The organism is Variovorax paradoxus, assembly GCF_022009635.1.
Classification (GTDB): Bacteria; Pseudomonadota; Gammaproteobacteria; order Burkholderiales; family Burkholderiaceae_C; genus Variovorax.
The window spans coordinates 4381147-4437033 of the sequence record NZ_CP091716.1; the positions used below are offsets into that span (position 1 = coordinate 4381147).

Here is a 55887-nt window from a genome sequence, read left to right on the forward strand (position 1 = left end):
GCACGCCGAGCACCAGCGCGTCCCAAAGCTGCGCCTCGGCGTCACGCGGCGCGGCAATGGCTCCGGCCTCGGCGACGAAGCCCACACCGCCCTGCGGTGCGCGCTCCAGTTGCGCGAAGACCAGCTTCTCCCGAAAGCTCTCGGCCTGCATGACGGTGGTGCCGTCGGCCTGCAGCGCGAAAGAAGCCCCGTCGAACACCACTTCGTCCTGCCCGCCCACCAGATGGGCGTAGACCAGCGGCAACCCCACGGCACGCGCCCGCTCGGCCATGCGCGCCACGCGCTCGCCTTCCTTGCCCACGTGGTACGGCGAGGCGTTGATCACCGCCAGTACCTCGGCGCCACTTTCGCGGGCCAGTTCGGCCGGCTGGTCGAACCAGGCGTCCTCGCAGATCAACAGGCCGACAGAGACGCCGCCCGCCTCGAACACGCAAGTGCCCTGCCCTGGCGTGAAATACCGGCGCTCGTCGAACACCTGGTAGTTGGGCAGCTCGCGCTTGGCGTAGGTCTCGAGGATTCGGCCTTCCTTGATGACGCTCGCCGCGTTGTGCCGAAGCTGCACCGCCACCGAGCGGCTGCGCAGGCTTCCGCCCGTCGGATGCCCCACCACCACGACCATGTCTTTGAGGTCGGCCAGAGCGGCGGCAATGCCTTTCACGGCATCATCGCAGGCTTCGGTGAAGGCGGGCCGCAGGAACAGGTCTTCCGCCGCATAGCCGGCAATGGAAAGTTCGGGTGTCAGCAGCAGGCGCGCGCCTTGCGAATAGGCCTCGCGCGCGGCATCGACGATCTTTTTCGCGTTGCCGGCGAGGTCGCCCACCACAAAATTGAGTTGCGCGATGGCGAGCTTGAGCGTCATTACAGAAGGAAGAAAAAGGCTTGAACGATTATGTCATTCGGGTTCTGTCGTCACCGTCGGACGTGAGCCCGCAGGCATGGAACGCGTTGCTCGCCACACAGGCCGAGCCTTCGCCTTTCATGCGCCACGAATACCTCTCGGCGCTGCATGAAAGCGGCAGCGCCACGCCCTCCAGCGGATGGACGCCACAGTTCGTCACGCTGTGGCGCGGCAAGCAGTTGCAGGCGGCGTGCCCGCTTTACATCAAAGACCATTCGTACGGCGAATACGTCTTCGACTGGGCCTGGGCCAACGCATACGAGCAGCACGGCCTGGCGTACTACCCCAAGGCGGTGGTCGCCGTGCCCTTCACGCCCGTGCCCGGCACGCGCCTGTTGGCCCGCGATGCCCAAAGCCGCACCTTGCTGGTGCAGGGCTTGGTGGCCCTGTGCAAGCAGGAAGAACTGTCGTCGCTGCATCTGCTGTTCGGCGCCGATGAAGACATCGCGGCCTGCACCGAGGCCGGCCTCATGCTGCGCAATACAGTGCAATTCCATTGGACCAACGCCCAGTACGCCGACTTCGACAGCTTCCTCGCCAGCCTCTCCCACGACAAGCGCAAAAAGATCCGCCAGGAGCGCCGCAAGGTGGCCGACGCGGGCGTGAGCTTTCGCTGGTCGCGCGGCGCCGACATCCCGAAGGCCGACTGGGATTTTTTCTACCGCTGCTACGAGCGCACCTACCGCGAGCACGGCAACCCGCCCTACCTCACGCGCGACTTCTTCCGCCGCATGGCTGACACGATGCCCGAGGCATGGCTGCTGTTCATCGCAGAGCGCAACGGCAAGCCCATGGCCTCGAGCCTGATCGCGCTCTCGACCCAGCCGGACGAGCCCCTGGTGGCCTATGGCCGCTACTGGGGCGCGCTGGAGCGCGTCGATTGCCTGCACTTCGAAGCCTGCTACTACCAGCCGCTGGCTTGGTGCATTGCGCACGGCGCCAAGCGCTTCGAGGGCGGCGCGCAGGGCGAGCACAAGATGGCCCGCGCGCTGATGCCTGTCAAGACCACCAGCGCCCACTGGCTGGCCCATCCGGCCTTTGCCGACGCGGTCGAACGCTTTCTCGAGCGCGAGGGCGCCGGCATCGAGAACTACATGGACCATCTGGGCGAACGCAGCCCCTTCAAGGCCGCCTGACCGCGTCCGGCTCGTGCCATGTCGGGCTGCTATAAAAACGCCCGAATCCACAACAACACAAAGGGAAACGCACCATGCCATTCGTCGGACTGGGGCTGCACGTTCTTGTCGCGCTGTTCTTTGCCGTGCATGCCATGCGCCACGGCAAGCAGATGTACTGGCTGATTATCCTGTTCAGCTTTCCGCTCCTGGGCAGCCTCGTGTATTTCGTGGTCGAGTACCTGCCGGCCTCGCGCATGCAGCGCACCGCCGGCAAGGTGGCCAGCGCGGCCATCGGTTTCATTGATCCCGAGCGCGAGTACCGCGCCGCGGCCGATGCCTATGACCTCGCGCCCACCGCCCAGAACAAGCTGCGCCTGGCCAAGGCCTCGCTCGACCGGGGCCAACCCGCCGACGCCGTCGGCCACTACCGCGATGCGCTGAAAGGCCCGCTGGCGTCCGACCCCGAGCTTCAGTTCGGCCTTGCCAGCGCGCTGCTCGCCGCGGGCGGCCCGGCCTCGGGGCAGGAGGCCCTGCAGGCGATCCAGGCCCTGCGCGCCACGCGCGACGACTATCGGCGCGACGAAGTCGCCCTGCTCAACGCCCGCGCACTGGCCGCCGACGGGCGTCAGCAAGAAGCGCGCGAAGCCTTCGAGAGCGCCCTGAGCCAATACGGCACGGTCGAGACCCGGGCCCGCTATATCGCGTGGCTGGCTCAGCAAGGGGATGCCGGCGGCGCGCAACGCCACTGGGAAGAGCTCCAGCAGGCGGCACGCCACTGGAACTCGCACGCGCGATCGGTCAATCGCGAGTGGATGCGGCTGGCCTCGGACGCGGTCCGGGCCTGAGGCCGCAGGTCCAGGGGCATTGCGCCCCCGGACGCTGCCTTTAGGCAGCAGAACTTACTTCTTGTAGTTGGCGATGCCGTCGAGGATTTCCTTCTTGGCGGAGTCGATGCCTTCCCAGCCCAGCACCTTGACCCACTTGCCGGCTTCCAGGTCCTTGTAGTGCTCGAAGAAGTGGCTGATGGCCTTCAGGCGCATCGGGTTCACGTCGTCGACCGACTTCCAGTGGCTGTAGATCGGCAGCACCTTGTCGGTGGGCACGGCCAGCACCTTGCCGTCGACGCCGGCTTCGTCTTCCATCATCAGGATGCCCAGCGGGCGGCACGGCACGACCACGCCCGGCAGCAGCGGGTAGGGGGCGATCACCAGCACGTCGACCGGGTCGCCGTCGCCCGACAGGGTCTGCGGCACATAGCCGTAGTTGGCCGGGTAGTACATGGCCGTCGTCATGAAACGGTCGACGAAGATCGCGCCCGATTCCTTGTCGACTTCGTACTTGATCGGGTCGGCGTTCATCGGGATTTCGATCACGACGTTGAAGGCATCGGGGACGTTTTTTCCGGGGGAAACTTTGTCGAAGGACATGACGTTTTTCGAGTAGTTGAAAAGTATGAGACGGATGGGGACAAACCCGGAGTTTACTTTCCGTGTCACCGCGACGTCGCACACGCTTTCGTTTTTGCCTGTAAATTGCAACCGTTGGCCAATCGGCTCCGCACCCTCGGTGCAGCGAGCTTCGAGGAAGCAACGCGACGGATAGCATGGCCCCGTACGCGTTGCACGCAAGGGCCCATGCTGCCCGTCTCCACTAGTCGCAACGAACGAATGGAGAAGCAAGGCATGATCGGCAACACCCCCCTGATACTGGCAATCGTCTGCGGCCTCGTGGCCGTGGCCTATGGTTTCTGGGCCCGAAGTTGGATTCTCGCGAGGGACCCCGGCAACGCGCGCATGCAGGAAATCGCGGCCGCCATCCAGACCGGCGCTTCCGCCTACCTCGCCAAACAGTACACGACCATCGCGGTCGTCGGCGTGGTGCTCGCCGTATTGATCGCCCTCTTCCTCGACCTGACCACCGCGGTCGGCTTCATCGTGGGCGCGGTGCTTTCGGGCGCCTGCGGCTTCATCGGCATGAACGTGTCGGTGCGCGCCAATGTGCGCACCGCGCAGGCGGCCACGCACGGCATCGGCCCGGCGCTGGACGTGGCCTTCCGCGGCGGCGCCATCACCGGCATGCTGGTGGTGGGCCTGGGCCTGCTGGGCGTGTCGGGCTTCTACTGGTTCCTGGCCGGCAGCACGCCGGCGGCCGGTCAGAGCCTCTCGGCCATCCTCAATCCGCTGATCGGCTTTGCCTTCGGCTCGTCGCTGATCTCGATCTTCGCGCGGCTGGGCGGCGGCATCTTCACCAAGGGCGCCGACGTCGGCGCCGACCTGGTGGGCAAGGTCGAGGCCGGCATTCCTGAAGACGACCCGCGCAACCCGGCGGTGATCGCCGACAACGTGGGCGACAACGTCGGCGACTGCGCCGGCATGGCGGCCGACCTGTTCGAGACCTATGCCGTGACGCTGATCGCGACCATGGTGCTCGGCGCACTGATGGTCACGGCGGCGCCGACCAACGCGGTGCTCTATCCGCTGGCGCTGGGCGGCGTGTCGATCATCGCGTCGATCATCGGCTGCTTCTTCGTCAAGGCGTCGCCGGGCATGACCAACGTGATGCCGGCGCTTTACAAAGGCCTGGCGGTGGCGGGCATCCTGTCGCTGATCGCGTTCTGGTTCGTCACGAGCTGGCTGATTCCCGACAACGCCATCGCCCCCAGCGGCAGCCAGCTGAAGCTGTTCGGCGCCTGCTTCGTGGGCCTGGCGCTCACGGCCGCCCTGGTGTGGATCACCGAGTACTACACCGGCACGCAGTACAAGCCCGTGCAGCACATCGCGCAGGCTTCGACCACCGGCCACGGCACCAACATCATCGCGGGCCTGGGCGTGTCGATGCGTTCCACTGCCTGGCCGGTGATCTTCGTGTGCATCGCGATCCTGGCCTCCTATTCGCTGGCGGGCCTGTTCGGCATTGCCGTGGCTGCCACCTCGATGCTGAGCATGGCCGGCATCGTGGTCGCGCTCGACGCCTACGGCCCCATCACCGACAACGCCGGCGGCATCGCCGAGATGAGCGAGCTGCCCGAGAGCGTGCGCGCGGTGACCGACCCGCTCGACGCGGTCGGCAACACCACCAAGGCAGTGACCAAGGGCTACGCCATCGGCTCGGCCGGCCTCGCGTCGCTGGTGCTCTTTGCCGACTACACCCACAAGCTGGAGAGCTTCGGCCAGGCCATCAGCTTCAACCTGAGCGACCCGATGGTCATCGTCGGCCTGTTCATCGGCGGGCTGATTCCCTACCTGTTCGGCGCGATGGCCATGGAAGCGGTGGGCCGCGCGGCCGGCGCGGTGGTCGAGGAAGTGCGCCGCCAGTTCCGCGACATTCCCGGCATCATGGAAGGCACCGGCAAGCCCGAGTACGGCAAGGCCGTGGGCATGCTGACCGGCGCGGCCATCAAGGAAATGATGATCCCGTCGCTGCTGCCGGTGGTGGTGCCGATCGTGGTCGGCCTGCTGCTCGGGCCGAAGGCGCTGGGCGGGCTGCTGATGGGCACCATCGTCACGGGCCTGTTCGTCGCCATCTCGATGTGCACGGGCGGCGGCGCCTGGGACAACGCCAAGAAGTACATCGAGGACGGCCACCACGGCGGCAAGGGCTCCGAGGCGCACAAGGCGGCCGTCACCGGCGACACCGTGGGCGACCCCTACAAGGACACCGCCGGTCCGGCCGTGAACCCGCTGATCAAGATCATCAACATCGTGGCGCTGCTCATCGTGCCGCTGGTGGTGAAGTTCCACGCCGGCGACGCGGCAGCCGCCCTGCCGACGAAGATCGAGACGCCGCCCGCCGCGACGCCCCCCGCGGCCATGGCTGCACCGTCGACGCCCGGCGCTGTGGTGGCCGCGGGCGCCGTATCGGCCGCCGAGACCGCCGCGGTGAAGGTCGAGAACGGCGTCGTCAAGTTCTACTTCGCGACCGCCAGCGCCGAAGTGGCGCCCAACGCCAGGGAAGCCCTGGCCGACGTCATCAAGGCGGTGCAGAGCGGCAGCACGGTGCTCGTGAGCGGCTACCACGACGCCAGTGGCGACCCGGCCAAGAATGCCGAACTGGCCAAGCAGCGAGCCATGGCCGTGAGCGACGCGCTCAAGGCGGCCGGCGCGCCGGAAGACAAGATCGAGCTGGCCAAGCCCGAGCAATCGCAAGCCGACGGGCCACCCTCCGAGGCCCGCCGCGTCGAAGTCAAAGTAAAGTCCTGAAATGCCCACACCTGCCCGACTCGAATCGTTCATCGCCGCCGTCGAAGGCGGCGCGCATGCCAAAGCCATCGAGGACTACTACACCGAAGATGCGACCATGCGCGAAAACCAGGCCGAGCCGCGGCGGGGCCGCAGCACGCTGGTGGCGCAGGAAACGGCCGTGCTGGAGCGCACCGAGTCGGTGGTGTCCACCTGCGTGCGGCCGGTGCTGGTGAATGGCGACCACGTGGCCATTCACTGGATCTTCGAGTTCAGCTTCAAGGGCGGCGGCAAGATGCGCATGGAGGAAATTGCCTGGCAGCGCTGGGAAGGCGAGCGCATCGCCGAAGAGCAGTTCTTCTACGACCCGGCGCAGAAAAAGCCGGCCTGAGCCTTTTCGCATGCCGCCCGGTCATGGCGCTGAACACTCCCTAGCCCCATGCGATACCTCCGCGCCCTGATCGCCGGCACCCTGGCCATTGCATGCGCGGAGCTGGCGGTGGTGCGGCGCTTTCCGCGCATCCTGCTGGCGATCGTCGCGGTCGGCGTGGTCCCGGCGATCTATGCGCTGATCTATCTCACGAGCGTGTGGGACCCGGCCGGCCACACGGCCGACCTGCCCGCCGCGATCGTGAACGAAGACCGAGGCGTGACCTACATGTCGCACTCGGTGAATGTCGGCGAGCAGCTCACGGCCACCCTGCTGGCCAAGCGCGCCTTCGGCTTTCGCGTGATGACCAACGAAGAAGAGGCGCGCGCCGAGGTGCGGCGCGGCACGCTCGCCTTCGCCCTGCTGATTCCGCCGGACTTCAGCGCCGACGCCGTGCCCGGCGCGCAACGCGGCGCGGGGCGGCTGGTGGTCTACACCTCCGAGGGCAACAACTACAGCTCCGCCGGCCTCGCCCGCCGCTTCGCGGGCGAACTGGGGCACCAGGTCAACGAGATGCTCAACGAGCAGCGCTGGACGCTGGTGCTCAATGCGGCAGCGGGCTCTCAGCAGCGGCTGGAGCAGCTCAAGCAGGCGCTGCTGGCCCTGCGCGACGGCTCGCAGACGCTGGCCTCCGGCGCCGCCCAGTACAGCACCGCGGCGCGCGAAGTGGGCAACGGATTCAAGCAGGTCAACGGCGGCATCCGCCTGATCCAGTCGAAGCTGCCGGCCGACGCGGACCTTCGCGCGCTCAAGAGCGGCGCTCAGCAGCTCGCGGCGGGCCAGCACGAACTGGGCTCGGGCCTGGTCCAGATCGGCGAGGGCCTCGACCAGCTCCACGGCGGCGCAGGCCAACTGGGCGACGGCGCGCGCCGGCTGCAGCGGGAATCGGCTGACATTCCCTTCGTGGGCGAGCGCATTGCCAGGGGCGCCGGCGAACTCGCGGGCGGCGCGGACAAGCTCCGCGGCGGCCTCGAGCAGGCCCAGGCCGCCATGTCCAAGACACAGGACGGCAACCTGAAGCTCACCGACGGCGCCACGGCTCTGGAAGGCGGCGTCGGCAAGCTCACCGACGGCATGGGCGCGCTGTCCGCCGGCATCCGCACCATGGCCGGCAAGCTGCCCGAGGACCGCAGGCTCGACGAATTCGTGCAGGGCGGCACGCAGCTCGCGCAGGGCGCACAGAGGTTGCTGACCGGCGTGCGCACCATCGAGGCCGCCCTGCCCGCGTCCATTACCCGCATCCAGGGCAGCGCCTCGGGCCTGGCCGATTCGGTCGAGCCCAGGGTCGAGGTGGTGGCGCCGGTGGCCAACAACGGCAGCGCCTTCGTGCCCAACATGGTGTCGGTCGCGCTCTGGATCGGCGCGGTGATGGCCGGCTACCTGTTCAACATCCGCATCGTGCTGTCGGACCACACGCACTACCCCAAGCTCGCCAAGACGCTGGGAAAGATCACCGTGCCCGCGCTGATCGTGCTGCTGCAGGTGGCGCTGGTGCTGGCCACGCTGCTGGGCGTGCTCGAGGTTCAGGCGCCGAACGTGGCGGCGCTGGCGCTCACGATGGCATTGGCATCGCTGGTGTTCCTGGTGGTGCTGTTCGCCATCCTGCATGTGTTCGGCGACTTCGGCCGCATCCTCACGGTGCTGCTGCTGACCTTGCAGCTCTCGGCCGGCGGCGGCGTGCTGCCGGTTGAACTGTCGGCCGGCTTCTTCCGCACGGTGCACAGCTGGCTGCCGTTCAGCTGGGTGGTACAGGCCTTCCGCGCTGTGATGTTCGGCGCCTTCGACAACGGGTGGGTCCATGCCTGCGGCGTGGTGCTGCTCTCGGGCGCCGTGGCGGTGGGCCTGATGGCCATCTTCGGCAAGTGGAAGGACGTACTGCTTGCAGACTACAAGCCCACGATCCAGGTCTGATTGATGCAACACTTTCGATGTAACATACAATCTGTCAGATGAACACGCCCGCCGTGCCCGCTGCCGACGCCACGCCTGCCGCCGACGATCTCTCCATCGAGGCACTGGCCACGCGCACCGGCGTCACGGTGCGCAACATCCGCGCCTACACCACCGCCGGGCTGCTGCCACCGCCCCGGTTGCGCGGCCGCCTCGGGCTCTATGGCGACGACCACGCACAGCGCCTCGCCCTGATCCGGGAACTGCGCGAGCAAGGCTTCGGCATCGAGGCGATCCGACGCATCTTCGGCCGCGCGCCGGCTTCGGTGTGGGGCGACCTCGTCTCGGTCGCCCGCTCGATGTCGGGCAGCCTGTTCGCCTCTGAAACGCCCGTGGTCGTGTCCGCCAAGGCCCTCTCCGCCAAGTGGAAAGGCCAGATGACACCCGCCCTGCTCGCCCGCGCCACCAAGGCCGGCCTGATGCGCGAGCTGCCCGACGGACAGGTGCAGATGCTTAGCCCCGCCCTCGGACAGGTGGCCGAGCAGCTCGCCGCACTCGGCTTGCCGCTCGAGCAGGTGATCGGCATGCAGGAAACCATGGCGCGCACGCTGCGCACCGTGGCGCGGCACTGGCTGCGCACCCTGGCCGACAGCCTGCTGTCGGGCGACGCCATCGACGCCGAACGCATGGCGCAATTGCTGGAGCAGGCCCGTCCGCTCGCCACCGGCGCGGTGCAAGCCGCGTTCCCCGTGATCCTGCAGCAGGAGCTCGACACCCTGCTGCACAAGACCGCCTGACCGATGACAAGCACCCGCCCCCTTCACTCATCCTTGTTGCTGCTGCCGGCGCTGCTCATGCTGTGCGGCTCGGCTTTTGCGCAAGCACAGGCGCGCAGCGACGGCACCCTGGCGCTGAGCTTCGACGCCGCCCGCGCCCGCATGGTCGACCGTTCCGACAAGCTGGCCGCCGCCCGCGCGGCCGTCGATGCCAAGGAGCTGCAGAGCCAGGGCCTCAAGGGGCTGGGCGGGCCGACGGTCGCCGTCTCTGGGCTGGCCTATGCCTACAACGCCAACCTCAACCTCGACCTCGATCCGCTCAACCAGAAGCTCGGGCAGATCGGCTCGGCGCTGCCGTCGTCGATCCAGAGCCTTGTCTCGCGCGTGCCGATTCCTCAATTGCCCAACAGCTACACGCTCAACCGGCACGACAGCGGCGCCAACGCTTCGATCTCCGCCGTGTGGCCCATCTATCTCGGCGGCGCGACCGACGCTGTGCGCGGCTTCGTGTCGGCGCAGACGCGCGAGGCCGAAGCGGATGCCGAACAGGCCGGCCACGAGGTCGACACCCTGCTGGTGCAGCGCTACTTCGGCGCCCAGCTCGCGCAGCGCGCCGCCACCCTGCGCGCACAGGCCGAGCGCACCATCGCGCAGCACGATTCGGCCGCGCAGAAGATGCTGTCGGCCGGCGTGATCTCGCGCGTGGAGCGGCTGCAGGCCAGCGCCGCGTATGAAGAAGCCCGGCGCAACGCCCGCAAGGCGGAAGACGACGCGGCCCTGGCCGGCGTGGCGCTCGCCCGCACGCTGCGCGCCGACGGCACCGTGGCCCCGCAGACGCCCCTGTTCCTCATCAGCACGCCGATCGAGCCGCTCGGCTACTTCATCGACTCTGCGCTCACCCGGCATCCGGGCCTGGGCAAGGTCGCGGCCAAGAAGTCGCAGGCCGAGCAGTTGCACGAAGGCGAGGAAGCGCTGCGCCGCCCGCAGGTCATCGCCTTCGGCACGCGCGAGATCAAAAGCGGCAACGCCGACTGGGTGGCGGGGCTGGGCGTGCGCTGGACGCTGTACGACTCGGTCGACCGCGACGCGCTGTCCGCCTCGTCGCTCAAGCAGGTCGAACAGGCCGAGCGCACCGACGCGCAGGCGCGCAGCGACATCTCGCTGCTGGTCGAGCGCAACTGGCGCGCGCTGGAAAACGCGCGGCGCCAGTACCTGGAAATGAAGGCCTCGGTCGAGCTGGCGCAAGAGGTCGTCAAGCTGCGCACTTCCGGCCTGCGCGAGGGCACGAGCACCACGCTCGACCTGATCGACGCCGAGACCAACCAGGCCAAGGTGCTGACCGAACGCGCGCAAGCCGCCAACGACTACGTGCAGGCGCTCGCGCAACTGCTCGAAAGCGCCGGCCTTTCCGAGAAGTTTTCCGACTACATCGCGCGTGCCGACGTGAAGGTGAATTGATGATGAGTGCCAAGACCCGAAAACTGATCGCGATTTTGGTCGCGCTGCTCGTGCTCGCGCTGCTGGTCTGGGGCTTCTGGCGCGCGTCGCAGCCCGCGCCCGAGGTGTTCCAGGGCCAGATGGAAGCACGCGAGACGGACGTTGCCGGCAAGGTGACGGCGCGCGTCGCCGAAGTCGCGGTGAAGGAAGGCGACCGCATCCAGGCCGGCGCCGTGCTGGTGCGCATGGACAGCCCCGAAGTGCGCGCCAAGCTCGCCCAGGCCACCGCCGCCGAACAGGCCGCGCAGGCCGTGGCCGAGAAGGCGCAGAACGGCGCCCGCCCGCAGGAAGTCGAAATGGCCCGCATGCAGTGGCAGCGCGCCGAAACCGCAGCGCAACTGGCGCAGACCTCGTTCCGCCGCGTCGACGGTCTGGCGCGCGAAGGCCTGGTGGCCGACCAGAAGCGCGACGAGGCCGAAGCCAACTGGAAGGCATCGCGCGACGCCGCCATCGCGGCCAAGGCGCAGTACGACATGGCGCGCACCGGCGCCCGCCCCGAAGACAAGGCCGCTGCCAGCGCACAGGCCCGTCAGGTGGCCGGCGTGGTGGCCGAGGCGAAAGCCGCCAAGGCCGAGACCGAACTGCGCAGCCCCGTCGGCGGCGAAGTGGCGAAGGTGCTGGCCAAGGTGGGCGAGCTGTCGCCGCAGGGCGTGGCCGTGGTCACGGTGGTCGACCTGAACGACCAGTGGGTGGTGCTCAACGTGCGCGAAGACCGGCTGTCCCGTTTTGCGCTCGGCAACGAGTTCGACGCCCGACTGCCCGCGCTGCCCGAAGGCAAGCGCACCGCCCGCTTCAAGGTCTACTACAGCGCCGTGCTGCCCGACTTCGCGACCTGGCGCGCCACCCGCGGCGGCGCGGGCTTCGACGTGCGCACCTTCGAGGTCCGCGCGCGCCCGCTCAAGCCCATCGACGGCGCGCGGCCCGGCATGAGCGTGCTGGTCGACTGAGCTCGCGATGAGCCTGCGCGGCTTTTCCGCTGCCAGCGCACGGCGCGAGTTCGCGCTGCTGCGCACGCGCCCCTGGGACCTGGCCATGATCTCCTGGGTGCCGCTGCTCGCGGTGTTCCTGATCTGGTGGATCTTTTCCGCCGGCCTGCCCGAGCGCCTGCCCATCGGCGTGCTCGACCAGGACCACTCCTCGCTCTCGCGCCAGTTGGTGCGCTTTCTTGATGCCACGCCGGGCCTGCGCGTGGTGCAGCAGTACAGCGACGAAGGCGAGATGGCGCGCGCGCTGACCAGCGGCGCCGTCGACGCGGCGGTGCAGCTGCCGCGCGACCTGAGCCGCGACGTCAAGCAGGGGCGCGTCGGCCAGGTCGTGCTGCTGCACAACGCGCAGTTGGGCACGCATTCGAGCCTGATCCAGCGCGACGTGCGCACCGCCGTGGCCACGGTGTCGGGCGGGGTCGAGCTCGCCGTGCGCAACAAGCGCGGCGAATCGATGACGGCCGCGCGCGTAAGCATGGAGCCGATCAAGGCGAGCATGGTCGCGCTGTTCAACACCTCGACCGACTACGAGCAGTTCCTTGGCGCGGCACTGATTCCCGCGCTGCTGCACATCCTCGCGATGACGGCCGGCGCCTGGGCCGTGGGCCGCGAGCTGCGCGACCGCAGCATCGGCGCCTGGCTCGGCGCGGCGCCGCGCTGGCACGAGGCGCTGGCCGCGCTGGCGGGCAAGCTGGCGCTGCCCTTCCTGAGCCTTTCCGCGGTGGCGATCGCGGCCATGGTGTGGATCACGGCGGGACGCGGGTGGCACCCCGTCGGTTCGCTCGGCTGGACGCTGTTCGCGCTCGTGGTGTTCCTGGCGCTGTCGATCGCGCTCGGCGCGTTCGCGTCCAGCCTCACGCGCTCGCTGCGCACCGCGCTGTCGGCCACCGGCTTCATCACCGCGCCCGCCTTCGCTTTCGGCGGCGTGGGCTTTCCGCTGGTCGCGATGCCGTTCTTCGCGCGCATGTGGGCCAACCTGCTGCCGTACACGCACTACATCCGCGTGCAGATGGAGCAATTGCAGATGGGCGCGCCAGTGCTCTATTCGGTGGCAACGCCGCTGTGGATGGTGCTGGGCACCGCCGTGCTGCTCGCCGCCTCGGCCGCCGCGCTGGTGCGCGCGGCCCGCGCGCCCGACACCTGGGGAGGCCGCTGATGCCGACGGACGACCGCACCCGCTTCGGCGCCGCCTGGCGCGACACCGCCCTGGCCGTTTTGCGCGACAAGGGCGTGCTGCTGATCATGCTGATCGCGCCCATCATCTACGGCTTCTTCTACCCGTGGCCCTACGGCACGCAGGCCGTCACGCGCGTGCCGGTGGCGGTGGTCGACCAGGACCACAGCGCGCTGTCGCGCCAGATCGCGCGCTTCGCGATGGCCAATCCGCGGCTGGACGTGCGCATGGTCACGTCCGACGTGCACGAGGCGCAGCAGGCGCTCTGGCGCGGCGAGATCGAGGGCTACGCGCTGCTGCCCGCGGACCTCAAGCGCAGCGTGCTGCGCGGCACGTCGGCGGTCGTCACCATCGAAGGCAACGGCGCGTATGCGCTGCTGAACAAGGCGGTTCTGTACGGCTTTTCGGAGGCGGTCGGCACCGTATCGGCGGGGGTCGAGATCCGCAAGCTGCAGGCCGGAGGCCAGAGCGCGGTCCAGGCGGCACGCAGCCGCAGCCCGCTCAACACGCAGCTGGTGGCGCTGTTCAACCCGACCGAAGGCTACGGCAGCTACGTGGTGCCGGCGGTGGCGCTGCTGATCCTGCAGCAGACGCTGCTGATGGGCGCGGCCATGCTGGCGGGCACCTGGGCCGAGGCCGGACGGCTGCGGGCGACCATGGGTGCGTGGCTGGGCCGGCTGGGGGCGCTATCGGGCTTCGGCTTCCTGAGCGGGCTGTTCTATTTCGGCTGGGTGTTCTTCCTGCAGGACTATCCGCGCGGTGGCAACCCGCTGGGGGCGATGGTGCTGCTCGCGTTCTACGTGCCGGCCATCTGCACGCTCGGCCTGCTGCTGGGCTGCTGGTTCCGCGACCGCGAGCGGGCCTTGCAGGTGCTGTTGTTCACCGCCCTGCCGATGGCGTTTCTCTCGGGCTTCTCATGGCCGGTGGAGGCCCTGCCGGGGCCCTTGCAGGCACTGCGCTGGGTGTTTCCGAGCACAGCGGGCATCCAGGGCTCGCTGCGCCTCAACCAGATGGGCGCGCCGCTGCACGACGTGCTGCCTTACATCGGCGTGATGCTGGCGTTGACGCTGGCGGGGCTGCTGACGCTGTGGCTGGCCGCCACACCGCGCGGCAATACCGAGCCCAGGCGCGCCTAGCGCAGGCTCTCGGCCGCCACAGCACGCACCAGCCGCGTCGCGGGCACCACCAGTTCGCGCAGATCGCCCGCGCGGTCCTGCTCGATGGCCTGCAGCACCAGTTCGTTGATGCCGCCGACCACCGTCATCGCCATTTCGCTCGTCAGGTGCGCAGCGGGCTCTTCGGCGCAGCCGGCGCTGTTGATCGCGACCTGGATGAAGTTGGCGATCTCGTCGTTCACGCGGCGCCGCACCACCAGCCCCGGCATGCCCAGCCCGAGGATTTCCACGAAGAGCGTGCGCAGCAGAACCGGATCTTGCGCGAGGTAATCGAAATACGCCGTCATGGCCTGCTCGACCTGCGCATGCCAGGGCTGCACCGGGTCGAAGGCTTCACTCACCGCCTGCAGCGCAAGCCGGCTCGCGGTTTCGTAGAGCGCGATCAGGCACTCGGTCTTGGTGCTGAAATGCTCGTAGAAGGTACGGCGCGACACGGCGGCCTCGCGCACGATGTCCGCGATGGTCGTCTCGGCGTAGCCCTTGGCCGCCACCGCCTGCGCCATGCCCTGGAGCAGCCGGTTGTAATGCTCGCTCCCGGGGCCCTCGGGAGACTTCGGCGTGACTGCCTTTTCGATGGTTTCGCTCATGGATGGCACATTTTCCTACGTCTCGGTACTTGACAGTACCAACAAGCGATTGCACCATGGAGGCATGCGGTACGAAGATGTACCAACCCTCCTCCCACGCATTCCGTGTATTTTTCGAGGCTTGATTTCATGACTGAACTCGTTGTCCGACGCCTTCTGATCGACCTGCAACCGCCGTTCGCACGCGACTGGTGCGGCGGCGATGCATTCTCGACCGCTTTCTTCAACGCCCTGTCGATGAGTTTCCCCTTCGGCGAGCAATTCTTCATCGACGCCGTGCGCGACGCCGTGGCCACCCTGCCCCCCGAGGTGCAGGAACAGTACCGCGCCGACGTGCGCGGCTTCATCGGCCAGGAAGCGACGCACCGCCGCATTCACTCGCTGTTCAACAGCCATCTCGAAAAGCAAGGCCTTGTCGACGGCTGGACAGCGCGCGCCAGCAAGCGCCTGACCCTGATGGAAGACGCCGATCCGCGCCATGCGCTGGCGGTCACGGCGGCCACCGAGCACTTCACCGCCATGTTCGCAGAATGGCTGCTGGCCCATCCCGAGATCCTCGACGGCGCCGAGCCCCGCTTGCGCACCATGTGGCTCTGGCACAGCGCGGAAGAGCTGGAGCACAAGAGCGTCGCCTTCGACATCTACAAGGCCGCTGGCGGCTCCGACGAGTGGCGCAAGCGCTGGTTCCGACGCGTGACGATGATGTTCCTGGGCGACCTGATGCGCCAGACCATCGACAACCTGCGCCACGAAAAGCAGCTGTGGAAGTGGTCGACATGGAAAAGCGCGGCGCGCGTGCTGCTGAGCCGCGACGGCCTGCTGCGCGGCAACCTCGCCGGCTGGCGCAGCTACCTGCGCGCGGATTTCCATCCGATGCAGCAGGACAGCACCTTGTCCGAACGCTGGCTGGAGAACAACCGGGCGCAGTACACGCCCGTGGGCGCGGCGCCGGAAGCAGCCGCGGCCCGCTGAAAGCTCAGAAGAAGGTGGCGCGCTGCGTCGTGTTGCCGGCGGGCTGCTGGTGCTCGGGGCGCAGCGTCAACTCGTGCAGGGTGTCGAAGTCCGACGGGGCGTCGGGCACACGCATCACCACTTCGAGTTCGTGCAGCGACGTGACCCAGCGGCCGGCCGGCGACTCGGCCGGTTCGTCGTTGGCGAACACGCCGTCGCGGATGTAGAGCGTTTCGCCTTCGGTGCGCTCGGCATGCAGCTCGATCAGGCGTGCAATAGAAAAGTTGTACGTCACGAGCTTCTCGCGCGTCTTGCGGTCCTTGCCACCGCAGTTGAACGAGCCTTCGGCCGCGATCACGATGCAGGAGCCGTCCACGCCCCCGTCCGCGTCGATCTCGTTGCCCGAGCGCCAGATGGCATTCGGCAGGCGCACGCGCACCTTGTCGATGACAAGATCCCGCTGTTTGTTGAGGCTGCCTAGGGGCGGCACCAGGGAACGCAGCTGGCGCAGCCGCTCCGCGAAGTTGTCGTCCATGAGGAATTCGACGTGGTGCGTGGCGCTGCCCGATGAACGCCTGACCACCTGCATGACAACGTGACGCGGCTTAGCCATGGCTGAACCCCTTTGCGAGCGTTGAAATCCACGCCCTGCGAAGGGCGTCAACGGCTTGGCTGCAATTCATTGAGTCGACTGAAATTAGAACTTTTGAATAAATGCAATTACGTGCATTATTTGTTTCCAACTGTATATCCAAATCGAGTCTCTGGGGAAGTCAATCCGCGACTGGCACGCAAGGAAATGTCGCCAAAACGTCTCGCCGCCGTGCTAGCGGCAACGAGCGGGCGACTTATTCCAGTGCTTCGTCTAGCGCCTTGCACGAAGGCGCGCAAACCGTTTGCGACTTGCCCAGCACCTGGCGGGTGCGCAATTGCGAGCGCACGCGGTGCTTGCCGCACATGAAGCAGGACATGGTCGCCCCGCTGAACGACGCCGAGGCGCGGAAAGGCGAACCCGGCGTCTTCGATTTGTAGCGCAGGCCGTCCGCCACCACTGCCGTCTTTACTTCACCCTTCGCCATGCGTCATGTCCTTGTTGTTCGGTTGGGCACCGCGCATGGCGCGGGCAATGGCTTCACGGGCACTGACTTCGGCCGAAAGAGAAGCATCGAGCGCCGACCGGCAGAGACCGGCGTGCTGATAGTTGATATTTTCGTACACCTCGGCCGCGGCCGGATAAGCGTCGAGCAGGCGGCCGAGTTCGGCGCCCTGTTCGACATCCTCGAACTCGTGGACGAGGTGCTCGACCACCGAGCGGTACTGCTCGGCGCCGACGGGCACGGGGCTGTGCTCGAGCTTTTCCAGCAGTTGAGCCAGCACGTGGGTCACTGCCAGATCGGTCTTTGGAGACGGATTGCGGGTCGTGTTCATGGTTTGCATCTGGGGGCAGCATACGCCTATGCAAGTGGCTGCTCGTACAGGGATGTCTCCTCTTCTCCGGCCTTCTGGGCCGCCTGCATGCGCTGGAGCAGGCTGTGCAGCATTTCGGTCGAAAGCCCGTGGATCACCAGCCGGTGCCCTGCCCGCAGGGTCGACAGGGGCACCAGCGGGTGCTTGTTGTTGACCAGGATCAGGTGCTCGGGCGCCGCGAGGATGGTCGCGGTGTAGATGCCGATGGTTTCGTCCAGTTGCAAGGAGTTGGCCGCGCGCCAGAAGTCGTTGTCCGTCAGCATCAGCTGGTACAGCGGCGTGAAAAGCTCGATGGCGCTCTGCAGGTCGAGGAAGTTGAGCCTGCCCTGGGGCATGTCCTCCAGCCGCAACCCGGGCTCCTTGATCATCGAGAAATCGACCTTTTCGGCCTTGCACAGCGTCAGGCCCTTGTCGCGCAGGGCCGTGTTCAGCCGGATCACGAAGTTGAAGAGGTTCAGGTCGTGCTTGAGGAACATCTCGTCCTTCAGCGCGTCGATGTCGGCCGGCTCCAGCGGGTTGGTGCCCACGGGCGCCGGCGAATTGCGCCCGATGAAGGCCAGCACCTGCGAGCCCAGGTGAAAGTGCCGCAGGATCAGCCAGTTGGCCTCGGGCGACACAAACCGCTTCAGCCCCCAGGCCAGGAAGCGGTGCAGCAGCATCGAGTGCGACCAGTTGCGCGGCACGAACACCTTCACGATCTGGATCAGCACGATTGTCAGCCGCGCCAGCGGCCGCAGGAACGGCAGCAGGTACTGCCGCGAGCCCGAACTCGAATCGGCCAGCCAGGCCTCCTTCACGTTGTCGGGCAGCGGCGTGCTCTGGTCGAGGTAGAGCGCCAGCCAGGGGCTGGGGTCGCGCTCGTCGTGCGCCTGGGTCAGGAAATCAGGCGTTCTGCTGCTGGGCATCGGTCATTCGCTCCGTGATGTGCTGGAACTGCATGAGGTACAGCGCGGCCGTGTGGCGCGCGGTGTCGGTGATCTGGCGGGCGGCACGGGCCTGCCCTTCGACGGCCATGACCATCTCGACGGCCGTGAGCCAGCGGCTCAGGTGGTGCTCGTCGTTGTGGCCGTGGTATTCGAGAAATCGGAAAGCGTCGGGCGGCAGCTTCAGGCTGGCCTTGAGCAGCGGCAGCAGCGCCGGCACGATGCGCTGGCCCGTGCCCTCGATGATGTAGATCGCTCCCAGCAGGCCGATCGGGTCGCGCGTGGCGGCCAGGCCGTGCAGGTAGGCGTTGAGCGCCTCGCCGCCGGGGTTGCGGCGCAGCTCGTCGATCGATTCGACCGTGCCGCCGGCCTTGCGGTAGTCGCTGAACAGGATGTTGAAGTCGTTCTGCTCCTCGCCCGCGTGCACGCCGATCAGCGAGGCCAGCATCTGGTACGGCTCGCTCAGCGAGGCCGCGCCTTCGCGCATCCACAGGCTGCCCTCGCGCACCTGTGGCACCCACTGCTCCATCCAGTTCAGGTAGTCGGGCACGGCGAAGCGACGCTCGCGGATCTGGCGCACCAGCGGTGTGCGCCACACGCGCGAGCGGTAGTCGTGCCAGATGGCGGCCAGCTCGGTCAGCAGCGCGCCGAGGCCTTCGGGCGCGGCCGCCGGGTCGTGCGGCGGAGCGATGACCAGGTCGTCGTCGGGCGCCGCCACCGCCGCGCGCGGCGCGACCACCGCAGGCGCGGCGTCCACCGCTTCCACCTCGAGCAGCATGTACGCCGCCATGAAGCGCCCCGACTCGGGCACGTAGCAGAAGATCTGCTCGCCGGGCTTCAGCGCCTTGGTGTGCAGGAACTCGGCCAGCATCACGAGGATCGAGGCCGCGCCTGTATTGCCGCGCCACGCGAGGTTGCTCCACCAGCGCTCGCGCGGAATCGACAGGTCGGCCTTGGCCATCAGGTCTTCCACCACCGGGATGAATTTCTCCGATGAGTAGTGGCACAGGAAGTGGTCGACCCGCTTCGGATCGACCCAGCCGTCGCGCACCAGCCCCGCGTATTCGTGGATGCCGATGTCGAACAGGTGCGGCAGCAGGCGGATGTCCTGCCGCAGCGAGAGCGCACCCGCGGCTTCTGCCTCGGCCCACGAGCCGAAGTCGAGGTGGCCGCGGGAACGGTCTTCGGTCAGGCCAAGCTGCATGCAGACCGGGTAGTCGCCCGAGAAGGCGCGCTGGTGCACCCACTTCCGCCGCAGCCGCAGCCCCGGCGAACCCGCCAGCGCGGGCGAGCCGTCGGACAGGAGCAGCGCGCCCGCGCCGTCGGACAGCATCCAGCGCAGGAAGTGCGAGTCGAAGTCGGTCTCGTAGCCACGCGCCGCGAAGCGCGAGCGCTTGAAGAGGCGCGACGGCATCTCGCTGGCCACCGCCAGCGCCGAGCGGTGCGCGCCCAGTTCGATGCCCTGCGCCGCCGCCTGGATCGCCGACACGCCCGCCGCGCAGATGCCGTGCACCGAATGCGTTTCCATCGGCTGCGCCGCGAGTTCGCCCTGGATCATGTTGGCGAAGCCCGGCATCAGCGTGTCGCCGCCCGAGGAACCGCTGGCCAGCATCGACACCCGCGACAGCTCCGCCCCGCCTCGCCGCATGCAGTCGCGGATGGCGCCGGCCGCCAGTTGCGCATTCGTGTGCTGCGTCACGCCTTCCGCATCGATCGCGTAGTGCCGCGTGAGGATGCCGTTCTCGGCCAGGATGCGCCGCTTGATGCGCTCCGACATGCGGTTGAGCGGCGCGATGTACGCGTCCATGCGCTCGTTGGGAATGGGCTCGCCAGGCATGAAGTAGCCGGCGCTTTCGAGGTACACGCGTTGGAATGAAACAGGCATGGTTCAGTGGGTTGAGGAATCGGGAGGCATCAGCGAGCGGCTGCGAAAACGCGGCCACACGGCCCCCAGCACGAACACGCGCACCATGTACGGAACCAGCCCGCCCTCGTTGAGCACCGGATCGACCTGCGCGCGGTAACGCGCGCTGTGCAGATGCGTGAGCTCGGACCAATGGGCATGCGGGTTCTCGTGGTGTGCGGTGTGCAGGCCGATGTTGAACAGCAAAGGGTTCACCAGCCCCTCGAAATTGCGGGCGTAGTTCAGCCGGCTACCCGGGGTATCGCCCGGCGCTCCCGTGCGCGCCGGCTTTCGCCCGTCGGCGTGCGCATGCTGCAGGTAGTTGGTCGCCAGCAGCCAGTGCAGGCCATGCAGCTGCGGCACGATCACGAAGAGCAGCGCCTTGCGCCAGTCGATGGCCAGCAGCAGCGCCCAGCTTCCCAGCCACAGCGCGTACTGCGCCATGCAGTAGCGCCACGCTCCGCGCTGGTGTCGCCGCAGCCGCGCGAGCCAGCCGAAGAACACCGGCATCAGCACCCACACCGCCTGGAACGGATGCAACAGGTAGCCCCAAAGGTGATTGGTGTCGCCGCCGAAGCGATAGGTGCGCGCCACGTCCTTCGGCCCGTGCCTGTGGCGATGGTGGTTGGCCACGTGCGCGGGCCAGAACACGAAGGTCGGGTGCCCCTGCAGCAGCGTGATCCAGAAGTCGGTCAGCCGGTTCAGGCGACGTCCGCGCCACATGCGCAGATGCACATGGTTGTGGTGGATCACGCCGATGCCGAGCGTGAGGAACAGCATCAGTGCGTACATCGCGACGTTGAAGCCGTGCACCCACTGCCAGGCCGCCAGCGCGGGCAGCGCCGCGAGGTAGACAAGGCTCTGCCAGTCCCGCCAGTGGCGCAACCTCGGCATGCGGCGTCGCGCGTCAGGCCGCGGCGGTGCCATGCTTCTTGCGAAAGGCCTGGAAAAGCGGCTCGGCCGCATCGGCGGCAATGCGCGTGCGGAACAGCCGGTCCATGAAGGTGAACTGGAAACCGTAGTTGCCGTTGTGCACGGCATGGTGCAAGTGGTGCCGCCGGCTCGCCGCGAACCAGTGGCTGTAGGACACGCCCGTGAAGAAATCGTAGTTCGAGTGCCCCACGCAGTTGAAGAACAGGCTGAACACGGGCACCGCCGCGAGCGACCAGAAGCTGAAGTCGTGCACCACCATCGGCAGCAGGATCACGTTGCCCAGCATCAGCGCCTCGATCGGGTGAAAGCTGTAGGTGGCCCAGGGCGTGGTCACGAAGGAGCGGTGATGCGGCCCGTGAAAGCGCCGCAGCCAGCGCGTGTGCAGGAGGCGATGGTTGACCCAGAAATGCACGTCGTTCCAGATCGCCAGCACGAGGATTTCGAGCGTGATCCGCAGCCACCCCGCGTCGCCGTCGAGCCGCGCCCAGCCCAGCTGCAGCAAGCCCCACGGGAACACCATGCCCAGCCCGAAGATCAGCACCGACACGCCCGACTGCCCCAGCTCGCGCCGCAATTGCCCCGGCTGCAGCGGCCGCGGATCGAGCACCCGCCCGATGCCCAGCGCGGGCAGCAGGCGCTTCGTCAGCAGCCACGTCAGGCCGCCGAAGCCGAGATAGATCCCGCCAAAGAAAAGCAGGCCCCACAGCATGACCTGCGGGGCCGACAACGAAGTAAAAATCTGCGCCATCCCCCGAGGCTACAACAGCATCTCGGGGACCACGGGCGCGATGAGCATGTTGTAGAAGCGCTGGAAGAAGCTCGACTCCGGCTCGGAGGTCAGGATCATTTCCTTCTCGCCGTCGTTCGTCAGCCACTGCAGCGTGCCAGTGCCCTTGGCCAGCCGCAGCCGGTAGGAGTTCTGCAGCTTGCTGATGTTGATGACCCGCAGCATCTCGCGCGCGAGCTGCGGGCTCTCGACCACCAGCCCCATCTCGGTGTTCTGGCTGGCCGAGCGCGGGTCGAGGTTCATCGAGCCGATGAAGATGCGCGTCTTGTCGATGGCCGCGGTCTTGGCATGCAGCCGCCCCAGCGACTTGCCGAACATGCCGAAGCGCTCGCCCGCGCTGGTGCGCTGCGGGCTCAGCTCGTACAGGTCGGCGCCGCTTTGCAGCAGCCTTTCGCGGTAGCGCGCATAGCCCGTGTGCACCAGCGGCTCGTCGTTGGCCGCCAGCGAGTTGGTGACCAGCGTGAGCTTGACCTTGCGCTGCGTGAGCTCCTGGAAGGCCGCCATGCCGCGCTCGCCCGGCACGAGGTAGGGCGAGGTCAGGTCGACCTCGGTCTTGGCGTCGAGCATCAGCGCCCAGACCTGCATGGTCACGCTGGTGGCGATAGCTTCGTCGGCGGTCATGGTCGCGGGCTTGGTGGGCGGATCGGCGATGGCGCGGGCCTCGCCCCACAGCAGGCCCATGCGGCCGCCGTCCAGTTCTTCGGCGATGGGGCCGTAGCCCAGGATGTCCGAGGGCGGCAGCACGATCTTCGGCGGCGGCGCGGCCATGTTCACCCAGTCGTCGAAGTCGGCGGTGCCGGGCTTGCGGCCGCCCTCGCCCGCCACGATGTCGGCAATCGGCCAGACCTGCACGCTGTTCCAGTAGGCGTCGAAGATCGACTCGAGCTGCGGCACCACCTTGCCGACCACCAGCGCGTCCATGTCGATGAAGTTCTGCGCCTCGCTCAGCACGAAATATTCCTCGGCGATGTTGCGCCCGCCCACCACGGCCATCACGCCGTCGGCGATGAAGAGCTTGTTGTGCATGCGGTGGTTGAGCCGCCCGATCTCGAAGGGCGACGCCGCGAAGCGCGACAGGAAGCCGTTGCGCCCGCAGCAGAAGGGGTTGAAGAGCCGCACCTCGACGTTCGGCGTCTCCGACAGCGCGAGCAGCAGCTGCTGGCTCTTCACGGTGTAGAGGTCGTCCACCAGCACCCGCACCTTCACGCCGCGCGCTGCTGCCTCGCGCAGGGTGCGCAGCAGCAGGCGGCCGACGGCGTCGTTCTCCAGCTGGTAGTACTGCACCACCAGCGAGCGCTGGGCGCGCTGCGCGAGCTGGATACGGGCATCGAGCGAGTACACGCCCAGCGGCATCAGCCGGAAGCCCGAATGCTCCCCGGGCGGCGTGGAGGCGGCCACGATCGCGGCGAGCGGGGTGGTGAGGTCGGCGGCCGCGGCGTTCTCGGCGGGCCGCTCGCGCGCCACCGGCAGCGAGCCGCAGGCGCCGAGCGCCGCGATCAGCAGGCTAGCGAGCGCGATGCGCAAAGGTAGAAGCCAGGCATTCATGAAAAGTGCTTCCGTTGGTCCATCTATGTCCGTGCTTTCTGTACGTCGGCCGGTGGGTGCCGGTTTCAGGCGCCGCCCCCGAAGCCTAGAATTCCGGCCACACAGCTGCGGAGTTGCATCATGGCCCGAACGAACCTCTCACGCATCGCCTTGACGGCTGTTTTTGCGGTGCTTTCGCACCCCGCCTGGGCGGCCCTCGACATCGGCGACCCGGTGCCCCGCTTCACGGCCGACGCCGCGCTGGGCGGCAAGACCTTCCGCTACTCGCTGGCCGACGCGCTCGCCAAGGGCCCGGTGGTGGTGTATTTCTTTCCGGCGGCCGACTCGAACGACTGCTCCATCGAGGCTCACGCCTTCGCCGAAGCCATCGACAAGTTCACCGCGCTGGGCGCCACGGTCATCGGCGTCTCGGCGGACGACATCGGCACGCTGTCGAAGTTCTCGGTCAAGTCGTGCCAGAACCGGTTTCCGGTGGCGTCCGACGAATCCAAGGCCGTGATCCAGGGTTTCGACGCCCTCATGCAGACCCGGCCCGACTTCGCCAACCGGCTTTCCTACGTGATCGCGCCGGACGGCAAGGTCGCCTACTACTACCAGAACCTGAACCCGGACAAGCACGTGGAGCGCATGCTGAACGCCGTGCGCGCCCTGCCCCGGACCAGCGCCGCCGCCAAGTAGGGCTTGCCGCCCCGGGGCACCCACGTTTTTGCGCGCTTCGCGCAAAATCCTGCCCCATGCAGCTCAACTACATCGCCAACGCGGACGTTCCGTCCTCCTCCGGCCGCACCCTGCCGGTCATCGACCCCTCCGACGGCCAGGCCTTCGACGAAATCCAGCGCAGCAACGCCGCCGACATCGATTCGGCCGTGCGCGCCGCCCGCGACTGCTTCGAGGGCGTGTGGCACAAGGTCAGCGCCGCCGACCGCGGCCGCCTGCTCTTCAAGCTCTCGCAGAAGATCGCCGAGCACGTCGACGAACTCGCGCTCATCGAGCAGCGCGACTGCGGCAAGCCCGTCAAGCAGGCCCGCGCCGACGCGGTGGCGCTGGTGCGCTACTTCGAGTTCTACGCCGGCGCCTGCGACAAGCTGCACGGCGAAACCATTCCCTACCAGGACGGCTACAGCGTCTTCACCTGGCGCGAGCCGCACGGCGTGACCGGCCACATCATTCCCTGGAACTACCCGATGCAGATCTTCGGGCGCAGCGTGGGCGGCGCCCTGGCGGCGGGCAACGTGTGCGTGGTCAAGCCGGCGGAAGACGCCTGCCTCTCGCTGATCCGCGTGGCGCAACTGGCGGCCGAGGTCGGGTTCCCGGCCGGCGCGCTGAACATCGTGACCGGCTACGGCCACGAGGTGGGCGACGCGCTGGCGCGGCATGAAGGCATCGACCACATCAGCTTCACCGGCAGCCCGAAGATCGGCACGCTGATCCAGCAGGTGGCGGCCGAGCGGCACTGCCCGGTCACGCTGGAGCTGGGCGGCAAGAGCCCGCAGATCGTGTTCGCCGATGCCGACCTGGACGCGGTCATTCCGGTGGTCATCAACGCCATCGTGCAGAACGCCGGCCAGACCTGCTCGGCCGGCTCGCGCGTGCTGATCCAGCGAGACATCTACGAGCCCCTGCTCGAGCGCCTGGGCCACGCCTTCGAGGCGCTGCGGGTCGGCCCCGCGGCCATGGACCTCGACGTCGGCCCGCTGATCCGCCAGACGCAGCAGCAGCGCGTGTGGGACTTCCTGAGTGATGCACAACATGCCGGCATTCCGATGGTGGCGCAGGGCATCGTGGTCGAGGAAGCGCCCGAGACCGGCTTCTACCAGGCGCCCACCCTCCTTCGCGACGTGCCGGTGAACCATCGCCTCGCCCAGGAAGAAGTCTTCGGCCCGGTGCTGGCCGCGATGCAGTTCGCCGATGAAGACGAGGCCGTGGCGCTCGCCAACGCCACGCAATTCGGCCTGGTGGCCGGCGTGTGGACGGCCGACGGCGCACGCCAGTTCCGCATGGCCAAGCGCGTGAAGAGCGGCCAGGTGTTCATCAACAACTACGGCGCCGGCGGCGGCGTCGAGCTGCCCTTCGGCGGCGTGAAGTCTTCCGGCTACGGCCGCGAGAAAGGCTTCGAGGCTCTCTACGGCTTCACCACGCTGAAGACCGTCGCCGTCAAGCACGGCTAGTACCTTGGCGCTCCCCCAGGCTGCGCGCACTTCGTGTCGCTTCGCCACCCCCCTCGCCGGGGGCGACACCTGCGGCCCGGCAAAGCCGGTTCCGCGGTGTCCTGCGAAGGGGGCCCTACCCCAACGCGGTATCTAACAGCATCATCAGCACAAAGCCGATCATCAGCCCGCTGGTGGCAAAGGCCTCGTGCCCCTTGCGGTGGGATTCGGGAATGATCTCGTGGCTGATCACGAACAGCATCGCCCCCGCCGCGAAGCCCAGCCCCCAGGGCAGCAGCATCGCAGAGTGGCCGACCACCGCCGCGCCCAGCACGGCGCCCAGCGGCTCCACCAGCCCCGACGCCATGCCGATCAGCACCGCAAAAATGCGGCTGTAGCCCGCGGCCAGCAGCGCCACGGCCACCACCAGCCCCTCGGGCACGTCCTGGATCGCGATGCCGGTGGCCAGCGCGTCCGCCCGCAAGCCGTTGTTGGCCGCGTAGCCGACGCCGATCGCCAGCCCCTCGGGTACGTTGTGCAGCGCGATCGCGAACACGAAGAGCCATGTGCGCCGCAGCTGCCGCGCCGTCTGGCCCTCGCGGCCCTTGATGAAGTGCTCGTGCGGCAGCACGCGGTCCATCAGCATCAGGGCGGCGCCGCCCAGCAGGATGGCCGAACCGATCACGCCGCCCGCCGCCCAGCTGCCGCCGCCGAACACACCCACGTTCCTGGCCGCTTCCAGCCCGGGAATGATCAGCGAGAAGGCGCTGGCCGCCAGCATGACGCCGGCGCCGAAGCCGAACAGCGTGTCCTGCAGCCGGTCGGGCAGCTTCTGCGAGAACAGCATCGGCAGCGTGCCGAGCGCCGTGGCCAGCGCCGCGACCGAACCGCCGAGCAAGGCGTTCCACACGATCGGGTCGCCGCGCACGAACGTCCAGAACTGCAAGAGCCCCACCAGCGCGCCGGCGGCGACGATGGCAAGGCCGATCCACTCGCGCATCGGGCGGCCGGGCCTGGCCCGCGTGCCCGCCACCGTCACCTGCCGGGGGTCGTTCATGGCCGTGCCTCAGCCGCCGGTCGCGGCGGCGTGGCGCCGGGCCACCTCGGCCCAGTTCACCACGTTGTAGAAGGCCGCGATGTATTCGGGGCGGCGGTTCTGGTACTTGAGGTAATACGCGTGCTCCCACACGTCCAGCCCCAGGATCGGCGTGTTGCCGGAGCCGATGCCGCGCATCAGCGGGCTGTCCTGGTTGCCGCTGCTTTCCACAGCCAGCTTGCCGCTGGGGCCCACCGTCAGCCAGGCCCAGCCGCTGCCGAAGCGTGTGAGCGCGGCCTTGGTGAAGGCCTCCTTGAAAGCGTCGAACCCGCCCAGGTCGGTGTCGATGGCCTTGGCCAGCGCGCCGGTGGGCGCACCGCCGCCGCCCTGTCCCACGGGTGCCATCACGGTCCAGAAGAGGCCGTGGTTGGCGTGGCCGCCGCCGTTGTTGCGCACCGGGGCGCGCAGCGATTCGGGCAGCTGCTCGACGCCGGCAATGAGTTCCTCGACCGGCGTTCCCTCGTGCGGCGTGTCTTTCAACGCCGCATTGAGGTTGTTCACATAGGTCTGGTGGTGCTTGCCGTGGTGGATTTCCATCGTCTGCGCGTCGATGTGGGGTTCGAGCGCATCGAAGGCATAGGGCAAGGCTGGGAGGGTGTAGGGCACGGTCGAAAAGCTCCTTGGTTGGAAGAGCCCTTTGCGTTGTCGACGTGCTGCGTACTCAGGCACCTGGATGATAGGAATTCTCATTGGCTGCGTCAAGACATCCCGGCCGCGATGGCGAAAACCGGCCACTGCCGGAAAACTTTCGGCAACGATCGATACACTGGCCCGCGGCACGTTTCCCGGGAGATTCCAACGATGAAGATCAAACACTTCCTGCCGTTCGCACTGCCTCTTGCCCTGCTCCTCGGCACCGGCATGGCATCTGCCCAGGCCAGCACCCCGCCGGCCGGCGAATACATCTACCAAGGCGGCAGCGGCGCCCTGCGCGTCAAGGCCGACGGCCGCTTCGACATCACGACCATCGGCGCCAACGCCCACACCTGCGCGCTCGACGGCAGCATCGTGCGCGGCAAGGCGAAGATCGCCGACTCCGGCTGCATAGTGAGCTTCGCGGTCAACGCCGACAAGGTGGAGGTCGCCACCAACGGTGCCGAGCAATGCCGCGACAACTGCGGCATGCGCGCCACCTTCGAGGGCACCTACACCCGCCCCGCCCCGGCCTGCACCGACAAGGCCGTGGCCAACTCCCGCAAGAGCTTCAAGCGCCAGTACGACGCCAGGGACTATTCGATCGCCCTGGCCACGCTGTCGCCCTTGCTCTCGGAGTGCGACAAGACGCTCGACTGGATCACCAAGGGCTGGATGCGCAACGACATCGCGCTGACGCAGTTCAAGCTCAATGACCGCGCGGCCTGCCTCAAGACGCTGCAGCCGCTGTCCGAGGATGCCGCCCGCACCGACGACGGCATCAGGGAAAACTACCCGCCCGCCGACGCCGACATCTTCCTGCCCGTGGTGCGCGCCACCCGCACCAACCTGAAGCTCTGCAGGGGATAACCCCCGGGCGCGCCGCGGCGGGCGCAAGTAGCCTGCTGCGAATGGGCCCATGGGCGATGGCGCAAAATCGGGCCCTCCCCATGACCCTCATGAAGCACAGCAGCAGCACTGTCATCCCGATCTCCGCGGTCGGCCGCGCACGACCCGCCGTGGCCGTGCCGGAAGTTGCCGTGCCCGCCACCGGCCAGTTGCTCGACCGCCTGGGCCGGCCCATGACCGACCTGCGCATCAGCGTGACCGACCGCTGCAACTTCCGCTGCAGCTACTGCATGCCGAAGGACGTGTTCGACAAGGACTACCAGTACCTGCCGCACGGCTCGCTCCTGAGCTTCGAGGAAATGACCCGGCTGGCCCGCCTGTTCGCGACCCACGGCGTGCGCAAGATCCGCCTGACCGGCGGCGAGCCCCTGCTGCGCAAGAACATCGAGGGGCTGATCAGCCAGCTCGCCGAAATCCGCACGCCCGCCGGCGAGCTGCTGGCGCTGACGCTCACCACCAACGGCTCGCTGCTGCGGCGCAAGGCCTCCGCGCTCAGGGCTGCCGGCCTGCAGCGCGTGACCGTGAGCCTGGACAGCCTGGACGACGCCGTGTTCCGCCACATGAACGACGTCGACTTCCCGGTGGCCGACGTGCTCGCCGGCATCGACGCCGCGCTGGCCGCCGGCCTGGGGCCCATCAAGGTCAACATGGTGGTCAAGCGCGGCACCAACGAGCAGGAGATATTGCCGATGGCGCGCTACTTCCGCGAGCAGCACGGCGGCAAGGTGGTGCTGCGCTTCATCGAATACATGGACGTGGGCGCCACCAACGGCTGGCGCATGGACGAGGTGCTGCCCTCGGCCGAGGTCATCGCGCGCATCCATGCCGAATTCCCGCTGGTGCCGCTGCAGGCCAGCACGCCCGGCGAAACCGCCCAGCGCTGGGCCTATGCCGACGGAAGCGGCGAGATCGGCGTCATCAGCAGCGTCACCCAGGCCTTCTGCCACGACTGCAGCCGCGCGCGCCTTTCCACCGAGGGCAAGCTCTACCTCTGCCTGTTCGCCAGCGCAGGCCACGACCTGCGCCCCCTGCTGCGCGGCACCGCCAGCGACGAAGACATCGCTTCCGCCATCGGCCACATCTGGCAGGGCCGCGCCGACCGCTATTCCGAACTGCGCGCCCTGCGCACCACCGACGCCGAAGGCGATGCCGCCGGCCAGACGCCCCGCCGCGTCGAGATGAGCTACATCGGCGGATGACGCAGGCGCCCGCCATGCCCGCGCACGCCATCGCGCCAGCCGACATCACCGGGCTGCTGCTGGCCGGCGGCCGCGGCTCGCGCATGGGCGGCGTCGACAAGGGGCTGCAGCCTTTCAACGGCGAGCCGCTGGCGCTGCACGCCATACGCCGGCTGCGCCCGCAGGTCGGCGCGCTGATGCTCAATGCCAATCGCAACCTGAAGGACTACGAGGCCTTCGGCGCGCGGGTGCATGCCGACATCCTGGCCGACTACCCCGGCCCGCTCGCCGGATTCCTCACGGGACTCGTGCACTGCCGCACGCCGTGGCTCCTGACCGTGCCCTGCGACACCCCGCTGTTTCCGCCAGACCTTGCCGCACGGCTGGCCGAAGCGGCCGCGACCGGCGACGCCGAGATCGCGATGGCCGTCGCGCCCGAAGCCTCGGAAACCGAAGGCGCCGCCCCCGTGCTGCGCCCCCAGCCGGTCTTCTGCCTGCTGCGCGCCGACCTGCTGGACAGCCTGCGCCGCTACACCGAAGCCGGCGGCCGCAAGGTCCAGGCATGGGCCGCGCAGCACCGCACGGTGCGCGTACCCTTCGACCGACCGGGCGACGCGCCCGACGCCTTTTTCAACGCCAACACCCTTGCCGAACTGCACGCACTCGAAAACCGATGAGCCCATGAGTCGCATCGCAGACATCGCCTCCACCCTTTCGGGCTACGACGCCGCCGACCTGAGCGTCGGAGCCGTCCACGCCTTTCTCTCGCAGTTGACGGCCCCGGCCGTCGTCACTCAGCGCGAAAGCGTCTCGCTGTTCGACGCCCTCGGCCGCGTGCTGGCCGAAGACATCGTCTCGCCCATCAGCGTGCCGCCGCACGACAACTCCGCCATGGACGGCTACGCCTTCGACGGCGCTTTGCTGCCCGCCGACGCGCCCAGCGACGCCTCCGTCACGCTGCGCGTGGCCGGCACCGTGCTGGCCGGAGCGGCCTGGCGCGGCGCGCTGGCGGCCGGCGACGCGGTGCGCATCATGACCGGCGCGATGATGCCGGCGGGCCTGGACACCGTCATACCGCAGGAGTTCTGCAAGATCGATGGCGACCAGGTGAGCTTCCCCGCGCGCGTGCTGCGCCGAGGCGCCAACCGCCGCCTTGCCGGCGAAGACCTGATGCAGGGCCGGCCCGCGCTGCGCAAGGGCGAGCGCCTGTCGCCCGCCGCGCTGGGCATGGTCGCCAGCCTCGGCCTGTCGGGCGTGCCTGCGCTGCGGCGGCTGCGCGTGGCGTACTTCTCGACCGGCGACGAGATCCTGAGCCTGGGCGACACGCCGCGCGAAGGCGCCGTGTACGACAGCAACCGCTACACCCTGTTCGGCCTGCTCACCAGGCTGGGCTGCGACATCGTCGACCTGGGCCTGGTACGTGACGACCCGGCCACGCTCGCCGCCGCATTGCAGCGCGCCGCGCGCGAGGCCGACGCCATCGTCAGCAGCGGCGGCGTGAGCACGGGCGTGGCCGACCACACGCGCGACGTGATGCAGCAGCTCGGCGACATGGCCTTCTGGCGCGTCGCGATGCGCCCCGGCCGCCCCTTGGCAGTCGGACTGATCGCGCGCGAAAGCTCGCCGCAGCCGGCCGTGCTGTTCGGCCTGCCGGGCAATCCGGTGGCGGTGATGGTCACCTTCCTGGCCTTCGTGCGGCCGGCCCTGCTGCGCATGATGGGTTGCCACGAAGCGGCTTCCGCACCGCCGCCACTGTTGCGCGCGCGCACCACGTCGCCCCTTCGCAAGAAGCCGGGCCGCACCGAATACCAACGGGGTTTCGTCAGCACGGTGCCGGGTGCGTTGCCCGAAGTCAGCGTGGCCGGCAACCAGGGCTCCGGCGTGCTGAGTTCGATGGTCGAGGCCAACGGGCTCGTGGTGCTGCATCACGACCAGGGCAGCGTCGCGGCGGGCGACGAGGTCGACGTGATGATGTTCGACGGCGTGATCTAGCCGCCGGCCGCCCTTCGGCGGCCTACGCCGAGGCAGATCGCTCGCGGGCGCGCTCTTCGAGCCTGGTCACCACCTGCTGCGCCAGAAAGCGCAGTTGTTCCAGCACTTCCGGTGCCAGCGTGCGCGGGCGGGTGTCGATCACGCAGACCGTTCCCAGGGCCTCGCCGTTGCTCATCACGAGGGGAGCGCCGGCATAGAAGCGGATGTTGGGGTCGCCGGTGACCAGCGGATTGGCCTTGAAGCGCTCGTCCTCGAGCGCATCGCCGACCACCATCACCTCGGCCGGCGCGGCAATGGCATGCGCGCAGAACGCATGCTCGCGGGGAGTTTCGACCGCCTTGAGACCGACACGCGACTTGAACCACTGCCGCCGCTCGTCGATCAGCGAAATGAGCGCGATGGGCGTGCCGCACAGCTGGGAGGCCAGCCGGGTGATCTCGTCGTAGGCGGCCTCCTCGCTGGTGTCCAGGATGGCCACGCGGTGCAGTTCCGCCAAACGTGAAGATTCAGTCATGCGCCGATTATCGAGGGCGGCACCGGGGTTCAGAGTCGCCCGAGCGCCTTGTCGACGCCTTTGTTGGCCAGCATGTCGGCGCGCTCGTTGCCGGGGTCGCCCGAGTGGCCCTTCACCCAGCGCCACTCGATCTGGTGGCCGCCCTCGGTCACCAGCTTGTCCAATCGCTGCCAGAGTTCGACGTTCTTCACCGGTTGCTTGCTGGCCGTGACCCAGCCCTTGGCCTTCCAGCCGCGTATCCATTCGGTGATGCCCTTGCGCACGTACTGGCTGTCGAGGTACAGCAGCACCTTGCACGGCCGCTTGAGCGCGGCCAGGCCTTCGATGACGGCGGTCAGCTCCATGCGGTTGTTGGTGGTGTTGAGTTCACCGCCGAACAGGTCTTTTTCGGTGGTGCCCGACTTGAGCCACGCGCCCCAGCCCCCGGGGCCCGGGTTGCCCTTGCAGGCGCCATCGGTATAGATCACGACTTCGGTCAAACTGACTTTTCCTTCTTCATTCGATTCGTCCATTTTCAATTCTTGTCGGGTTCGCTGCGATGCACCTTGCCGGCAATCGGCACGGGCGCCTTGGCCCGCGCGCCGGCGCGGCGCCAGTCGGCGCTCAGCAGGCGCATGCCGCGGACACGCTTCACCGCCACCAGGAAGTAGGCCGCGCCGAAGATGGGCCACCAGCGCTCGCCGGCCACGTCCATCCAGCGCGAGCGCTCCAGCCAGGCCTCGCTGCGCACCGCCGGCCGGTAGATGCCGAAACGGCCCGATTCCACCTCGAAGCCCAGCAGCCGCAGCCAGTCGCGCATGCGCCAGTAGCCGATGAGTTCGCCGCCCTCGGGCAGGTAGAGATCGCCGATGCCAAGGCGCCGGTAGATGTGCGCACGCCGTTGCCGCATGCCCCAGAGGCTGGTCGGATTGAGCCCGCAGATCACCACCCTGCCTTCGGGCACCAGCACCCGCTCGACCTCGCGCAGCGTGGCGTGCGGGTCGGGGCTCAGTTCCAGCGCGTGCGGCAGTACCACCAGATCGAGGCTGTTGGCCGCGAACGGCAGGGCCGCGAAGTCGGTCAGCAGCGTGGCCTTGCCGCCCCGGGCGGGGTCGTCCAGCGCCAGCCAGCGGTGCGGCATGCGGTTGGCGCGCAGGCCGTCGACCTGCGCCGCGCCCAGCTGCAGCGCGTGATATCCGAAGACATCGGCCACCGCCTGATCGAACTGGGCCTGCTCCCAGGCCAGAAGGTAGCGCCCCGGGGGGGTCGCGAACCAATCGTGCAAACCTATAATTTGACCGCTCATGACCCTCGTTCCGCTGCCCGCCTTTGCTGACAACTACATCTGGATGCTGCACGACGGGTCCCACGCCATCGTGGTGGATCCGGGCGATGCCCAACCGGTGTTCGACGCGCTGGCGCGCCACAAGCTGCAGCTGGCCGCGATTCTAGTCACGCACCATCATGCCGATCACACGGGCGGCGTGGGGGCGTTGCACGCCGCCACCGGCGCCCCGGTGTGGGGTCCCGCGCGCGAGCGCATCCCCGAGCCGTACACGCCGCTCGTGCAGGGCGACGTGGCTGAAGCACTGGGCCTGCGCTTCGAGGTCATCGACGTACCGGGCCATACGGCCGGGCACATCGCCTACTTCCTGCCAGCGGCGCCTTCCCAGGCGCCGCTTCTCTTCTGTGGCGACACACTGTTCTCGGGCGGCTGCGGCCGCCTGTTCGAGGGCACGCCCGCGCAGATGCTGGCTTCGCTCGACGCGCTCGCGGCGCTGCCCGGCGACACGCGCGTCTGCTGCGCCCACGAGTACACACTTTCTAACCTGCGTTTCGCCCTGGCCGTGGAACCGGCCAACGCCGATCTGACTCACTACAACGCGCGCTGCGAAAGCCTGCGCGCACAGGGGCAGCCCACGCTGCCATCGCAACTGGCGACCGAACGCCGGATCAACCCCTTTCTTCGCAGCCGCGAAGCCACTGTCCTTCGAGCGGTGCGTGCCTACGCCGAGCTGGCTGCCGATGCAGCCGAGGCCGACGTGTTCGCCGCGCTGCGCCAATGGAAAAACGACTTCCGATGAAACTGATTGCTGCCACCTGCCTTGCAGGTTCACTGGTGCTCGCGGGCTGCGCGGGCACGAACAACAGCTCCGCACCGTCTTCCTCCTCCCCCAACGCCGGCGCCACTGCCGGCGGCAGCGCAAGCCCCGTCTACCCGCGCGACGCCCTCTCCCCCCTTGCCACCAGCCAGGCCCATTCGCAGAGCGTCGTCACGCTCGCCCCGCCGGCCGACATGTGGGACCGCATCCGCCGCGGCTTCAAGATGCCCAACCTGGACAACGACCTCGTGCGCGACCGCGAGCAGTGGTATGCCAGCCGGCCCGACTACATCCAGCGCATGACCGAGCGCTCGAACAAGTACATCTTCCACATCGTCGAGGAACTCGAGCGCCGCAACATGCCGACCGAGCTGGCGCTGCTGCCCTACATCGAGAGCGCGTTCAACCCGCAGGCCATCTCCAGCGCGCGCGCCGCGGGCATGTGGCAATTCATGCCGGCCACCGGCACCGACTTCGACCTCAAGCAGAACATCTTCCGCGACGATCGCCGCGACGTGGTGGCCTCCACCCGCGCCGCGCTCGACTACCTGCAGAAGCTCTACGGCATGTTCGGCGACTGGCAGCTGGCCCTGGCCGCCTACAACTGGGGCGAAGGCAGCGTGAGCCGTGCCATCGCCAAGAACCAGCGCCTGGGCCTGCCCACCACCTACAGCGACCTCACCATGCCCGCCGAGACGCGCATGTACGTGCCCAAGCTGCAGGCCGTGAAGAACATCGTGGCCAATCCGCAGGCGTTCAACACCGAGCTGCCGCTGATCGCCAACCACCCCTACTTCCAGACCGTCACGCTCACGCGCGACCTCGACGTCGAGCTTGCCGCCAAGCTGGCCGACGTTCGCCTCGAAGACTTCCGCGCGTTGAACCCGGCCGCGCACAAGCCCGTGCTCATTGCCGCCGGCACGCCGCAGATCCTGCTGCCGTGGGACAACGCGGCCGTGTTCCAGCGCAACTTCGACGCCTATTCGCAGGGCCAGTACGCCAGCTGGACCGCCTGGGTCGTGCCCAACACCATGACCGTGGCCGACGCGGCGCAACGCTCGGGCATGAGCGAAGCCGACCTGCGCGCCATCAACAACGTGCCGCCGCGCATGCTCATCAAGGCCGGCTCGACGCTGCTCGTGCCGCGCGGCGCCCGCGTGAAGGAAGACGTTGCGGCCGTGGTGGCCGACGACGGCCACCTGAGCTTCCAGCCCGAGATCGTCACCCGCCGCACCACCGTGAAGGCGGGCCGCGCCGACAGCGTGGCCACCATTGCACGCCGCTACAACCTCAAGCCCAACAACGTCGCCGAGTGGAACGACGTGAAGCCCAACCACGCGTTCAAGCGCGGCTACAGCGTGGTGGTGTACCTGCCGATCCGCGCGACCGTCGCGTCGCGCGTGGGCACCGGCATCCCGCCCGCGCGCGGCCATGCGGTGGCATCGTCGAAGCACGCGACGGCAAAGGCGGGAGCACCGCGCGGCGCCAACATCGCCAAGGTGCCCGCGAGCAGCAAGCAGCAGGTGGTGCGCGAGAAGCGCGGCGGCACGCCAGCCAAGAAGAAGCGCTGATAAAAGCGCCGCCGTCTTCAGTGCGTGGGCTCAGCGGCCCACGCCCTGCGGCGCACCACGGCTTCGAGCGCGGCCACGGCGATCATGACGAGCGTCGTGAGCGTGCCCACCACGATCACCGACAGGTGCGGCGCGAAAAACGCGAGCACAGCCAGCAGGCCCAGCCCGTAGAGATGCGACTGCGGCAGGAAGCCGCGCACCACGCGCTTGAACAACGCATTGCCGAACAGGTAAAGCGCCGGCCCGCCAACCAGCGCGCCGAGGTACTTGAGCTCGGCGTGGTGCGAGCCTTCGTTGATCGTCAGTTCATCCGCCACCGCGCACACGATGATGCCCGCCACCAGGATCACGTGCGTGTAGTGGAACTTGGCGCCGATGCCGCCGGGGTCGGTCGAATGCTCGATGGCGTGGGTCGCTTCCTTGGCGCTGGTGTCGAAGTACATCCACCACATCGCCAGGCTGCCAGAAAAGCCCACCATCAGCGCGAACAGGTCAGGGCCGTGCCATTCGGCGTGGTGCCCGAAGGCAATGCCGGTGGCCAGCACCGATTCGCCCAGCGCGACGATCACGAACAGCTGGCAGCGCTCCGCCAGGTGGCCGCCGTCGATGGTCCAGTCGCTCGTCAATGAACGGCCCAGGCCCGGAAAGCGCAGGCCGATCATCGGCGCGATGTACTCGCACAGCACGCCGCCGAGCCACAGCGCAAGGCGCGCCTCCCCTTGCGCGAAGCCGCCCGCGATCCAGAACACGCCGGCCACGCAGTTCCAGGCCAGCAGGCGGCGGAAGTTGGGCGTGAGCGGGTCGTTCGGGCCGATGGCGATCAGCATGCACAGCGTGCGCCCCGCCTGGATGCCCACGAAGCACAGCGCGAACACCAGCCCCCGCTCCGCGAAGGCGCCCGGCAGCGCCGAGGCCATCACCATGGCCAGCAGCATGATGGCGAACAACACGCCGCGGATGCGCAAGGTGCCGGGGTTGAACCAGTTGGTGGTCCAGGCGGTGTACTGCCAGCCCAGCCATACCGCGAACCACATCACCAGCGTCTGCAGCGCCCCCAGCAGCGTGAGGTGGTCGAGCAGGTAGTGGGACAGTTGCGTGACGGAAAACGCGTAGACCAGGTCGAAGAACAGCTCTTCGTTCGAGACCCTGGCCGCCTCGCTGCGCGAGCGCAAGGTCGTGGCCCGCTTGTTGTCGTGGCTCATTCTTTACCCCTGTGAAGTCGTTGTGGCGCTCCTTGATGCTCCAGGGCGCCGCGCGGAATCATCGCACGAGGGTTGCTACAGCTTCTCTGTCTCGCCCGTCTTGGGCTGCCACTTCATGAGGCGCTTCTCGATCAGCCCGACGATGCCGTCGAGCACCAGCGCAAATGCCGTGAGCACCACGATGCCCGCGAACACGGTGTTGACGTCGAAGGTGCCCTCGGCCTGCAGAATGAGGTAGCCCACGCCCCGCGCCGAGCCCAGGTACTCGCCCACCACCGCGCCCACGAAGGCCAGCCCCACCGACGTGTGCAGGCTGGAGAACACCCAGCTGGTGGCGCTGGGCAGGTACACAGTGCGCAGCAGCTGCCGCTGGCTGGCGCCCAGCATCTTCGCGTTGGCCAGCACCACCGGGCTCACCTCGCGCACGCCCTGGTAGACGTTGAAGAACACGATGAAGAACACCAGCGTCACCGCCAGCGCCACCTTGCTCCAGATGCCCAGGCCGAACCACAGCGCGAAGATGGGCGCAAGAATCACGCGCGGCATCGAGTTGGCGGCCTTGATGTAGGGGTCGAGGATCAGGCTCGCCGTGGGCGCCAGCGCCAGCCACAGCCCGCAGGCCAGCCCCAGCACGGTGCCGATGCCGAAGGCCAGCACCGTCTCCAGCAGCGTGGTGCCCAGGTGCAGGTAGATGTCGGCGTTGCCCTTGAGCCCTTCGGGAAAGAGCGCGTTGGCCGGCACCTCGAACGGCAGGAACCAGCTCCAGATGCGGCCCGCGACCTGGATCGGCTCGCCCACGAAGAAAGCGAACTGCTGGTTGCGCGAAGCCAGGTGCCACGCAATCAGAATCAGCACCAGCAGCGCCAGTTGCCAGAAGCGCGCATTGCGCTCGTTGAGGCCGAAGTTCGCGCGCGGCATCAGGCGGCCTTCCTCAACTGCTGGGCATAGCCCTTGAGCACCTCGTCGCGCAGCACCTCCCAGATCTGGGTGTGCAGCTCGACGAAGCGCGGCTGCGTGCGCACCTCGGCCACGTCGCGCGGACGCGCCAGGTCGATGGCGAACTCACCGATGGGATGCGTCGCCGGTCCGGCCGACAGCACCACCACGCGGTCGCTCATCGCGATGGCCTCGTCCAGGTCGTGCGTGATGAACAGCACCGCCTTCTTCTTCGCGCTCCAGAGGTCGAGCACTTCGTTTTCCATCAGCTGGCGCGTCTGGATGTCGAGCGCGCTGAAGGGCTCGTCCATGAGGATGATGTCGGGGTCGAGCACCAGCGTCTGCGCCAGCGCCACGCGCTTGCGCATGCCGCCGGAAAGCTGGTGCGGATAACGGTCGCCGAAGCCCGCCAGGCCCACACGCGCGAGCCATGCTTCGGCCTGCCTGCGCGCATCGGCGTCGGGCACGCCGCGGTACTGCAGCCCGACCATCACGTTGTCGATGGCGCTGCGCCAGGGCATCAGCGCTTCGGTCTGGAACATGTAGCCCGCTCTCGCGTTGACGCCCTCCAGCGTCTTGCCGAACACCTTGACCGTGCCCGATGAGGGTTCCAGCAGGCCCGCGCCCACGTTCAGCAGCGTCGACTTGCCGCAGCCGGTGGGGCCGACCACCGACACGAACTCCCCGGCCCTGATGCGCAGCGTGGTGTCGGCCACCGCGGTGTAGCGCTGGCCGGGATCGTCCTTCGAATGGAAGGTGCAGCTGATGGAGAGGAGTTCGAGTGCGTGGTCGGACATGGTCGGACGGGGCATAAAAAACCCGGCCAGGGCCGGGTCGCGAGGACGTTCGGAATCAGGCTTTGAACCTGTCTTTCGCGCGCCGGGCAAAATCGTTGGTGTAGGTCTTGGCGAGGTCGATCTTGTCGGCCTTCACGGTGTTGTCGAAGCTGGCGATCGCGGTGAGCGCGGTCTTGGGGCCGTCGGCCGGCACCAGGCCGTCTGTCGCGATCGACTCGCGCACCTTGTCGAAAGAAGCGAGGTACAGCGCGCGGTCGCCCAGCAGGTAGGTCTCCGGCACCGTCTTGATGATGTCGCCCGGCCCCGCCGTCTGCAGCCATTTCAGGCCGTGCACGATGGCATTCGCCAGCGCCTGGCAGGTGTTCGGATTCTTCTGGATGAACTCGGTCGACGCATACAGGCAGGCCGCCGGCATCGTGCCGCCGAACACCTGCTGCGTGCCCTTGAGCGTGCGCGTGTCGCTGATGATCTTCACGTCACCTTTCTGCTCGAGCATCGTCATCACCGGATCGGTGTTGCTGATGGCGTCGATCTGCCCCGAGCGCAACGCGGTGAGCGCACCGGCCGCCACGCCCACGCCGATGTAGCTCACGTCGCTGGCCTTGAGACCGCCGCGCGACAGCACGAGGTTGGCCACCATGTTGGTCGACGAGCCCGGTGCCGAGACGCCGATCTTCTTCCCCTTGAGATCCTGGATGCCGGTATAGCCGGCCATGTTCTTGGTCGACACGCCCACCGCGATCTGCGGTGCGCGGCCCTGCAGCACGAAGGCCTGGAAGAACTGGTTCTTGGCCTGCAGGTTGATGGTGTGTTCGTAGGCGCCGGAGCAGACGTCGGCCGAGCCGCCGACCACGGCCTGCAACGCGCGCGCGCCGCCGGCGAAGTCGGAGATTTCCACGTCCAGCCCCTCGGCCTTGAAATAGCCGAGCTGCTCGGAGATGGTCAGCGGCAGGTAGTAGAACGCCGCCTTGCCGCCCACCGCGATGGAGACCTTGGTCTTCTCCAGCTTCGCCTGCTGCGCAAAGACGCGCGGCAACGCGATGGTTGCGGCGGCAATGGCGGAGGCGGAAATGAGGGTGCGGCGATGGAGCATGAAACGGTGCCTGGAGGCTCTGTGATTCGTCTGGACTGAATCGAGCTTAGGGGCCGCATCACGCGACTGCATCGGGGTCATCCCGTGCGGGTTTCCACGTAAGCATGAAGGCCTCCAGAAGGCCCTGCGCACGGGGCTTATCGCGCGATGAAAAGGATCGCGGCGTTGACCAGGAAACCGAGCGCCCAGACCGCGCTGCGCGCGCTGCCGATGCCCTTGATGTAAAGGCCGATATAGATCACGCGAAGCACCACGTAGGCCACTGCGAGCATGTCGAGCCGCCCCTGCGCCGCGCCGAGCTGGTGCGCGATGATCACGGCGCCGATGAAGAACGGCAATCCCTCGAAGCTGTTGGCCTGCGCGCTGTTGGCACGCGCGCGCCAGCCGCTCTGCTTCGCGGCCCATTCGCGCGGCTGCATGTTGTCGCGCGGGCCGAAACTGCCCGCCTTGGCGATCCACGCGGCCAGGTACGGCAGCCCACAGGCGATGAACACGCACCAATAGGCTACCGTGAGCAGTGAAAAAGTCATTTCGTTTTGTCTCCGCCGGCGGCGTGGCTACCGCCGATCCACCAGCGCGTGCGCGATGGTGCCGAGGTCCACGTACTCGAGTTCGCTGCCGGCCGGCACGCCGCGCGCGAGACGCGTCACCATCAGGCCACGCTGCTTGAGCGCTTCGCCGATCACGTGCGCCGTGGCTTCGCCCTCGGCCGTGAAGTTGGTGGCGAGGATGACCTCGCTCACCGTGCCGTCGAGCGCGCGATTGAAGAGCTTCTGCAGCCCGATGTCGTTGGGCCCGATGCCGTCGAGCGGACTGAGCTTGCCCATCAGCACGAAGTAATAGCCGCGGAATGCGCCGGTGCGCTCCAGTGCGGCCTGGTCGGCCGGTGTCTCGACCACGCAGAGCTTGGTCACGTCGCGCCGCGAGTCCATGCAGACACTGCAGATCGGCGCTTCGGTGAAGGTGTTGCAAAGTTCGCAGTGCCGCACATTGCCCGCCGCCTGCTGCAGTGCGCGCGCGAGCAACTGCGCGCCGTCGCGGTCATGCTGCAGCAGATGAAAGGCCATGCGCGAGGCCGACTTGACGCCGACACCGGGCAGGCGGCGCAGCGCATCGATCAGGGCGTCGAGCGAACTGGCGTCGGCCATGTGCCGCTTAGAACGGCAGCTTCATGCCGGGCGGGAGGCCGGGCATGCCGGCCGTCAGCTTGCCCATCTTCTGCTCGCTGGTTTCCTCGGCCTTGCGCACGGCGGCGTTGAAGGCGGCGGCCACCAGGTCTTCGAGCATGTCCTTGTCGTCGGCCAGCAGGCTCGGATCGATGGTGATGCGCTTGACGTCGTGCTTGCAGGTCATGACGACCTTGACGAGACCGGCGCCGGATTCACCCTCGACCTCGATGTGGGCCAGCTCTTCCTGGGCCTTCTTGAGGTTGTCCTGCATTGCCTGCGCCTGCTTCATGAGGCCGGCCAGTTGTCCTTTGTTGAACATCGTTGGTCCTGATTGTTGGGTTGGAAAAATGGGAGAAGGATAAGAGAGACGAAAGCTCAGGCCGGTTTCAGGGTTCCTGGGACGATCTTCGCATCGAAGTCGCGCATCAGCGCCTGTACTTCGGGGTCGTTGTGAATGGCGTCCTCGGCCACGCGCTGACGCTCGTCGGCGGCCTGCCTGTTGCGGCGCGCAGGGCTGTCGACCACGCCACCGATCTCGATCGTGAGCTTGATGTCGTGGCCCAGGCCGTTGAGCGCGGCCGTCAGCTTCTCGCGGCTGGAAGGCTGGTTGAGCGTCTCGCGCTCGATGCGCAGCATCCATTGGTCGGTGTCACGGCCCACCAATTGCGACTGCAGCGCCAGCTCGCGCGTCAGGGCGTTGATGGCCTCGGACGCGACCAGTTGCGTGACCGTGGCATGCCAGAAGTCGCCGTCTTCGCTCTGGGGAATGGGGGTGTAGGGAACGCGCTGCGAGCCCTCGGCAGGAGGAATGTCGCGCGCACTCGGCGGCGGCTGCACGCGGATGGGCACGCCGACGACCTTGGCCGGTGCGTCGGGCGGCTCCGGGCGCTGCTCGGGCTGGCGGCGGGGTTCGTCGACCACGGCGAGGCGTTGGCCCGCGGGTGCCGGCGGAGAAGTCGGGGCTGGCGAAATCGGAGCCGGCGCGGGGGCTGCGGCAGCCGGCTGTTCGGCCGGCGGACGCACGACCGGCGCAGGGGCCGGAACGGGTGCCGGGGCACGTGCCGGCGCCTGCGGCGCGGCGGCCGCGGCTTCATTCAGAGTTTTTTTTTCCGTGGAGGCCGTCGAAGCAGCCGCGTTGGAAGGCTTGAAGGCCAGGAGCCGCAGCAGCACCATGGTGAGCGCCGCGTATTCGTCGGGAGCCAGGCCCAGCTCGCCACGGCCGTGCAGGCAGAGGCTGTAGAGCAGTTGCGTCTCGTCGGCGGGCATCAGCGCGGCCAGGCGCGCGGTGTCGGCCGCGTCGGGGTCGGTGGCGGCATCGGCGGACTCGGCACGCGAAGGCACAGCCTGCAGCACGGCCATGGCCTGCAGCACCGCCGTCATTTCTTCGAGCGTGGACGCAGCCGACATGCCGTCGACGCGCAGCGCCTCCGAGGTCTCGACCACCGTCTTGCCGTCGCCTTGCGCCAGTGCCTCGATCAGGCGGAACACATGGCCGCGATCGACGCTGCCGAGCATCTGCCGCACGCCGGTTTCGACCAGCTCACCGTTGCCGAAGGCGATGGCCTGGTCGGTGAGCGACAGCGCGTCGCGCATCGAGCCGCGTGCCGCGCGAGCCAGCAGGCGCAGCGCCTGCGGCTCGGCCGGAACGTTTTCGGTCTGCAGCACGCCCGTCAGGTGTTCGAGCACCGTCTCCGGCGCCATCGGCCGCAGGTTGAATTGCAGGCAGCGCGACAGCACCGTGACCGGCACCTTCTGCGGATCGGTCGTGGCCAGCACGAACTTGAGGTACTCGGGCGGCTCCTCGAGCGTCTTCAGCATTGCGTTGAACGCGGTGTTGGTGAGCATGTGCACTTCGTCGATCATGAAGACCTTGAAGCGCCCCTGCACCGGCTTGTAGACGGCCTGTTCGAGCAGCGACTGCACCTCGTCCACGCCGCGGTTCGAGGCCGCGTCGAGCTCGGTGTAGTCGACGAAGCGGCCGGAGTCGATGTCGCGGCAAGCCTGGCAGACCCCGCAAGGCGTGGCGGTGATGCCGCCCTGCCCGTCCGGCCCCTGGCAGTTGAGCGACTTCGCCAGAATCCGCGAGACCGTGGTCTTGCCCACGCCCCGGGTGCCGGTGAAAAGATAGGCGTGATGCAGGCGCTGCGTGGTCAACGCGTTCTCGAGCGCCTGCACCACATGCCCCTGACCGACCATCTCACCGAAGGTTTTCGGACGGAACTTGCGAGCGAGCACGAGATAAGACATTGCGGGCATTCTAAAAGGCGCGGCGTCCCTCCCACCCCAGCTTCAACCCCGCAATCAAAAAAGCCCCCGTCTTTTCGTGGGCCACCGCGGAACCGGCTTCGCCGGGCCGCCGGTGTCGCCCCCAGCAGGGGGAAGGAGAAGCGACACGAAGTGCGCGCATCCTGGGGGGTTACAATAAGCGCTGACGGGCCTCCCTGCATGGTGAAGTGGCCAACCGGGTCAGGTGGGGAACCAAGCAGCCCTAACTGCGTAGTCAGTGCCAGGGGTAAGGCTCGTCAACCTCTTCCGCAGCTTCGTTTCATTCCACGCGAAATGAAACGGAGCTTGCAAACTCACTCAGCGAAAACTCCGATACGGCGCGGGGCTTCTACAGCCCCAGCCGCTGAATAGCGCCGCGCGCCGCGGCAGCGCCGCTCGCCATCGACGCCGTGAGCAGGTAACCGCCGGTCGGCGCCTCCCAATCCAGCATCTCCCCTGCCGCGAACATGCCGGGCAGCGCATTCGCCATCAGCGCCGCGTCCAGCGCGTCGAAGCGCACCCCGCCCGCCGTGCTGATCGCCTCGTCCACCGGACGTGTCGCGACCAGCTTCAGCGGCACGGCCTTGATCGTGGTCGCCAGTTGCACGGGGTCCTGCATCGCTTCCTTGCTCAGCGCCTCGTGCAGCACGCCCGCCTTAATGCCCTCGATGCCGAGCCGGCTCTTGAGGTGGCTGCTCAACGAGCGCGCACCGCGCGGATGCTTCACCGCCGCGAGCACCTGCTCCTGCGTGCGATCGGGCAGCAAGTCGAGCAGCAGCGTCGCGCTGCCGTTCGCGGCAATCTCGTCGCGCAGCAGCGCAGATGCGGCATAGACCAGGCTGCCTTCGATGCCCGTGGCTGTCGCGACGAACTCGCCCTTGCGCGCGAAATGACGTCCCTGGCTGTCGGTGAACGAGATCGCGACCGATTTGAACGGCTGCCCCGCGAAACGGCTCGAAAAATGCTCGCTCCACCCCGCGCCATCGAAGCCGCTATTGGCAGGCAACAGAGGTGCCACTTCCACGCCCTTGGACAGCAGCCACGGCGCCCATGCCCCGTCGGAGCCAAGGCGCGCCCAACTCGCGCCGCCCAGCGCCAGCACCACGGCATCGGCTTTCACGGTGACCTCGCCGGCCGGCGTCGCGAACCGCAACGCGCCCAGGTCGATTGCGCCCTCGCCCAGCCAGCGATGCCGCATATGAAATTGCACGCCCGCCGCGCGCAACCGATGCAGCCACGCACGCAGCAGCGGCGCAGCCTTCATGTCGGTCGGGAACACGCGGCCCGAGGTGCCGACGAAAGTCTCGATGCCCAGCCCCGCCGCCCACTCGCGCACCTGCTGCGGACCGAACTTCTCGAGCATCGGCTGGAGTTGCGCGCGGCGCTCGCCGAAGCGGCTCATGAACACGTCGAAAGGCTCCGAGTGCGTGAGATTCAGGCCGCCACGCCCGGCCAGCAGGAACTTGCGGCCCACCGAGGGCATTGCGTCGTACACATGCACTTGCGCACCGGATGCGCTCAGTACTTCGGCCGCCATCAGGCCGGCGGGTCCGCCGCCGATCACGGCAACGGCAGGAGAAACATTCATTCGAGATTTACCAGTTCGCCCTGCCCGGTCAGGAACGCGACGCGCACCGTGGCACCGGGATAGGCATGTTGCACTGCCGCGCGGTAGCGCTGCATCTGTGCGATCAGCGCGGCGTCCCGTTCGGGACGCGCCGCGGATTTGTAGTCGAGGATCCACCAGGCGCCGCCGTCGCGCTCGCGCACCAGACGGTCGATGCGCAAGGTCTCGCCTTCATGCACCAGCGTGACTTCATTGCCATGCCAGTCGACCCTGCGATCGTCCCACACCCAGGCGCCCTCTCCGGCGCGGATGCGCTGGGCCAGTGCGGCGGCGCCGCGTGCCTGCTGCGCATCGAGCATGAATTCGCGGGCGGCGGCACGCACATGGGCGGCGGGCAGAGGCTCCCCCGGCACTGCCCATTCGAGCAAGCGGTGCATGGCCTGGCCGAAGGCCGCGGCGCGGGCGTCGACGGTGGCGGTCGCGGCGGCTTTCCTGGTGGAGGGCACTTCGACCGGCACAGGCGCCTCGGGCATTTTCTTCATCGAGAAGCTGCCCGCGCCGCTCTCCGTCGGCAGCGCGACCAGCGGCTCGTCGGCCTCCGTGGGCTCGCACAGCGGCTCCAGCCGCGTCCACCAGCTGCCCTCGTTGGCCCGCGCGGGGCGCACCGAGGACAACACCAGCCGCTCGCGCGCCCGCGTGGTCGCCACATAGAGACCGTTCAGCTCCTCGCGATGGCGGGCGCGCTGCTCCTCCTCGAGCAACGCCGCGGCACAGGCCGGCGGCGTCTTTTCGCTCGCAAGGAACACGAAGCGCGTCGGCGCGCTGTCGCTGCCTTTCCACTCGACCAGCACGCCCATGGTCTGGGCGCGCGGCGGCGGGGCATCGCAGTCGAGCATGAGCACGGTATCGGCCTCCAGGCCCTTGGCGCCATGCACGGTGAGCAGTTGCACCGCGTCGGGCGCGGCGACGGACGGCGCCCGCACACCGCCTGCGCGCAACGAGCGCACCAAGGCATAGGGCGTGGTGAAGCGCGCGCCGTCGATGTCGAGCGATGCGGTCAGCACGCCACGCAGATTGGCCAACGCGCTTTGCCGCATCGGCGCCGGCACCGCCGCACCGAATTTCGCGAGCAGATCCCCATCGTTGAAGATCGCGTCGAGCGCATCGTGCGGCGGCAGCGTCATCAGCCAGCGCTGCCATTTGCGCAGCTTGACGCCCGCCTCCGTCAGTTCCGCTGGCAGGTCTTCGCTTTTCTGGATCAGCGAGAACCAGTTGAACGACGGGCGCTCCCGCTGGCGCAGCGCCAGTTGCACCAACGCGTCGTCGCCGATGCCGAACACCGGCGACTTCAGCGCCCGCGCCAGCGAAAGATCGTGGGCAGGCGACACCAGTGCGTCGATGAGCGCGACCACGTCCTGCACTTCGGGTGCGTCGTGCAGTTCGTTCTTCTCGGGCTGCTGCACGGGGATGTGGCGCTGGCGCAGCGCGTCCTGCATGGCCGACAACCGGCTGCGACGACGCGCGAGCACCATGATCTGCCGCGGCGGCGTGCCGTCGGCGATGCGCTGCGCGACCCACTGCGCGGCCTGCTCGCATTCTTTTTGCAGCAGTTGCTCTTCGGGCAGCACGCGCGGCGTGACGAGGCTGTCTCGCCAATGCAGCATGCCGTCGTCGGCTGGTGCGGCCTCGGCGGCGCCGAGCGCATCGCGGTCGATGGCCGGGAGCTTGAGCAGTTCGCCCTCGTCCTTGCGCTCGGTGGTGTGGGCGCGGTAGCCGTCGAATTCGCCGGCATCCTGCGCGGCCAGCATCGCCGAGTTGACCAGACCGACCACGGCGCGCGCATTGCGGTGCGTGTGGTCGCAGTTCAGCAACTCGCCGTCGAGACCTTCGCGCACGAACTTCTTGGCGGCAATGAACACCTGCGGCTCGGCACGGCGGAAGCGGTAGATGCTCTGCTTCGGGTCGCCCACGATGAACACGCGCGGCGCCCGGCCCTGCGCGCCGGTGTAGGCGCTGAGCCAGCCGTAGAGTGCCTGCCACTGCAGCGGGTTGGTGTCCTGGAACTCGTCGATCAGCAGGTGCGCGATGCGCGCGTCGAGCCGCTCCTGCACCCAGCCCGAAAGTGCCGACTGGCCGAGCAGCAACTGGGCCGCCTGCTCCACATCGTTCATGTCGACCCAGCCGTGCGCGCGCTTCACGTCGGCGAAGGCCGCGATCAGGATGCGCGTGAGGCGCGTCATGCGCTGCTGGTAGAGCCAGGCGGCATGCTGGGCCTGCGCGCCGCACAGCACCTGCAATTCGGCCTCGGCCTCCTGGGCGGCGGGGAACTTCTGCAGGTTCTTGTTGAGCCGGTCTTCCGTGGCCACGAAGAAGTTCTTGCGCAGGTGCGCCAGCGCGGCCGGCAGTGCGCCAGCTTCGGGCTCGCCCGTGCCGAAGATGTCGATGATGGCCTCGGCGGCCTTCTGCGGCGTCTTGTTGGACTCCTTGCCCAGTGCGGCGGCACGGTCGAGCCAGCGCTGTCGCACCGCACTGCCGCGCAGGGCGTCGGTCGGCTCCTCGAGCCCATCGAGCGAGGGATAGAAGGCGCTGAAATGCTGCACCGCGTTCTCTGCGTCGGCCAGCGAGAACTCGACGCGCTTGGACAGCGCCTCGCCCAGCGCCTTGGCCGTCTGCGAGCGGCCGTGCGTGGCGACGACGGCGTAGTAGTCGGCCAGCGCATTCCTGTCGGCGGTGACGGCCTCGAAGAACGGGCGCCACGTGTGGCTGCGCGCCTCGGCATCGTCCTCGAGCAGCTCGTAGTTCGACGGCAGGCCCAGTTCGCGCAGCACCGCCAGCGGCGCATTGCGCAGCAGGCCCGCGAACCATGCGTGAAAGGTGCGGAACTGCACCGGCCGGCCGCCTTCGAGCAGGCGACGGTAGAGGCCCTTCAGGCGTGGAACCGCCGCAAGTGCCGCCGCAGGCTCGACGCCGCGCATGACGAGTTGCGCGACCAGCTCTTCCGGCGTGCGCTCGACGAAATCTTCGAGCCACTGATCGAGCCGCTCGCGCATTTCGCCGGCAGCCTTCTTGGTGAAGGTGATGGCCAGGATCTCGTGCGGCTCGCAGGCGGAATCGCCTTCTTCGAGCAGTGCGCGCAGGATGCGCGATACCAGCATCCATGTCTTGCCCGCGCCCGCGCAGGCCTCGACGGCCACCGACCGGCGCGGGTCGCACGCGACGACGTAGAAGGCTTCGCGCGTGACGTGCCGGCCGTTGTGTTCGTAGGCTGCGCCGTTCATTGCGCCACCTCCCAGAAGTCTTTTCGGCAGAGGCCGCGTGCGGCGCAGTAGTCGCAGACGGCGCCCTCCCCCAGCGGCGGCAGCGGCGCACCCTGTGCGATGCGCGTGAAGTCGCTGATGATGCCGGCGACCAGCGCGTCGCGCGCTTCCACCACGGCAGGTTGCTCGACGGTCTGCGTGCCGGAGGACTTTTCACCCACGTTCACGTAGGCCGCGCGCAAGGTGTCGTCGGCCACCAGCGCCGCGTAGAAGGCCAGCTGCGTGTCTTCGGTCGGGTCTTTCACCCGCTCCTTGCTGACGGAGGCGGACTCGGTCTTGTAGTCGATCACGAAGGGCTGGCCGTCGGGCATGCGGTCGATGCGGTCGAGCCGGCCGATCAGGCGCAGGTCGCCCAGCGGCTGTTCCTTCCAGGGCTCGGATTCGACGAAGACCGCGCCGCTGGCCTCGTGGCCCGTCAGCCACTGGAGGTAGCCGTCGCGCACTGCGGGCCATGCCGCCGCGAACGGCAGGAACTCGGCGTCGGACAGGCCGAGTTCGCGCGTGGCCCGGCGTGCGGCCTCCTCGATGAACGCGGCGCGCTCCTGGGCGTCCTGCGTCGGTGTCTCGGTCAGCGCCTGGTGGAAGTGGCCGAGCACGGCGTGCAACCAGTTGCCGAAGTCGCGCTTGTCGACCTCGGCATCGAGCTCGTCGGCGCTGCGCAGGCCAAGCTGGCGCAGCGCGAAGAAGCGGTACGGGCAGCGCCGCAGGTCCTCGTACACGCTGGTCGAGATGTTCTGCAGCGGCAGCAGCGCGCCGGAAGGCTTCGGGTATTCGGTCGGCTGCACGGCGACCTCGCGCGGCAATCGCGGGTCGGTGGCGGGCCGCAAGGCGTGGTCGAGGTGCAGGGCCTGCACCAGCGGGCTGGGGCGCACGGGCTCGCCGTTGGCATCGGACTGGCGCCACAGCAATTCGCATGACGGGTTGTGCAGCGCCATGGCCCAGGCCGCGCGCTGCGCGGCTTCCAAGGCGTCGCGCGAAGGCAGGCCCAGGTCGGCGCGTTGTGCCGCGCTCCAGTTGCCGGGCGGCTCGGGCGATGCGGGCAGACGGCGGTCGTCGCAGCCAGGGATGACGACCGCGCCGAAGGCGCGGCCCAGCAGTTGGTAAAGCGGCAGCACCACGACCTTCGGTGCCTGGTCGCCGGCGGGGGGCACGAAGCTCGCATCCTCCAAGACATCGCGGACCCAGGCGGTGAACTCGGCGAGCGTGTGGCGCCCGCCCGGGAATTCTTCGTCGTCGCCATGGGCGCCGGCATCGAGCCACAGCGCGCCGATGACCTTGCCGCCGGCCATGTCCTCGCTGAGCGGCTCCCACTGCTCGCCCGCCTCCAGCAGCTCGCGCAGCGCGCGCAGCCACTCGGCCAGGGGCCGGGAACGGGTCATGGGGGCCCGGCGGGCCTCGATGGCCTCGGTGAAGGTCATCAGCGTGGCGTCGTGCGGTTTCTCGCTGCGTGCCACCAGCGCGCACCAGGCGGACCAGGCGGACCAGTCGCGTACGCCTTCACGGCGCAGGCGGGCCTCGAGCGACTGGATGATCAGCGCGTCGCCGTCGGCACCGCTCTTGAGCCATTCGAGCACTTGGTCGCTGCTGGCGTCATGGGTGCAGGCGCGCAGCGAACTCATCAACGTGGCGGCGGCGCGCGTGGTCGAAAGTTTCCATCCGGTCTCGTCGTGGGTGATGACGCCCTGTGCCTTGAGCTGGGCGCTGATACGGCGCGTGAGCGCGCGGTCGGTCGCCACCAGCGCGACCGGCGCGCGGTCTTCGGCCAGGTGGCGCAGCACGCAGGCGGCCGCGCGCTCGGCCTCGTCCTCAGGATCGAGCGCTACGTGCGAGGCTGCGGTTTCGGCCGGCGCATCGGTGGGAACCAGCGAGAGATGCAAGGCACGGTCTCCCCAGAGGGCGCAAAGCGCCTGGGTGAGCGGATCGGTCTGGAAGCCTTCGAGCACGATGAGCGCATCGACCTGTGCGCGCGTGCTCTCGCGCTGCAGCACATCGGTGGCATAGCCCGATGTGGCGACCCAGGCCACGGCGATGCGGATGAGCGCGCTCTCGGTGCGGAACCACTCGGACTCGCTGCCCGCCTCCGCCACCTGCGCCGCGCGGGCGGCCCAATCGCCCACGCGATCGTCGGGCGACACGGCGGCCGCGAGCGGTACCAACTGATAGGCCAATTCGACCACACGGCCGGCCAGCGCGAAGCGCTCGGCGCTGAAGCCTGCCTGCGACAGCAGCGCCTGTGCCGTGACGAGATCACGCGCCATGTCGTGCGCGATGTCGTAGCCGGTGGGTACGAAGCCGCCTGCGCTGCGGGCCCAGTTGTGCGTGGTTTCGAAGCGCGGCACGAAGCCCGGGCTGCCGCAGCGCGCCCACATGGCGCGCGCCACACCCATCAACTGGGCGTAGGGCACCAGCACCACCGTGCGGGCGGCGTGCAATTCGCGCTCGGCGAGCGCGCGGACGATCCGCGCGACGACGCCGTCCGCGGGGTCGCACCACAGGGCCTGGACGGGGTGGCCTTCATTCATGTTCTATCGAGGGATTTGAGAGCGTGGGAGAGGTGACGCACAAGGGCTTTGGCTATCGCCGCCATAGCGGCCGCCCATGGCACGCCACCCCTTGGTTTCTGTCACAATGACCTGAACTTTAGCTGCACCGAAACTCTCTGCGCACAAGGATCCATCACATGGCCAGCGAACTCATCAAACACATCTCCGATTCCTCCTTCGAGGCCGACGTGCTCAAGTCCAGTCAGCCCGTCCTGGTCGACTACTGGGCCGAATGGTGCGGCCCCTGCAAGATGATCGCCCCGATCCTCGACGAAGTGTCCGCCACCTACGAAGGCAAGCTGCAAATCGCCAAGCTCAATGTCGACGAGAACCGCGACATCCCCGCCAAGTTCGGCATCCGCGGCATCCCCACGCTGATGCTGTTCAAGGACGGCCAGCTGGCCGCCACCAAGGTCGGCGCCATGAGCAAGGCGCAACTCACGGCCTTCATCGACCAGCAACTCGCCTGAGCGACATTTCATCCCGGCCAGCGCGCAATGCGTTGGCCGGCGCGTTTTTCCTGTCATAATCTCCAACAGATCACCGGCCCTTACCTAGGCAACCGGTTCGAGTTCCCCGGTTGGTGAAGCAGTTCTCGCTTCACACCCAACCTCCCCCCGTTTTCCGTTCGATTACCCCGCGAGGGGTCATTCCATGCACTTAAACGAACTCAAGGCACTCCACGTGTCTGAAGTCCTCAAGCAGGCTGAAGCGCTTGAGATCGAAAACGTCGGCCGCATGCGCAAGCAGGAGCTGATGTTCGCGATCATCAAGAAGCGCGCCAAGGCCGGCGAGCAGGTCTTCGCCGACGGCGTGCTCGAAATCCTGCCGGACGGCTTCGGCTTCCTGCGCAGCCCCGACACCAGCTTCACGGCCAGCACGGACGACATCTACATCTCGCCCAGCCAGGTGCGCCGCTTCAACCTGCACACCGGCGACATGATCGAAGGCGAAGTGCGCACGCCCAAGGACGGCGAACGCTACTTCGCGCTGACCAAGCTCGACAAGGTCAACGACGGTCCGCCAGAGCAGAACAAGCACAAGGTGATGTTCGAGAACCTGACGCCGCTGTTCCCCAAGGAGCAGATGAAGCTCGAACGCGACGGCATCAAGGGCGAAGAGAACATCACGGGCCGCATCATCGACATCATCGCCCCCATCGGCAAAGGCCAGCGCGCCCTGCTCGTGGCACCGCCCAAGAGCGGCAAGACGGTGATGATGCAGCACATCGCCCACGCGATCAGCGCCAACTACCCCGACGTCCACATGATGGTGCTGCTCGTCGACGAGCGCCCCGAAGAAGTGACCGAAATGCAGCGCACGGTGAAGGGCGAGGTCATTGCCTCGACTTTCGACGAGCCCGCAGCGCGCCACGTGCACGTCGCCGAAATGGTGATCGAGCGCGCCAAGCGCCTGGTCGAACTCAAGAAGGACGTGGTGATCCTGCTCGACTCGATCACCCGCCTCGCCCGCGCCTACAACAACGTCGTGCCCTCGTCGGGCAAGGTGCTGACCGGCGGTGTCGATTCCAACGCCCTGCAGCGCCCCAAGCGCTTCCTGGGCGCCGCGCGCAACGTGGAAGAAGGCGGCTCGCTGACCATCATCGGCACCGCGCTGATCGACACCGGCAGCCGCATGGACGAAGTGATCTTCGAAGAGTTCAAGGGCACCGGCAACTCCGAAATCCACCTCGACCGCCGCCTGTACGAAAAGCGCGTGTTCCCCTCGATCCAGCTCAACCGCAGCGGCACCCGCCGCGAAGAGCTGCTGCTGGCACCCGAGATCTTGCAGAAGACCCGCATCCTGCGCCAGCTCATGTACAACATGGACGAGATCGAGTCGATGGAGCTGATGCTCAAGAACATGAAGGCGACCAAGACCAATGTCGAGTTCTTCGACATGATGCGTCGCGGCGGCTGAGCACCACTTCGCTCTGTCCGCGAAAGCGCGTTGACCCGTTGGGGCCAACGCGCTTTTTTCATGGGCGCGCTACAGCGATTGCACGGCCTTCGAGCGCACTCTGGCGGCCAAGGTCGAGCAGCTCCATGAGCGCGACGGCCTGCTCAGGCGGCACAGGATTCGGGCCCTTGCCCAGGATGGCGTCACGCACCGCGGCGTAGTAGTCGACGTAGTTGCCCGCGCGCGTGGGCACGCCGCGTTTGCCGGACGTACCGTCGCTTTCGGCCAGCGTGAGTTCGCCATCGAGCGGGTCGGCGCCCCACCCTTCGGCCGGCGGCCTCTGCCCTGAGCGCAGCGCGTCTTCCTGCGTGTCGACGCCATGCTTGAGGTAACTGCCGCGCGTGCCATGCACGATGTAGCGCGGTGCGGCTTCGGCTGCCAGCGTTGTCGAGTGCAGTACCACGCGCAGCGGCGCATGCGGTCCGCTTTCGTAGCGCAGCACGGCGTGAAAGTAGTCCTCGACCACGGCGCCGTCGCGCAGCACGGCGGTGTCGAGCTGGATCGTGTCGGGACGGCCGAACAGTTGCACGGTCTGGTCGACCAGATGCGCGCCCAGGTCCACCCAGAGGCCGGAACCCGGCACCGCCTGCTCGCGCCAGCGCACTTTCACCTCGGGCCGGAAACGGTCGAAATGCGACTCCATGTACACGGGACGCCCCAGTTCGCCGCTTGCCAGGATGTCTTTGAGTGTCAGGAAGTCGGCATCGAAGCGGCGGTTCTGATAAACCGCCAGCACGCGCTTGTTGCGCTCGGCCAACGCATGCAGCGCCCTGGCCTCGGCCACATCGAGCGTGAAAGGCTTGTCGACCACCACATGCTTGCCGGCTTCCAGCGCGGCCTTGGCGACCGGAAAATGTTGGGCATTCGGTGTCGCAACTACGACAAGATCGATGTCCGATCGGGCCACCAGCGCCGCCACGTCGGAAACCACGGCCACGCCCGGCCAGTCTTTCTGGACCTTGGCCGGCTGCGAACTCGCCACCGCGGCCAATTCGAGCCCTGGCACCGCAGAAAGCACGGGCGCATGGAAAGTCTGGCCGGCAAAGCCATAGCCGACGAGGCCGGCGCGCAAGGTTGTAACAGTCATGGGAGGGCTGGTTTGCTCGGAAAAGCGGCAGTATGCGATAATCATGGGCTCCGCGAAAAGTGCGGCCGGGCAGCGTCGCCCGGCTTCCCAGGCTTGCCTGGGGCGGCGCGTCAAAAGACTGGCGCACTGGTGGCTCTCGCATCGACCGCGCATTGATTCCAACAGCGCAAAAGGAAATAGCATGGCAAAAGAAGGCATCCACCCGAATTACCGCGAAGTTCTGTTCGTCGACATGTCGAACGGCTTCAAGTTCGTGACCCGTTCGTGCGCGAACACCAAGGAAATGGGCAAGACCGAAGACGGCCGCGAGCTCCCCCTGTTCAAGCTGGACACCACCAGCGAATCGCATCCCTTCTACACCGGCACCCAGAAGTCGGTCGACAACATGGGCGGTCGCGTCGAGAAGTTCCGCAACCGCTTCGGCAAGACCACCGGCGCCGCTTCGAAGTAAAGCACGCGCTTTTGCGTCGAGGGCAGCCCGGTTTACCGCGCTGCCCTTTTTGTTTCTGAAACCTGCCTCCCGCCACTTTTGAACCAACCCACCCCAGCGATCGTTGCCCAGAGTGCCGTGCGCCGGCTGCCGCGCATCGCACTGCTGCTGCTGTGCGCGGCCTACCTGCTGCCGGGCCTGGTCGGCCGGGGGCCATGGAAAAGCGCGGACATCACCGCCTTCGGCTACATGGCCGAACTGGCCCGCACCACTGAAGGCATCTCGCGCTGGTTCGACCCGTTGCTGCTGGGCCTTCGCCCCGAGACCCCCGCGCTGGTTCCGTACTGGATCGGTGCCTGGGCCATCAAGATCGCTCCCTCGTGGCTCAACCCCGATCTGGCGGTGCGCATCGCGTTTGCATTCCTCCTCTGGGGCACGTTCACCGCCACCTGGTACGCCGTCTACTATCTGGCCCGCACCGCGCGCGCCCAGCCCGTGGCCTTCGCTTTCGGCGGTGAAGCGCGTCCTACCGACTACGCACGCGCCATCGCCGACGGTGGGCTGCTGGCGCTGATCGCCTGCCTCGGCCTGGCCCAACTCGGCCACGAGACCACACCCGCGCTCGCGCAGCTATTCTTCGCCTCGTACCTGTTCTACGGCGTCGCCGCGCTGCCGTACCGCCGAGCCGGCCCGGTGATCGCGCTGATCGTGGGCACCCTGGGCATCACCTTGAGCGGTGCGCCCACGGTCGGCCTGGCACTGGCCATCGGCAGCACGCTGTACATCGCCTACGAGCGCCGCAGCGTGGCAAAGAACCGGACCGAATTCGATATCGATTCCGACGACGGCCCCGGCTACACCCTTGGCGCCTTCGCAACGATGGCGAGCGTCACCGCGCTGGCCGCGGTGCTGGTGTTCGCACTCGGCCTCCCGCAATGGAAGATCACGCTGACCGGCGGCTCCTTGTTCGGCGACATCCGCGGCCAGGCCAAGCTGCTGCTGTGGTTCACATGGCCGGTCTGGCCTCTCGCGATCTGGACGCTGTGGCGGTGGCGCCGACAACTCAATGCGCGCCATGTGGCGCTGCCGTTCTGGTTCGCGCTGGTGCCGCTGGCCGCGACCTGGACGACCGACTTCTCCGACCGCTCGCTGATGCTGGCGCTGCCCGCCTTTGCCACGCTGGCGGCATTCGCGCTGCCCACCTTCCGCCGCAGCGCTGCAGCACTGGTCGACTGGTTCAACGTGCTTTTCTTCAGCGGACTGGCGCTGCTCGGCTGGATCTACTGGATCGCCATGCAGACCGGCGTGCCGCCCAAGCCAGCAGCCAGCGTGACCCGGCTGGTGCCCGGCTTCGTGCCCGAGTTCTCGCCCATCGCCGTGGTGCTGGCTGCAGCCGCGACCATTGCCTGGTGCTGGCTGGTGCGCTGGCGCACCGGGCGGCATCGCGCGGCCCTCTGGAAAACGCTGGTGCTGCCGGCCGGCGGCACGGCGCTGTGCTGGATGCTGCTGATGACGCTGTGGCTGCCCCCGATCGACTACGCGCGCAGCTACGTGCCGCAGGTGCACGCCGTGGCCGAACGCGTCGGCCAGCCGAACTGCATCGCGGAACTCGCGTTGAGCCGCCCGCACATCGCAGCACTGCGCTACCACGGCCAGTTCAACCTGCAGCCACTGCTGCTGGGCACCGATTGCCCCTGGCTGCTGGCGAGCCCGGAGACCATCGAGCGCCTGCACACGATCATCCCCTTCGATCAATGGCGCTTCAGCGGCACCCTTCGCCGTCCCAGCAGCCCGGCCGACGACCTGCTGCTCTACCAGAAGATCACGCCCCAGTGAGCGCACCCAGCGGCGAAAGGGGCCTGATCGCTCGGCACGCCGGCACCGTGCTGGTCGGCCAGTTGGCCGTGATGGCCTTCGGCGTGACCGACACCATCATCGCCGGCCGCTACTCCGAGGGCGCACTGGCCGCACTGTCGGTCGGCGCCGCGATTTTCGTCAGCGTGTACGTCTCGCTGATGGGTGTGCTGCAGGCGCTGCTGCCTGTGTGGGCTGAACTGCACGGCGCCGGGCGAAGCAACGAAGTGGGCCGCTCGGTGCGGCAATCGCTGTACCTCGCTGCCATTGCGATCGTGGTGGGCATGGCCGCGCTGCTGGCACCCGCCGCGGTGCTGCGGCTGACTCAGGTG

52 protein-coding genes and 1 other RNA gene (2 of these 53 cut by a window edge) are annotated in these 55887 nt (G+C 67.9%); 25 read left to right on the forward strand and 28 right to left on the reverse strand.

Going from position 1 to position 55887, the window contains the following annotated elements; translation table 11 throughout:
• Positions 1 to 859, reverse strand: partial view of an NAD+ synthase gene (locus L3V85_RS20280; protein ID WP_237674520.1) — the 5' portion only. It extends 839 nt beyond the left edge of the window; only the first 859 of its 1698 coding nucleotides appear in the window; its start codon is at positions 857 to 859; its stop codon lies beyond the left edge, outside the window.
• Between the two features lie 20 nt (positions 860 to 879).
• On the opposite strand from L3V85_RS20280, the gene L3V85_RS20285 reads away from it, so the two are divergent.
• Both L3V85_RS20285 and L3V85_RS20290 read left to right on the forward strand, forming a co-directional pair.
• Positions 880 to 2034, forward strand: coding sequence for a GNAT family N-acetyltransferase (locus L3V85_RS20285; protein WP_237674521.1), 1155 nt, complete (start codon positions 880 to 882; stop codon positions 2032 to 2034).
• Positions 2035 to 2108: 74 nt separating this feature from the next.
• Positions 2109 to 2861, forward strand: a complete 753-nt coding sequence (locus L3V85_RS20290) for a hypothetical protein (RefSeq protein ID WP_237674522.1) — start codon at positions 2109 to 2111, stop codon at positions 2859 to 2861.
• 54 nt (positions 2862 to 2915) lie between these two features.
• On the opposite strand, the gene ppa is transcribed toward L3V85_RS20290, so the two are convergent.
• Positions 2916 to 3443, reverse strand: coding sequence for an inorganic diphosphatase (gene ppa / locus L3V85_RS20295; protein ID WP_081266300.1), 528 nt, complete (start codon positions 3441 to 3443; stop codon positions 2916 to 2918).
• 255 nt (positions 3444 to 3698) lie between these two features.
• Between ppa and L3V85_RS20300 the strand changes: the two genes are divergently transcribed.
• From L3V85_RS20300 to L3V85_RS20335, 8 genes are read left to right on the forward strand one after another with little or no spacing between them, the layout of a single operon-like run.
• Positions 3699 to 6215, forward strand: coding sequence for a sodium-translocating pyrophosphatase (locus L3V85_RS20300; RefSeq protein WP_237674523.1), 2517 nt, complete (start codon positions 3699 to 3701; stop codon positions 6213 to 6215).
• Between the two features lies 1 nt (position 6216).
• Positions 6217 to 6585, forward strand: a complete 369-nt coding sequence (locus L3V85_RS20305) for a nuclear transport factor 2 family protein (protein WP_237674524.1) — start codon at positions 6217 to 6219, stop codon at positions 6583 to 6585.
• A gap of 48 nt (positions 6586 to 6633) precedes the next feature.
• Positions 6634 to 8535, forward strand: a complete 1902-nt coding sequence (locus L3V85_RS20310; RefSeq protein ID WP_237674525.1) for a YhgE/Pip domain-containing protein — start codon at positions 6634 to 6636, stop codon at positions 8533 to 8535.
• A gap of 38 nt (positions 8536 to 8573) precedes the next feature.
• Positions 8574 to 9311, forward strand: coding sequence for a MerR family transcriptional regulator (locus tag L3V85_RS20315; protein WP_237674526.1), 738 nt, complete (start codon positions 8574 to 8576; stop codon positions 9309 to 9311).
• 3 nt (positions 9312 to 9314) lie between these two features.
• A complete protein-coding gene (locus L3V85_RS20320) occupies positions 9315 to 10748 on the forward strand; it encodes a TolC family protein (RefSeq protein ID WP_237674527.1) in 1434 nt (477 codons plus the stop codon).
• Positions 10748 to 11734 carry an HlyD family secretion protein gene (locus L3V85_RS20325; RefSeq protein WP_414080141.1) on the forward strand — a complete coding sequence of 329 codons (987 nt, stop codon included), beginning with the start codon at positions 10748 to 10750 and terminating at the stop codon, positions 11732 to 11734. The genes L3V85_RS20320 and L3V85_RS20325 overlap by 1 nt, the downstream gene beginning before the upstream one ends.
• Positions 11735 to 11741: 7 nt before the next feature.
• Positions 11742 to 12926, forward strand: coding sequence for an ABC transporter permease (locus L3V85_RS20330; RefSeq protein WP_237674529.1), 1185 nt, complete (start codon positions 11742 to 11744; stop codon positions 12924 to 12926).
• Positions 12926 to 14080, forward strand: a complete 1155-nt coding sequence (locus L3V85_RS20335) for an ABC transporter permease (protein WP_237674530.1) — start codon at positions 12926 to 12928, stop codon at positions 14078 to 14080. Before L3V85_RS20330 ends, L3V85_RS20335 begins: the two co-directional genes overlap by 1 nt.
• On the opposite strand, the gene L3V85_RS20340 is transcribed toward L3V85_RS20335, so the two are convergent.
• A complete protein-coding gene (locus L3V85_RS20340; protein WP_237674531.1) occupies positions 14077 to 14706 on the reverse strand; it encodes a TetR/AcrR family transcriptional regulator in 630 nt (209 codons plus the stop codon). The two genes, L3V85_RS20335 and L3V85_RS20340, sit on opposite strands and share 4 nt — an antisense overlap.
• A gap of 129 nt (positions 14707 to 14835) precedes the next feature.
• Between L3V85_RS20340 and L3V85_RS20345 the strand changes: the two genes are divergently transcribed.
• Positions 14836 to 15678 carry a metal-dependent hydrolase gene (locus L3V85_RS20345; RefSeq protein WP_237674532.1) on the forward strand — a complete coding sequence of 281 codons (843 nt, stop codon included), beginning with the start codon at positions 14836 to 14838 and terminating at the stop codon, positions 15676 to 15678.
• Positions 15679 to 15682: 4 nt separating this feature from the next.
• Here the strand turns inward: L3V85_RS20345 and L3V85_RS20350 are convergent, their stop codons facing one another.
• From L3V85_RS20350 to L3V85_RS20385, 8 genes are all read right to left on the reverse strand, one after another.
• Positions 15683 to 16270, reverse strand: a complete 588-nt coding sequence (locus L3V85_RS20350) for a hypothetical protein (protein WP_237674533.1) — start codon at positions 16268 to 16270, stop codon at positions 15683 to 15685.
• Between the two features lie 235 nt (positions 16271 to 16505).
• Complete coding sequence (locus L3V85_RS20355; protein WP_081266289.1) at positions 16506 to 16736, reverse strand: hypothetical protein; 231 nt, start codon at positions 16734 to 16736, stop codon at positions 16506 to 16508.
• Positions 16723 to 17094, reverse strand: a complete 372-nt coding sequence (locus L3V85_RS20360; protein WP_237674534.1) for a hypothetical protein — start codon at positions 17092 to 17094, stop codon at positions 16723 to 16725. The genes L3V85_RS20355 and L3V85_RS20360 overlap by 14 nt, the downstream gene beginning before the upstream one ends.
• Before the next feature lie 17 nt (positions 17095 to 17111).
• The gene (locus tag L3V85_RS20365) at positions 17112 to 18029 is read right to left on the reverse strand and encodes a DUF6999 family protein (RefSeq protein ID WP_237674535.1); all 918 of its coding nucleotides are present in this window, start codon (positions 18027 to 18029) and stop codon (positions 17112 to 17114) included.
• On the reverse strand, positions 18007 to 19932 hold the full coding sequence (locus tag L3V85_RS20370) for an iron-containing redox enzyme family protein (RefSeq protein ID WP_237674536.1): 1926 nt from the start codon (positions 19930 to 19932) through the stop codon (positions 18007 to 18009). Before L3V85_RS20370 ends, L3V85_RS20365 begins: the two co-directional genes overlap by 23 nt.
• Positions 19933 to 19935: 3 nt before the next feature.
• Entirely contained in the window at positions 19936 to 20844 is a 909-nt protein-coding gene (locus L3V85_RS20375) for a fatty acid desaturase (protein WP_237674537.1), read from the reverse strand.
• 13 nt (positions 20845 to 20857) lie between these two features.
• The gene (locus L3V85_RS20380) at positions 20858 to 21631 is read right to left on the reverse strand and encodes a sterol desaturase family protein (protein ID WP_237674538.1); all 774 of its coding nucleotides are present in this window, start codon (positions 21629 to 21631) and stop codon (positions 20858 to 20860) included.
• Between the two features lie 9 nt (positions 21632 to 21640).
• Positions 21641 to 23215, reverse strand: coding sequence for a phospholipase D family protein (locus L3V85_RS20385; protein ID WP_237674539.1), 1575 nt, complete (start codon positions 23213 to 23215; stop codon positions 21641 to 21643).
• Between the two features lie 120 nt (positions 23216 to 23335).
• On the opposite strand from L3V85_RS20385, the gene L3V85_RS20390 reads away from it, so the two are divergent.
• Together L3V85_RS20390 and L3V85_RS20395 are read left to right on the forward strand one after the other, a co-directional pair.
• A complete protein-coding gene (locus L3V85_RS20390) occupies positions 23336 to 23893 on the forward strand; it encodes a peroxiredoxin (RefSeq protein WP_237674540.1) in 558 nt (185 codons plus the stop codon).
• Positions 23894 to 23949: 56 nt separating this feature from the next.
• The gene (locus tag L3V85_RS20395) at positions 23950 to 25383 is read left to right on the forward strand and encodes an aldehyde dehydrogenase family protein (RefSeq protein WP_237674541.1); all 1434 of its coding nucleotides are present in this window, start codon (positions 23950 to 23952) and stop codon (positions 25381 to 25383) included.
• Between the two features lie 115 nt (positions 25384 to 25498).
• Here L3V85_RS20395 and L3V85_RS20400 read toward each other — a convergent pair whose 3' ends face one another.
• Positions 25499 to 26419, reverse strand: coding sequence for a ZIP family metal transporter (locus L3V85_RS20400; RefSeq protein ID WP_237674542.1), 921 nt, complete (start codon positions 26417 to 26419; stop codon positions 25499 to 25501).
• A gap of 9 nt (positions 26420 to 26428) precedes the next feature.
• Positions 26429 to 27064 carry a superoxide dismutase gene (locus L3V85_RS20405; RefSeq protein ID WP_237674543.1) on the reverse strand — a complete coding sequence of 212 codons (636 nt, stop codon included), beginning with the start codon at positions 27062 to 27064 and terminating at the stop codon, positions 26429 to 26431.
• A gap of 195 nt (positions 27065 to 27259) precedes the next feature.
• Between L3V85_RS20405 and L3V85_RS20410 the strand changes: the two genes are divergently transcribed.
• The 4 genes from L3V85_RS20410 to glp all read left to right on the forward strand — a co-directional run bounded on the left by L3V85_RS20410 (position 27260) and on the right by glp (position 31170).
• Entirely contained in the window at positions 27260 to 27961 is a 702-nt protein-coding gene (locus L3V85_RS20410) for a hypothetical protein (protein ID WP_237674544.1), read from the forward strand.
• Between the two features lie 89 nt (positions 27962 to 28050).
• Positions 28051 to 29199 (forward strand): GTP 3',8-cyclase MoaA, encoded by a 1149-nt coding sequence (gene moaA / locus L3V85_RS20415; RefSeq protein WP_237680612.1) that lies wholly within the window; start codon positions 28051 to 28053, stop codon positions 29197 to 29199.
• Entirely contained in the window at positions 29196 to 29855 is a 660-nt protein-coding gene (mobA, locus tag L3V85_RS20420) for a molybdenum cofactor guanylyltransferase MobA (protein WP_237674545.1), read from the forward strand. The genes moaA and mobA overlap by 4 nt, the downstream gene beginning before the upstream one ends.
• A 4-nt stretch (positions 29856 to 29859) precedes the next feature.
• Positions 29860 to 31170: a gephyrin-like molybdotransferase Glp gene (glp, locus tag L3V85_RS20425; protein WP_237674546.1), complete on the forward strand. Its 1311-nt coding sequence runs from the start codon at positions 29860 to 29862 to the stop codon at positions 31168 to 31170.
• 22 nt (positions 31171 to 31192) lie between these two features.
• Here glp and L3V85_RS20430 read toward each other — a convergent pair whose 3' ends face one another.
• Genes L3V85_RS20430 through L3V85_RS20440 form a run of 3 tightly spaced genes read right to left on the reverse strand, consistent with a single transcriptional unit; the run spans position 31193 to position 32948 of the window.
• Positions 31193 to 31684, reverse strand: a complete 492-nt coding sequence (locus L3V85_RS20430; protein WP_272933895.1) for a GAF domain-containing protein — start codon at positions 31682 to 31684, stop codon at positions 31193 to 31195.
• A 29-nt stretch (positions 31685 to 31713) separates the two neighbouring features.
• Positions 31714 to 32163 carry a ribonuclease HI gene (rnhA, locus tag L3V85_RS20435; RefSeq protein WP_237680613.1) on the reverse strand — a complete coding sequence of 150 codons (450 nt, stop codon included), beginning with the start codon at positions 32161 to 32163 and terminating at the stop codon, positions 31714 to 31716.
• Positions 32164 to 32198: 35 nt separating this feature from the next.
• On the reverse strand, positions 32199 to 32948 hold the full coding sequence (locus L3V85_RS20440) for a class I SAM-dependent methyltransferase (protein ID WP_237680614.1): 750 nt from the start codon (positions 32946 to 32948) through the stop codon (positions 32199 to 32201).
• A gap of 19 nt (positions 32949 to 32967) precedes the next feature.
• Between L3V85_RS20440 and gloB the strand changes: the two genes are divergently transcribed.
• Complete coding sequence (gene gloB / locus L3V85_RS20445; protein ID WP_237674547.1) at positions 32968 to 33747, forward strand: hydroxyacylglutathione hydrolase; 780 nt, start codon at positions 32968 to 32970, stop codon at positions 33745 to 33747.
• On the forward strand, positions 33744 to 35336 hold the full coding sequence (locus tag L3V85_RS20450) for a transglycosylase SLT domain-containing protein (protein ID WP_237674548.1): 1593 nt from the start codon (positions 33744 to 33746) through the stop codon (positions 35334 to 35336). The genes gloB and L3V85_RS20450 overlap by 4 nt, the downstream gene beginning before the upstream one ends.
• Positions 35337 to 35353: 17 nt before the next feature.
• On the opposite strand, the gene L3V85_RS20455 is transcribed toward L3V85_RS20450, so the two are convergent.
• From L3V85_RS20455 to dnaX, 8 genes are all read right to left on the reverse strand, one after another.
• Positions 35354 to 36538: a low temperature requirement protein A gene (locus tag L3V85_RS20455; RefSeq protein WP_237674549.1), complete on the reverse strand. Its 1185-nt coding sequence runs from the start codon at positions 36536 to 36538 to the stop codon at positions 35354 to 35356.
• Between the two features lie 75 nt (positions 36539 to 36613).
• Complete coding sequence (locus L3V85_RS20460) at positions 36614 to 37456, reverse strand: ABC transporter permease (RefSeq protein ID WP_237674550.1); 843 nt, start codon at positions 37454 to 37456, stop codon at positions 36614 to 36616.
• On the reverse strand, positions 37456 to 38271 hold the full coding sequence (locus L3V85_RS20465; protein WP_237674551.1) for an ABC transporter ATP-binding protein: 816 nt from the start codon (positions 38269 to 38271) through the stop codon (positions 37456 to 37458). The genes L3V85_RS20460 and L3V85_RS20465 overlap by 1 nt, the downstream gene beginning before the upstream one ends.
• Before the next feature lie 55 nt (positions 38272 to 38326).
• Complete coding sequence (locus tag L3V85_RS20470; protein WP_237674552.1) at positions 38327 to 39364, reverse strand: ABC transporter substrate-binding protein; 1038 nt, start codon at positions 39362 to 39364, stop codon at positions 38327 to 38329.
• 137 nt (positions 39365 to 39501) lie between these two features.
• Positions 39502 to 39894, reverse strand: coding sequence for an MAPEG family protein (locus L3V85_RS20475; protein ID WP_237674553.1), 393 nt, complete (start codon positions 39892 to 39894; stop codon positions 39502 to 39504).
• A gap of 27 nt (positions 39895 to 39921) precedes the next feature.
• Positions 39922 to 40512, reverse strand: a complete 591-nt coding sequence (gene recR / locus L3V85_RS20480) for a recombination mediator RecR (protein ID WP_237674554.1) — start codon at positions 40510 to 40512, stop codon at positions 39922 to 39924.
• A 7-nt stretch (positions 40513 to 40519) separates the two neighbouring features.
• Entirely contained in the window at positions 40520 to 40852 is a 333-nt protein-coding gene (locus L3V85_RS20485; protein ID WP_007836669.1) for a YbaB/EbfC family nucleoid-associated protein, read from the reverse strand.
• A gap of 56 nt (positions 40853 to 40908) precedes the next feature.
• The gene (dnaX, locus tag L3V85_RS20490) at positions 40909 to 42780 is read right to left on the reverse strand and encodes a DNA polymerase III subunit gamma/tau (protein ID WP_237674555.1); all 1872 of its coding nucleotides are present in this window, start codon (positions 42778 to 42780) and stop codon (positions 40909 to 40911) included.
• Positions 42781 to 42963: 183 nt separating this feature from the next.
• Here dnaX and ffs point away from each other — a divergent pair.
• Positions 42964 to 43060: signal recognition particle sRNA small type (gene ffs, locus L3V85_RS20495), an RNA gene on the forward strand.
• An 87-nt stretch (positions 43061 to 43147) separates the two neighbouring features.
• Here the strand turns inward: ffs and L3V85_RS20500 are convergent.
• Genes L3V85_RS20500 through L3V85_RS20510 form a run of 3 tightly spaced genes read right to left on the reverse strand, consistent with a single transcriptional unit; the run spans position 43148 to position 50204 of the window.
• The gene (locus tag L3V85_RS20500) at positions 43148 to 44386 is read right to left on the reverse strand and encodes a TIGR03862 family flavoprotein (protein WP_237674556.1); all 1239 of its coding nucleotides are present in this window, start codon (positions 44384 to 44386) and stop codon (positions 43148 to 43150) included.
• The gene (locus L3V85_RS20505) at positions 44383 to 47643 is read right to left on the reverse strand and encodes a UvrD-helicase domain-containing protein (RefSeq protein ID WP_237674557.1); all 3261 of its coding nucleotides are present in this window, start codon (positions 47641 to 47643) and stop codon (positions 44383 to 44385) included. The genes L3V85_RS20500 and L3V85_RS20505 overlap by 4 nt, the downstream gene beginning before the upstream one ends.
• Positions 47640 to 50204, reverse strand: coding sequence for a PD-(D/E)XK nuclease family protein (locus L3V85_RS20510; protein WP_237674558.1), 2565 nt, complete (start codon positions 50202 to 50204; stop codon positions 47640 to 47642). The genes L3V85_RS20505 and L3V85_RS20510 overlap by 4 nt, the downstream gene beginning before the upstream one ends.
• A 158-nt stretch (positions 50205 to 50362) precedes the next feature.
• Here L3V85_RS20510 and trxA point away from each other — a divergent pair, with 158 nt between their 5' ends.
• Positions 50363 to 50695, forward strand: a complete 333-nt coding sequence (gene trxA / locus L3V85_RS20515; RefSeq protein ID WP_042578306.1) for a thioredoxin TrxA — start codon at positions 50363 to 50365, stop codon at positions 50693 to 50695.
• 184 nt (positions 50696 to 50879) lie between these two features.
• Positions 50880 to 52145 carry a transcription termination factor Rho gene (gene rho / locus L3V85_RS20520; RefSeq protein WP_081266259.1) on the forward strand — a complete coding sequence of 422 codons (1266 nt, stop codon included), beginning with the start codon at positions 50880 to 50882 and terminating at the stop codon, positions 52143 to 52145.
• Positions 52146 to 52203: 58 nt separating this feature from the next.
• Here the strand turns inward: rho and L3V85_RS20525 are convergent, their stop codons facing one another.
• Positions 52204 to 53271, reverse strand: a complete 1068-nt coding sequence (locus L3V85_RS20525; RefSeq protein ID WP_237674559.1) for an oxidoreductase — start codon at positions 53269 to 53271, stop codon at positions 52204 to 52206.
• A gap of 181 nt (positions 53272 to 53452) precedes the next feature.
• On the opposite strand from L3V85_RS20525, the gene L3V85_RS20530 reads away from it, so the two are divergent.
• The 3 genes from L3V85_RS20530 to L3V85_RS20540 form a co-directional block, all read left to right on the forward strand.
• Positions 53453 to 53722 (forward strand): type B 50S ribosomal protein L31, encoded by a 270-nt coding sequence (locus tag L3V85_RS20530; RefSeq protein ID WP_237674560.1) that lies wholly within the window; start codon positions 53453 to 53455, stop codon positions 53720 to 53722.
• 78 nt (positions 53723 to 53800) lie between these two features.
• Positions 53801 to 55537 carry a hypothetical protein gene (locus tag L3V85_RS20535; protein WP_237674561.1) on the forward strand — a complete coding sequence of 579 codons (1737 nt, stop codon included), beginning with the start codon at positions 53801 to 53803 and terminating at the stop codon, positions 55535 to 55537.
• Positions 55534 to 55887 carry the 5' portion of an MATE family efflux transporter gene (locus L3V85_RS20540; protein WP_237674562.1) on the forward strand. 999 nt of this gene lie beyond the right edge of the window, so the window shows 354 of its 1353 coding nt (coding positions 1-354); the start codon lies at positions 55534 to 55536; its stop codon lies off the right edge, out of view. Before L3V85_RS20535 ends, L3V85_RS20540 begins: the two co-directional genes overlap by 4 nt.

Bases quoted from the DNA above. Each gene is read 5' to 3' on its own strand.
- L3V85_RS20290 (WP_237674522.1), top strand. From the start codon at position 2,109: ATGCCATTCGTCGGACTGGGGCTGCACGTTCTTGTCGCGCTGTTCTTT.
- ppa (WP_081266300.1), bottom strand. From the start codon at position 3,443: ATGTCCTTCGACAAAGTTTCCCCCGGAAAAAACGTCCCCGATGCCTTC.
- L3V85_RS20300 (WP_237674523.1), top strand. From the start codon at position 3,699: ATGATCGGCAACACCCCCCTGATACTGGCAATCGTCTGCGGCCTCGTG.
- L3V85_RS20305 (WP_237674524.1), top strand. From the start codon at position 6,217: ATGCCCACACCTGCCCGACTCGAATCGTTCATCGCCGCCGTCGAAGGC.
- L3V85_RS20310 (WP_237674525.1), top strand. From the start codon at position 6,634: ATGCGATACCTCCGCGCCCTGATCGCCGGCACCCTGGCCATTGCATGC.
- L3V85_RS20315 (WP_237674526.1), top strand. From the start codon at position 8,574: ATGAACACGCCCGCCGTGCCCGCTGCCGACGCCACGCCTGCCGCCGAC.
- L3V85_RS20320 (WP_237674527.1), top strand. From the start codon at position 9,315: ATGACAAGCACCCGCCCCCTTCACTCATCCTTGTTGCTGCTGCCGGCG.
- L3V85_RS20325 (WP_414080141.1), top strand. From the start codon at position 10,748: ATGATGAGTGCCAAGACCCGAAAACTGATCGCGATTTTGGTCGCGCTG.
- L3V85_RS20330 (WP_237674529.1), top strand. From the start codon at position 11,742: ATGAGCCTGCGCGGCTTTTCCGCTGCCAGCGCACGGCGCGAGTTCGCG.
- L3V85_RS20335 (WP_237674530.1), top strand. From the start codon at position 12,926: ATGCCGACGGACGACCGCACCCGCTTCGGCGCCGCCTGGCGCGACACC.
- L3V85_RS20340 (WP_237674531.1), bottom strand. From the start codon at position 14,706: ATGAGCGAAACCATCGAAAAGGCAGTCACGCCGAAGTCTCCCGAGGGC.
- L3V85_RS20345 (WP_237674532.1), top strand. From the start codon at position 14,836: ATGACTGAACTCGTTGTCCGACGCCTTCTGATCGACCTGCAACCGCCG.
- L3V85_RS20350 (WP_237674533.1), bottom strand. From the start codon at position 16,270: ATGGCTAAGCCGCGTCACGTTGTCATGCAGGTGGTCAGGCGTTCATCG.
- L3V85_RS20355 (WP_081266289.1), bottom strand. From the start codon at position 16,736: ATGGCGAAGGGTGAAGTAAAGACGGCAGTGGTGGCGGACGGCCTGCGC.
- L3V85_RS20360 (WP_237674534.1), bottom strand. From the start codon at position 17,094: ATGCAAACCATGAACACGACCCGCAATCCGTCTCCAAAGACCGATCTG.
- L3V85_RS20365 (WP_237674535.1), bottom strand. From the start codon at position 18,029: ATGCCCAGCAGCAGAACGCCTGATTTCCTGACCCAGGCGCACGACGAG.
- L3V85_RS20370 (WP_237674536.1), bottom strand. From the start codon at position 19,932: ATGCCTGTTTCATTCCAACGCGTGTACCTCGAAAGCGCCGGCTACTTC.
- L3V85_RS20375 (WP_237674537.1), bottom strand. From the start codon at position 20,844: ATGCCGAGGTTGCGCCACTGGCGGGACTGGCAGAGCCTTGTCTACCTC.
- L3V85_RS20380 (WP_237674538.1), bottom strand. From the start codon at position 21,631: ATGGCGCAGATTTTTACTTCGTTGTCGGCCCCGCAGGTCATGCTGTGG.
- L3V85_RS20385 (WP_237674539.1), bottom strand. From the start codon at position 23,215: ATGAATGCCTGGCTTCTACCTTTGCGCATCGCGCTCGCTAGCCTGCTG.
- L3V85_RS20390 (WP_237674540.1), top strand. From the start codon at position 23,336: ATGGCCCGAACGAACCTCTCACGCATCGCCTTGACGGCTGTTTTTGCG.
- L3V85_RS20395 (WP_237674541.1), top strand. From the start codon at position 23,950: ATGCAGCTCAACTACATCGCCAACGCGGACGTTCCGTCCTCCTCCGGC.
- L3V85_RS20400 (WP_237674542.1), bottom strand. From the start codon at position 26,419: ATGAACGACCCCCGGCAGGTGACGGTGGCGGGCACGCGGGCCAGGCCC.
- L3V85_RS20410 (WP_237674544.1), top strand. From the start codon at position 27,260: ATGAAGATCAAACACTTCCTGCCGTTCGCACTGCCTCTTGCCCTGCTC.
- moaA (WP_237680612.1), top strand. From the start codon at position 28,051: ATGAAGCACAGCAGCAGCACTGTCATCCCGATCTCCGCGGTCGGCCGC.
- mobA (WP_237674545.1), top strand. From the start codon at position 29,196: ATGACGCAGGCGCCCGCCATGCCCGCGCACGCCATCGCGCCAGCCGAC.
- glp (WP_237674546.1), top strand. From the start codon at position 29,860: ATGAGTCGCATCGCAGACATCGCCTCCACCCTTTCGGGCTACGACGCC.
- L3V85_RS20430 (WP_272933895.1), bottom strand. From the start codon at position 31,684: ATGACTGAATCTTCACGTTTGGCGGAACTGCACCGCGTGGCCATCCTG.
- gloB (WP_237674547.1), top strand. From the start codon at position 32,968: ATGACCCTCGTTCCGCTGCCCGCCTTTGCTGACAACTACATCTGGATG.
- L3V85_RS20450 (WP_237674548.1), top strand. From the start codon at position 33,744: ATGAAACTGATTGCTGCCACCTGCCTTGCAGGTTCACTGGTGCTCGCG.
- L3V85_RS20455 (WP_237674549.1), bottom strand. From the start codon at position 36,538: ATGAGCCACGACAACAAGCGGGCCACGACCTTGCGCTCGCGCAGCGAG.
- L3V85_RS20460 (WP_237674550.1), bottom strand. From the start codon at position 37,456: ATGCCGCGCGCGAACTTCGGCCTCAACGAGCGCAATGCGCGCTTCTGG.
- L3V85_RS20465 (WP_237674551.1), bottom strand. From the start codon at position 38,271: ATGTCCGACCACGCACTCGAACTCCTCTCCATCAGCTGCACCTTCCAT.
- L3V85_RS20470 (WP_237674552.1), bottom strand. From the start codon at position 39,364: ATGCTCCATCGCCGCACCCTCATTTCCGCCTCCGCCATTGCCGCCGCA.
- L3V85_RS20475 (WP_237674553.1), bottom strand. From the start codon at position 39,894: ATGACTTTTTCACTGCTCACGGTAGCCTATTGGTGCGTGTTCATCGCC.
- recR (WP_237674554.1), bottom strand. From the start codon at position 40,512: ATGGCCGACGCCAGTTCGCTCGACGCCCTGATCGATGCGCTGCGCCGC.
- L3V85_RS20485 (WP_007836669.1), bottom strand. From the start codon at position 40,852: ATGTTCAACAAAGGACAACTGGCCGGCCTCATGAAGCAGGCGCAGGCA.
- dnaX (WP_237674555.1), bottom strand. From the start codon at position 42,780: ATGTCTTATCTCGTGCTCGCTCGCAAGTTCCGTCCGAAAACCTTCGGT.
- L3V85_RS20500 (WP_237674556.1), bottom strand. From the start codon at position 44,386: ATGAATGTTTCTCCTGCCGTTGCCGTGATCGGCGGCGGACCCGCCGGC.
- L3V85_RS20505 (WP_237674557.1), bottom strand. From the start codon at position 47,643: ATGAACGGCGCAGCCTACGAACACAACGGCCGGCACGTCACGCGCGAA.
- L3V85_RS20510 (WP_237674558.1), bottom strand. From the start codon at position 50,204: ATGAATGAAGGCCACCCCGTCCAGGCCCTGTGGTGCGACCCCGCGGAC.
- trxA (WP_042578306.1), top strand. From the start codon at position 50,363: ATGGCCAGCGAACTCATCAAACACATCTCCGATTCCTCCTTCGAGGCC.
- rho (WP_081266259.1), top strand. From the start codon at position 50,880: ATGCACTTAAACGAACTCAAGGCACTCCACGTGTCTGAAGTCCTCAAG.
- L3V85_RS20525 (WP_237674559.1), bottom strand. From the start codon at position 53,271: ATGACTGTTACAACCTTGCGCGCCGGCCTCGTCGGCTATGGCTTTGCC.
- L3V85_RS20530 (WP_237674560.1), top strand. From the start codon at position 53,453: ATGGCAAAAGAAGGCATCCACCCGAATTACCGCGAAGTTCTGTTCGTC.